Genomic DNA, 57,671 nt, shown 5'->3' on the forward strand with positions numbered 1-57,671 from the left:
ATTCCGATTATCGTCGACATAGATACGAAGAATAGAGAAGCCTAACTGATTCTGGCCATTCCCGAAAGCGGTTTCACGTTGTGCCGCAGTAAGGTCACCGATCCATGCTGGATGGTTGATACCGCCAAAACCTTTGATGAGCTGCTTTTCAGAGGCCAGATTGATGTTGGCATCACTTGCTGCTGACACGTTGGTAGGTGTTAACATCAGCGGCAGTGCGGTCAAGCAGGCCAGCAAAATATTAACTGATTTTTTTAATTTCAATCCCATCTTCATATATTACCCTCCTCAGATTGATTGTTACTGCAAAAGCTGATCAAGAAAAACATCCGAATGCTTGCTTGGCAGCAATATAAGTCTTCATGATCACTTCCTCTCCATAGTGCAAATTGTAATACTGGTGTTGATTTGAAAATTTTACCATATAATTGCGATGAAAAATACCCTGCAAATTGCAGTTCTATGTAAAATTTTCACTTTTTTTGTATTAGAAGAGACGTAGACGTGTAAAATCGACAAAATAAATTTTTTGAATGTATGTCAACCGGTTGACATATCATATCCTCGCCGCTTATGATAAAGCTGCATTCGAAATGTATGCGCATTCATTACAAACACCAGGGGGGAAGTTGAGCAATGAAAAAGAAATGGGTACCGTTTGTTGGCGTATTGTTAATGATGTTGATTATCACAGCCTGTTCACAAGGCAAGACAACAGAATCTTCATCTCAAGGTTCAGGCAAGCAGGCTGATGAGTCTTCCAAGGAGGTCAAACTGACCTTTTTTAACACCTCTGCTGAAGTCAACGGTGTGTTCGAAAAGCTGTTCAAAACGTATCATGAGCAGCATCCCAATGTAACCATTGAGCTGATTCCAACCCCGATTGGTGGAGCGCAGCTGGAGAAGTTCCAATCCTTGCTTGCATCAGGCAACCCGGCAACGATTGCGAATCTGGATGCAGGCACCATTTTGCAATATAAAGATAAATTCCTCAATCTGGATTCCGAAAAGGCGACATATGAAGGGTTGACCAAACCAGGAGCGGTGGACGGGGCACTGCTGGACGGACAATTTCTCGGCATTCCTTGGACAGCACAGGGGTACGGACTTTTGTATAACAAACGTGTAGTGGAAGAGGCATTGGGTGGCTCCTTTGATCCAGCCAGTATCAAAACCCGTGACGATCTGGAGGCTGTATTCAAAAAGGTAGAGGCTGCAGGTAAAGCACCGGTTATGCTTCATGGAGCAGACTGGTCGCTCGGAGCACATTATCTGGGACTGACATATTCCCTGCAATCCAGCAATGTGGATGACAATCGTAAATTCGTAAAGGATCTTGAAAATGGAACAGCGAAGCTTGCAGACAATGCTGCTTATAACGGCTTGATGGACACCTTTGATCTGCTGAAAAAATATAACGCACGCAGCAAAGACCCGCTGGTGGCAGATTACACCAAAGACAGCACCGATTTTGCCAAAGGCGAAGCCGCTTTTTATTTCATGGGTGACTGGACCTGGGCTGTTATTGGCAATCTGGAAGGCCGCGACAAGGATTTCGGTATTGTGCCAGTGCCAATCAGCAACAACCCGGAGGATTACGGCAATACACAAGTGGCCTACAGCGAACCAAAGCTGTTCGCGATTGATAACTCTGGTTCCACCGAGGCACAGCAGGCTGCAGCCAAAGAGTTCATTCAATGGATGGTCACTAGTGATGAAGGGCAGGATGCAATTGTAGCGCAGATGGGCCTGGCTTTACCTTACAAAGATGTCAAAGTGAAAAGCAGCAACATTTTATCCGAAGCAGTGAGCAGTTTTGTAGATCAAGGTAAAGTAGTGAATATCAGTGTGATTAACTATCTTCCGCAGGATTATTGGGCGAAAACAGGTGCGTCTATGCAGAAATATCTTGCAGGTGTAATTGATCGCAAAGGACTGACAGATGAAGTGCAGGCGTATTGGGCCAGCCAGGCAGGAAAATAAACCATTAACCCGCTGGAAAGAGGATGTGCATCCGGTTTGAGGAGCACATCCTTCCTTCATCATGACATAGCCAAGGGATGCACAGGAGGTCAACATGGATAGAAAAATACGATTGCGAAATGCGGGAACCTTCCTGCTGTTTGGAGGTCCTTCCGTTATCGCTTTTCTCGCAGTGGTTGTGATCCCGTTTATCGTCGGACTTTATCTTACGTTTACGAATTGGGATGTTCGTACCGGGGATAACAGCTTTATCGGCTTATCGAATTATGTTGCGGTTTGGCAGGATACCGTGTTCTGGACTCAGTTATGGTTCACGCTCAAGTATGTGTTTTTCACCGTCATTATCGCCAATGCGGTCGCTTTTTTTATCGCGCTGGCGCTGACAGGCGGCGGGAGAGGAGAGCAGTGGCTGCGTACAGGTTTTTTCACACCGAATCTGATTGGCGGTATTATTCTCGGGTATTTATGGCAAACATTATTCTCGCAGGTACTGCCTTATCTGGGTGAAAAGTATGGCTGGTCCTGGTTCGAAACCTCCTGGCTAACGAACACGGATACAGCCTTCTGGGCTCTGGTCATCACAACCTCATGGCAGCTGATTGGTTACTTGATGATTATTTATATTGCGGGCTTTGCCGGGGTTCCGAATGATGTACTGGAAGCCGCCAGCATTGACGGAGCGAGCCGTATGGCAACAATCCGCCGAATTATGCTGCCGCTGACCATTCCGGCGATCGTCATCTGTGTGTTTATTTCGATTTCACGTTCCTTTCTTACCTATGATATCAACCTTGCGCTCACCAAAGGCGGCCCCTTTAACTCCACGGAGCTGGCGACGTATCATATCGTGCAGAAGGCGTTTTTGTCCAACCAATACGGGGTTGGCCAGGCAGAGGCTGTAGTGCTGTTTGCGGTAGTGGCAATTATTGCGCTGACACAATCGTATCTGCTGAAGAGACTGGAGGTTGAATCCTGATGACCCATCGTGCAATCCTTCCGTCACTGAAGAAAATATTGTTGTATATATTGTTATTTGTATTTTTAACACCATTTTTGCTGATCATTATGAATTCGTTCAAGTCCACCCAGCAATTTGTAGAGAATCCATTATCCTTGCCAACAAGCGTTCAAATGGCCAACTATGTGAGTGCATTCGATAATATGAACTTTCTGGACGGATTCCTGAACTCGCTGCTGATTACCGTTGGTTCAGTGGTGCTGATTCTCTTTTTTTCCTCGATGACAGGATATTTGTTTGTACGCTTCAAATGGCGGATCAACGGCATTTTTTTCTATGCGATGCTGGCTTCGCTGGCCCTGCCGTTTCAGGTATTAATGATTCCGCTGGTGATGCTGTACGGCAACATGAGCTTGCTTGACTCCAAGCTGACACTGCTCTTTATGTACCTGGGCTTTGGTGTTCCGTTCGGTGTATTTACATTCCATGGCTTCATCAAGGGCATCCCGTTTGAGCTTGAGGAATCAGCATTTATCGAGGGCAGCTCACGGATGCGTACATTCTTTCAGATTGTGCTACCGCTGTTAAGACCTGTTTTTGTTACCTTGATTGTGCTTGACGTCCTGTGGATCTGGAATGACTACCTGCTGCCAAGTCTGGTGCTGTTATCCCCGGAACACAAAACGTTACCGCTCTCTACCTATAATTTCTTCTCGTCCTACTCGGTGGATTATGCACCGCTTATGGCTGGACTAATTATGACCATTATCCCGGTATTAATCATGTATTTGCTTTTGCAGAAGCAGATTATCAAGGGGATTACAGAGGGCGCTCTGAAGTAGGATCGGGGTGGCCTGGAGTGAAATGCACGAGGATTAAGATTATAATGGATAAAAAAGAGCAAGGTGGTTAATCGTTATGCCCAAGATTGATGATGTTGCCAGGCAAGCTGGAGTTTCGGTCACAACCGTGTCCCGTGTATTGAACAACCGGGGTTATATTAGCGAGGAAACTCGCGAAAAGGTATACCGTGTGATGAAGGAACTCGATTATCAGCCTAACGAGATGGCCCGGGCGTTGTTTCGCAGAAAATCCAATATGATCGGTTTGATTATTCCCGATGTGTCTCATCCTTTTTTCAGTGAAATGACCTATCATTTGGAGTATTATGCGGATAAAGCAGGATATAAACTGCTCTTATGCAATTCCAATCGGGATGTTCGTAAAGAGAGCAAATATATGGATATGTTGAAAAAAAACAAGGTCGACGCCATTATTACAGGCAGCTCTTTACTTGAAGTGCAGCATTATCTCAATCTAAGTTTGCCTATCGTTTCACTTGATCGTGAAGTGGCAGACGATATTCCTGTCGTTTCCTCGGATAACGAGATGGGGGGCAGGCTGGCTACGCAGCTGCTTCTTGAGAAGAATTGTAAACAGCCGGCCTTTCTCTATCGAGGCATTGGTGGCCCACATCATGTAGCTTTACTCGCCAATGGCAGGGCTCAGGGTTATGAAGAAGTGATGCGCAGCGCGGGACTTGAACCCATTCATCTGCAACTTGATGCTTCCGCCAAAGAGGAGCAGGAGATTCAGGAAGAAATCATGCGTTTTCTGGAGGAGCATCCAGCGGTGGATGGCATTTTTGCAAGCAGTGATGTTATTGCTGCGGAAGCTTTGCAGGCCTCCCGTCAGGCGGGGAAGCGTGTTCCCGAGGATATGCGAATTATCGGCTATGATGATGTCAAGATAGCATCGCTGCTTAGCCCACGTTTAAGCAGTGTAAGTCAGCCCATTCAGGCCATGGCTGAACGAATTATCGAGCTTGTGGTCAAACAAATTAAAGGAGAAGAATTTTCGAGTACGAACCTGTTCCCGGTGCAGCTGGTAGAACGTGAGACGACATAGGAGGGGTGCTTTGCAGAAAGCACACTTTCTGTGTTACTCATATGTCAACCGGTTGACATATACTTAAGATAAACATCGAACTATTGCTATATAAGCCGAACAGCGATTGGAGGGTTGCTATATCCTCGGAGTGGATTGTGTAACATCTTTAGTTCGACTTTATAGTCCCAAAATGAAGCTTGCCAATACGTCAGGAGGATACAGTAATGGATTTTATCAATAGAGTTGCTCCAGAATTGCGGGCGGGTCTGCTTGGGCTTGCGGTTATTCAGCTGCCGGAGGACCTGATGAAAGCACGGCTCGATGCCGCACCTGCTGTTCAGGTATCTGATGCTGTAGAGATTGAGAATGTATATATCCGAGTGGGGCATGGAGATGAGCTTCAGCTCCGCATATATACCCCGGCACATACAGAGCGCAAAACAAAAATTACAGAAAGACCGGCACTGCTGTGGATTCATGGCGGTGGAATGATACTCGGCAGTCCCGAAGGGGATGATCAGCTCTGCATGGATTTTGCGACCCGTGCAGATTGCATCGTCATCTCGCCGAATTATCGGCTGGCGCCGGAGCATCCTTATCCTGCCGGACTTGAGGACTGTTATACAACGCTGGAGTGGATATCCAGCGAGGCCGAAGCACGAGGAATCGACCGGGGCCGAATTGCTGTCGGAGGAGCCAGTGCAGGAGGAGGACTGGCTGCCGCGCTTGCTCTTTTGGCACGGGATCGACAAGGGCCGGCACTATGCTTCCAAATGCCTCTCTATCCGATGCTGGATCATCGGAACGAAACTTCGTCGAGCTATGAAATCACGCATCCTTCGGTATGGAACCGGGCTCATAATCTGGCCGCATGGGAGATGTATCTCGGTCAGGACATGAAAGCGGATATTCCTGTGTATGCTTCGCCAAGCCTTGCAACGGATCTCACAGGTCTTCCTCCTGCCTACATTTGCGTTGGTGAACTGGACCTTTTTCGGGACGAGATTCTGGATTACGTTGCTCGTCTGGCCAGAGCAGGTGTTCAGGTGGAGTTTCATCTGTATCCCGGGTGTTATCATGCATCAGAACATGTTGCTCCCGAAGCGGACAGCAGTAAGCGTATTCGAAACGAATATATTGGACGTCTGGCTCAAGCCTTGAAGTCTCCAATTCGTAATATAAACCACCGCTGATTTTTGAAAAAACAAAACGTTTTACTGAAAGTATCGGACAGGACATAGCCCTACAATAAAGTTGTCATTGTCAAATGATAACCTTTGAATGAATACCGTGAAGGATTCGGGGAGGAAACAGGATGTTTGGGCTGGATGAAAGCATAAAGCTGGAGAGACGATCCAACGATCTCTTGGCCATCGGGGAACTGCTGGTTGATATGATATCCAATGAATATGGTGATCACGCTGGATCAGACGGGTACACCCGCTTTTTTGGAGGAGCGCCTTCCAACATTGCCATTAATGTCAAGCGGCTAGGGATTCGTTCACGGATCGCTTCAGCAGTCGGTGAGGATGGATTTGGTACCTTTTTACTGAGCCGTTTGCAGCAAGCGGGTATGGATACGGATGGCATTAAACGAGTAGGGGAAGCAACAAGCATGGTTGTTGTTAGCAAAAGCAAATCTACACCGATCCCCATTTTCTATCGGGCAGCCGATTTTCAACTGACCGTGGATGAGGCGCTCACAAAATGGCTGCGCAATTCCTCCATCGTTCACTTTTCGTGCTGGCCGCTATCCAGGCAGCCCGCCAGAGCAGCCATCGAACAGATTATTGCCGAGGCAAGGAAACATCATGTGCTGATTGGCTTTGATCCTAATTTCCACAAGATGATCTGGCAACCCGGGGAAGATGGTGCTGCATATGTACAGTCGGTCATCCCGCAGGTGGATGTCGTTAAACCGTCCAAGGATGATGCGGATCGTTTGTTTGGTGAAGCATCTGCCGAGCAGCATTTACAGCGCTTTTTGAACCTGGGAGCACGGCTGGTTATTTTGACGTTGGGAGAAGAAGGCGCGCTGGTTTCCAATGGTGCAGAGACGGTGAAATTTGAGACGTGTGCAGCAGAGGTTGTGGATACAACCGGGGCAGGGGACGCGTTCTGGTCCGGCTTTTATACCGCGCTCGTCAAGGGGTATACCCTTCGCGAAGCGTTAAAATCAGGTTTTGCCGTGAGTGCGTACAAATTGAAGTATCCGGGTGCAATCGTAGAGCTGCCAGCTCTGGAGCATATTCGAGAACAGTATGGCATGGGAAAGGGTGGACACATTGCTTAAAAACAAGGTTCAATTAATTACCTATCCGGATTCGCTTGGCGGCAATTTAAGTACACTGAACCAGCTGCTTCAGACTGAACTTTCGGGTCTATTTACAGGGGTGCATATTCTGCCACCCTTTCCGTCATCAGGCGACCGTGGCTTTGCCCCGCTAACCTATCTGGAGATTGATCCGGCCTTTGGAACGTGGGATGACATTCGCTCTATTGGTGAGCATACGGATGTATTGGTGGATCTGATGGTGAATCATATTTCACAGCAGTCCCCTTATTTTCAGGATTTCCTTCTGAAAGGCAGGGCGTCCGAGTATGCCGATCTGTTCCTGACACTGGACAAGGTATGGAAAGACGGAAATCCGGTTCAGGCAGATATCGATCAGATGTTTTTACGCCGGGAAGTGCCTTATTCCAGCTTTGAGATCAAAGAGACGGGCCAGGAAGAGAAGGTCTGGACGACCTTTGGCAAAACGACGCCCTCGGAGCAGATTGATCTGGATATACGGGCAGCCATTACACAGCAGCTGCTGAGATCCTTTTTTGAAAATTTCAAAAAAAACAATGTCAAAATGGTCAGACTGGATGCTGTCGGTTATGTTATAAAAAAATTAGGCACGAGCTGTTTCTTTGTAGAACCGGATATTTATCTGTTTCTTGACTGGGTGAAGGCGCTCGCCGATGAACTGGAGATTGAATTGCTGCCGGAAGTACATGCTCATTACAGCATTCAGTACAAGCTCGCCGAATACGGCTGCTGGATCTATGATTTTATTTTGCCATACCGGGTGTTGGAGGCGCTAATCAACCGTTCCGGCCGGGAGCTGTGTCAATATCTTCAGAACAGACCCGCCAACCAGTTCACCATGCTGGATTGCCATGATGGCATCCCGGTCAAACCTGATCTGGACGGACTTATCCGTACAGAGGAGGCGCAGCAGCTGGTGGATGTCTGTCTGGAGCGGGGAGCGAACCTCAGCCTGATTTTGTCGGATCAACACAAGTCAGAGGATGGCTTCAATGTTCACCAGATTCGGTGCACGTATTTCAGTGCCTTGAGCGAGGATGATGATGCATATCTGGCTGCACGAGCGATTCAGTTTTTTGTGCCGGGCATTCCTCAGGTTTACTATGTCGGGTTGCTCGCCGGGGAGAATGATCTGGCACGTGTAGCCGAGACGGGAGAAGGTCGTGAGATTAATCGTCAGAATTATACGCTGGAGGACATCAGGTCGCAGCTGGATAAAGAGGTTGTGCAGCGTCTGATGAAGCTGATCCGCTTCCGCAACACCCATCAGGCGTTCCAGGGAGAATTCAGTGTACTGGAATCTTCGGACGATCAGGTCTGTCTGGGCTGGAAGCAGGAACACGTTCAATGTCGGTTGACCGTAAATCTGGGTACTTTTCAGTCCGTCGTGCACTATACAGACGATTCAGGTCAGCTTGCGGAATACATTGTCTGATCATGTAACTTGAATCCATAATCAGGGGGTTGCGAATATGGCTACTGTACAGGTAAACTTTTTCTCAAAAAGCATGCGCAGAGAGGTGTCGTTTAATGCTCTCTTGCCCGTAGACCTGCCCGTCATTCCGGGCCAGTCGGAGACGGCAATACAGCAACAGCCTTTGAAGTCGTTATATCTGTTGAACGGATACTCAGGCAATCAGTGGGACTGGATCACCTTCACACGAATTCGTGAGCTGGCTGACCGATACCGGATCGCGGTATTTATGCCGGCTGGTGAAAATCATTTTTATGTCGATGATGAAGATAAGGGTGAGCTGTACGGACAGTATGTAGGCCAGGAATTAGTGGCATTCACACGTGAACTATTTCCTCTCTCCACCCGGCGTGAGCATACCTTTATTGGAGGTTTGTCAATGGGGGGATACGGTGCGATTCGAAACGGTCTGAAGTATGCGGAGCATTTCGGCGGAATCATCGCTTTATCCTCAGCCATCCTGCCTTACAAAATTGCAAATGCAGAGCCTGGTTATTCTGACGGCATAGCAGATTATAAATATTTTACCCGGGTTTTCGGTGATCTGAGCCAGCTGGAAGGCAGTGATAAAGACCCGGAAGCATTGGTGATGCAGTTAAAGGAAAGCGGAGCGCTGATCCCCAATATTTATATGGCCTGCGGCACGGAGGACTTTCTGCTGGATGTGAATCAGCGGTTTCGTGATTTCCTGCTGCGTGAGCATGTTCCTGTGACCTATACAGAGAGTGCAGGCGTGCACAATTGGGATTTCTGGAACGACTACATTACACTTGCGCTGGACTGGTTGGCATCAAACGAACCATCAGAAAAATAAAAGGTAGCTGAAACTATACATTATGCCAAGCCTCTGAGGGTCGTGTGTTATGCATCGACTGTTCAGGGGCTGTCTGGTTATTGCAAAGTGAATAATGCAGGTGAGAGTTGAGAGATGAGAGAAGAGGGAACGCATGCAGAGAAAACATTCATTCCGTAGCAGAAGCATTGTATTCAGATTGTACACCCAGATCACGGTTATTTTGGTTATTCTCTTTGCGGCGCTTCTTCTGAGCAACATCTATTCTCTTCAGGTGGTACAGAAAAATATCGTTAGCAATTCAGAGCATACGCTGGCGATTTATACGGAATCGATTCATAACAATCTGGATATTTATGCCAAGGATCTGATGGAGGTATTTGAAAATCAAGCTGATTTTGCCAAGGATTACGGGGATCAATACGGTTCTTCCGGTCATGCGGGGGATTATTTCAAAGAATTAAGACTGATCAATGCGCTGAAGTCCAAGATGTCGAATAATTATGCCAGTGACGGCATGTTCATTCAGATTGCCCGGGACGAGAGAGTGCTCACCTTATTCGGCAATCGGATCAACTCTTCGAACAAGCTGGCTCTGGCGGATGAATTGAAGCATCAAAACTGGAGAGAAATGCAGGTACAGGGGAATCAGGAGGGGCAGTGGAGCGTGGTAGAGGTGAATCACGTTTATTATTTGTTCAAATGGATTTCATACGGTGAGGTGAGCTTCGGCACGTTTGTCCAGGCAGATCACTTGATCTCCTTAACCAGTCGTGAAGCAGAACCTTCCAGCCAATTTGTACTCAGCGATCAGGAAGGGCGCATTCTTACAGCGATGTCCAGTCAGGCAAACTTGGCAAAAAAGGACCTTGACATGACCAAGCAGGAGCTGGGCAATCGTTATCTTTTTGTGAGCAGGCCGATTGCCGAATTCGGGCAAATCACCAATATTGTGATGAAACAAAGTGTGTTTTCCGGTCTGAAGCTTATCCAGTGGCTGATCATCGGTCTTGGAGCTGTTTCTATTATTGTCGTGCCATTGGTCATGCGATTTATCGCAAAAGAGATGCTGCGCCCGATTCTGGAACTGGTGAGGGCTGCAAAAGAGGTAGAAAAAGGCCAGCTCGCCTTCCCGCCGCCCTCCAGAGCGTATTCTGTTGAATTCATGAAGCTGTTCCATGCCTTTCAATCCATGGTGCATGAGATTACACATCTGAAGATTCAAAGTTATGAAGAGAAGATTGAGAAGAGCCGTGCAGAGCTGAAGGTGTTACAGATGCAGATCAGACCTCATTTTTATCTCAATGCAATCTCCACCATCTCCAGTCTGACTTATCAAAATCGGAATGAAGAGATCAGACGTATGATTCAGATGCTGTCCCGTCATCTCCGTTATATGTTCAGGGCTGAGCAGATGCTTGTCAGCATCAATGAAGAGATGAATCATGTTGAAAACTATATTCGCATGCAGGAAATACGCTACCCGGATCAGATTTTTTATATGACTGATCTGGAGCCGGAAGCAGGTCAAGTTCGTATTCCGCAGCTTCTGCTTCAGACCTTTGTGGAAAATTGCTTCAAGCATGCTCTAACTTATGGAGAGCTGTTATCTATATTTATCCGGGCGCACCTGGAGAGGAGGATAGACGGGGGGATGTACGTTCATATCGTCATCGAGGACAATGGTGAAGGATTCCCGGAGGCCTGGCTTCAGCAACCCCCTTCTTCGGAGGCGGCTAAGCACGAAGGTGAGCATGTTGGTATTGCAACCATTCGCAGAACGCTGCAATTATTGTACAAACAGGATGATCTGCTGTGGCTGTCGAACGGCGAAGAAGCAGCGGGAGCCAAAATTGACATATGGATACCCGTCCCGGACGACTCTGGTGCTGCATCAGGTATGAAAGTGGGGGAATTATAGATGCAATGTATGCTGATTGATGATGATATTCCTACCGTTCAGGTATTGCGAGAGATTATTCCCTGGCCCTCTTACGGTTTTACGGATGTGTCACAGGCGCACTGTGTTCAGGATGCACAAATGCTCTTTGCCGCGGGTGTTCCTGATCTCGTTATTTGTGATATCGAGATGCCCAGAGGTTCGGGGATTGAGATGATTCAATGGATCAGAGAGCAGGGGTATGATTGTGCTTTTATTTTTTTTACCTGCCACGAAAGCTTTGATTTTGCGTCCACGGCGATCTCCTTCAATGCGGATTCGTATCTGCTCAAACCTTTGAATCAGGAAAAGCTTGAAGCAGCTGTCATGAAGGCGGTTGGCGGCTTGCGGTGGCGAAGACAGATGGGGGAATATCAGAAGTTTGGCAAGGCATGGCTGAAAAATAAAGGTTTGGTGGAAGCTGGCTTCTGGACGGATATATTAATGGCGACGATTGCCCCGCGGCTGGATCTGATTCAAGGGGAGATTGTCAAACGGGAACTTACGATTCAAACAGAGCAATCCTATGTGCTGGTGCTGATTAGTGTATTTCTATCCGAAATTGATGAAAGATGGAATGAAAGTACGTTCCGATATGCATTCGCCAATCTCAGCTCGGAGATTATGCTGCTGCGGCTTCATTATGACCGGATTGTTTCCTATCAGAAGAACAGCATGCTATATGTTGCCGTGGTACTGGATGAGGACTACGTTAGCCGAACACAGCTGGAGGAACGCGCCCGGCTGCTCATTCAATTAATGAATGAATATTTGAAATGTATGGCAACCTGTTATATTAGCGAGCCCCAGTCGATTGATGAACTGTGCGGGGCAAAGGCAGAACTTGAACGTATGGATCATTCGAATGTCATGTATCGAGGCAAGGTCCACCTGCAGCAAGAGGTATTTCAACGGGAGTGTCAGCAACGATTTGATCTGGATACAGTTCATTACACAAGCCTCTTTGTTGAGCGGGAGAAGGCGCAGATTGTGAACCGTCTCAAAAAAGATTTGGAGCAGCTTGCTGCGCAGCAGCAGTTGGATGCGGAGATGCTGTATGTCATACGCGAGGATTTCATGCAAGTGGTGTATGCCATTTTGGCTCAGAACCATGTACAGGCTCATCCGCTTTTTACCGACCAGCTTGCCCAGCAGTTATATAGCAAATCCGAGCATAGCATTTTTGATTTTATGAAATGGGCTCACCTTGTTACGGAACGCACCATCGAAACGATCAAAGAGAATCAGCGCTCGGAAGGAATTGTAGACAAGGCGATGCGTTATATTCATGAACATTACACCAGAGATCTGAATCGTGAAGAGGTGGCAGCCAGCGTATTTCTGACCCCGGACTATCTTGCCAAAATGTTCAAACAAGCTACAGGGCTGACGATGAAGGAATATTTGAATGAGGTTCGAATTAAAGCGGCCAAGCGTATGTTAATTGAAAGTCAATTAAGCGTGGGGCAGATTGCAATGGAAACGGGATATGATACGATTTCTTATTTTTCTACCGTATTCAAAAAGCTTGCAGGAGAAACACCGAACGCATTCAGAGCCAGACATCGTGATGTTCAGTTGAATAATGACGTTTAACGTGTTAGATGGTCACGTAGCGTTACAGATACAGGATAAACTCTGCTTCATACGGAGCAGGGTTTTTGTTGTTTCAAGACATCAGGCAGGATGCATCCCGTTTTTACGAAAAAACAGAACGTTTTTGTTAAAGCCGCGGAGGGTTCAATTTTATAAAATGAAAACGAATACAAGCACGACACAAGGAGGTCATGAAACAAGATGAAAACAAAGAGATTATGGGGTTCCCTGTTATCACTGGTGCTTTGCGGTTCCTTGCTGGCAGGATGCGGGGCAGAATCTTCATCCTCAACTGCACAAGAGGGAGACGGCTCGCAGAAGGTGGAAAAGGTCGTATTCGCGATGCCTTCATTCAATCGCATTCCTGATGATATCAGTAAAGTTACAGCCGCCATCAATGCAATCACTGTTCCGAAAATTGGTGTTGAAGTGGATTTCAGATTATACGGTCCGGCGGATTATGCGCAGAAAGTGAATCTTGCACTGCAAAGCGGCGAGCAGATGGATGTTTTCACAACGCTGGGGCAATTCACAAACTATGTATCCAAAAACCAGCTGTATCCGCTTGACGAGTTGCTGCCGCAATATGGCAAGGAGCTGACACAGATTCTGGAAAAGGATTTTGGCCCAAATCTACTGGATGCAACGACGATGGATGGACATATCTACGGCATTCCCGTGAATAAAGGCATGTCTTTGCCAACGAACATTGTATACAATGCCGACATGCTGAAGGAGGCTGGTATGACATCGGATAAAATCTCGTCACTGGACGATCTGCCTGCGGTATTCGAAGCGGTCAAGCAAAAACAACCGGATGTTATTCCTTTTGGACCGGTTAATGTGAACCCGAGTGACACGAATCTGGTGTTGGCGCTGAAGGGCATGCACAAGATTGATTTTCTGTCAGATACTACGGGAATCGGTGTTGTCGTAGGCAACGACGGAAAGGTTCAAAATTTCTATGATACAGAGGAGTTTAAACAGGGTGCCCGAATGATGCGTGACTGGTTTGAAAAAGGTTATCTGGAGAAGGATGCGGCTACAACGTCTATTTCATTCTCGGATACGATCGCTTCCGGGCGTGGTTTCTCTTTCCTGGGAGGATACAGCGGCATGGAGGCCGCCAAAGCGCTTAGTGCACAAACAGGCAAAAACCTGGAAATGAAACGTTTGGTACCGTATTACTTTGATACCAGTGCGGTCAATCTGGTGAGCTGGATGGTATCCAGCACGACGAAGGCTCCTGAGGGCTCAGTCAAATTTCTCAATATGCTGTATACCGATCAGCAGTTGATTAATACGATCCTGTACGGCATTGAAGGTGAGGACTACGTCAAGGTGGATGAGCATCACGTGAAGTTCCCGGATGGCATGGATGCATCAACCGTTCCCTATACAGCCATGCTGAGCACGGGCATCGTCGGTTCGGAATCGCTGCAATACCAGCTGGAAGGTGTGAACTGGTCTGATGTGGAGCTGAAGCTGAAGGAGAACAAGGAAACGGAGCGCTCACCGTATTTCGGCTTTATCTTTGATCCAAGTGAAGTCAAAACACAGATGAGCGCCGTAACCAACGTGGTCAATCAATATCTGCCTGCACTCGTTACCGGGGTGCTTGATCCTCACAAAACCATTCCACAATTCGTAAAAGCTTTGAACGATGCGGGGGCTCAGGATATTATCGCGAGCAAACAAAAGCAGCTGGATCAATGGATTGCAGAACATCGGAAATAAAATGTGGATGAACGTTTAATGTGGAGCGGCGGTGTATGGCCTTGGAACGCGCCCCGCTCTTCATTAAGGAGGAGAATGGAGCAATGACTGTGAAAACCAAATCCGGAGGGATAAGAAAAACACTGCCTTTACTGCTGCTCGCTGCGCCTGGTCTGCTGTATTTTCTGATCAACAATTATTTGCCAATGGCCGGCATCTTTATCGCTTTTAAGGATGTGAACTACGCCAAAGGCATCTTTGGAAGTGACTGGGTGGGCTTCGACAATTTCAAATTTTTGTTTCAGACAAGTGACGCCTGGATCATGACACGCAACACACTGTTATACAATCTGGCCTTTATCGTGCTTGGTACGATGCTGTCGATTGCCATTGCGATTCTGATGTCGGAGCTGTTAAAAAGCGTATGGTCCAGGCTGTTTCAGTCCGGCCTTGTTTTACCCAATCTGATCTCGATGGTTGTACTGTCTTATATCGTATTTGCTTTCCTCAATGCTGACAGCGGTTTTATCAATAATTCGATCCTGAAGCCGCTTGGCATTCCCGAGATTAACTGGTATTCAGAAGCAAAGTATTGGCCATATCTGCTGGTGTTTATTCAGCTGTGGAAGACGGCAGGATACGGCTCTATAGTGTATATCGCTTTTATCTCCGGCATCGATAAAAGCATTTATGAAGCGGCCAAAATTGATGGTGCAGGCAAGCTTAAGCAGATTCGCATGATTACACTGCCTTTGCTCAAGCCAACCATTATCATACTGACTCTGATGTCCATTGGTCGTATTTTCAATTCTGATTTTGGCTTGTTCTATCAGGTGCCGATGAATGCCGGGGCATTATACAGCACCACACAGACCATTGATACGTATGTGTACCGGGCGTTGATGCAGGTTAATGATATCGGGATGTCAGCGGCTGCGGGCTTATATCAATCCATTGTGGGATTTGTTTTGGTGATGGTTGCGAATGCCATTGTCAAAAAAGTTAATCCTGAGAATGCATTATTTTAGGGGGAAACACCATGATACAAACCAGGGGTGAACGCGCTTTTCATGTGTTTTCCATCGCTGCTATGGCTGTGTTTACGCTGCTTGCTTTTCTGCCTTTTATTCTGATCATCATGGCATCCTTCACGGATGAATCGTCGTTAATTCGAAACGGCTACAGCTTCTTTCCAGAAAAAATGAGCATGGATGCTTATGTATACATGTGGTCCTCAGCATCTACATTTGTTCGTGCATATGGGGTATCCTTTCTAGTCACTGTGCTGGGAACGGCGCTTGGATTGTTAATTACCAGCATGCTCGCTTATCCGATGTCGCGTCAGGACTTTAAATACCGCAATGTGCTGGCCTTTATCGTATTTTTCACCATGCTGTTCAGCGGGGGCATTGTCCCTTCCTATATTTTATGGACCAAGTATTTTCAGATTAAAGATACGCTGGCAGCGCTTATTATCCCGAACCTGCTAACCAATGGATTCTATGTGCTGTTAATCCGAAATTTTTATAAAAATAATATCCCTGTTGAGCTGATTGAGTCAGCTCAGATCGATGGAGCCTCAGAGCTTCGCATTTTCTATCGCATGATGCTGCCTCTTTCTGTACCTGTTCTGGCGACCGTTGGATTATTTATGGGACTGGCTTATTGGAATGACTGGATTAATGCTTTATATTTTATAACCAAACCCCAATACTACGGAATTCAGAATATGCTGATTCGTTTGATGAATAACATTCAGTTTCTGAAGTCTGGTCAGGCCAGCAGCATGCTGGGTGCCAATGCGGCTGAGCTGCCGAGTACAGCGGTACGCATGGCTATGGCAATCATCGGGATTTTGCCGATTCTGGTGGTGTTTCCTTTCCTTCAAAAGTATCTGACCAAGGGTATTATTGTTGGTGCAGTTAAAGGTTGATCACCAGCTTAAGATGAAGTTAAAGGAGGAGCAGAGATGAATGTACAGCAAGTCATGGAAACGGTGATTCAGGATTCCTACGGGGACCAACGTCTGCCTGCTACGGGAGATGTGCTTGTCGCTGGAGAAGCAGGTACGAAGGTAACAGGCATTGTGACCACATATATGGCAACAGTCGATGTTATTCGGCAGGCTCATGCCATAGGAGCTAATCTGATTATTACACATGAGCCAAGCTTTTATACGGGAGCAGATCAGCTGGACTGGGTACAGCAAGATCCTGTGTATGAAGCCAAGCGAAAGCTTATCGAGGAATGTGGTATGGCGATCTGGCGATACCATGATTACATGCATATGGCACAGCCGGATCGAATGTACACGGGATTGATCAAGGAGCTGGGCTGGGAATCCAGACAGGTTGATTATCCGCATCCATGGATTTATGAGATGGATGCGTTGAAGCTTCGTGATCTGGCTGAGGAATTGAAGCAAAAGCTGCACATGGATGTTATACAAATTGTAGGAAACCCTGATATGACATGTTCTCGTATTGGCATTCTTGTTGGTGGAGGAAGTCTGGGGTTAGGCAAAGAGTCGATGCCAATGGAGCTTATGCGAGAACAAAACCTGGACGTCATGATCTGTGGCGAGATTACGGAATGGACGCTTTGCGCATATGTCAACGATGCAGCGATGCTTGGATTAAACAAGGCGATGCTGGTTATCGGGCATGAGCGCAGTGAAGAGTGGGGCATGAAACATATGGCCGATTGGCTACAGCCTCTTGTTGGTGAGATTCCAGTGCATTTTCTGGATGCCAAAGAGCCTTTTCTGTACCTGTGATAAGCTGCAATTCAAACTGTATAGAATTTGAAGTCGAACGTAAAGCCTGCGAATGCAGGCTTTTTGGCGTTGGGATTGGACTTAGAATGAATTGGGAACGTGAACTTACATAGAAGTGGCGATGGAATCAAACAATGAGAACACGAAGTTCAAAAGGAGGCAGCAGGGATGAAGGAAAAGGATATCAAGCGAAAAAATGGCGGGTACAGGTATTCTGATACCTGGGGATTTCGGTGGGCAATCCTGCTCTGTGTGGCAGGGGTAATCAGCATGACAAGCGGATCAGGAGTATCCGCCAGTCCGGATGGCATATCATCAGCTCAGCCTAATCGAATGGCGATTATTATTGATGATATGGGCAATGACATGAAGGGAACTGCCGAAATTTTGAATATGCCTGTCAAGCTGACTGTAGCGGTTATGCCTTTTTTGCAAACGACCAAGAAAGATGCTACGGCCGCACATGAAAAAGGGATGGATGTCATTGTTCATATGCCGATGGAACCGAAGAAGGGAAGACCAGAATGGCTTGGTCCGGGGGCAATCACTTCCAATTTGACAGATGAGCAGGTGCGGGAGCGTGTGGAAAAAGCCATTGATGATGTCCCTTATGCCATCGGCATGAATAATCATATGGGGTCAAAAATTACATCTGATAAACGCATTATGTCCATCGTGCTGGATGTCTGCCGGGAGCGCGGTCTGTTTTTTGTGGATAGCCGGACCAATTTTCGTTCTATTGTAGGGGAACTGGCCGCCGCCAAAAACATGCCTCCCGTTGGCAATGATATTTTCCTGGATGATAAGAACTCCAAGGCACATATTCGTAAACAGCTTCATCTGGCTGCCCAGCATGCGGTGGACAAAAAAAGCTGTGTTGTCATCGGCCACGTTGGACATACAGGCATGAACACCTCTGCGGTGATTCGTGAGTCGATATCAGGTTTGCAAAATCAGGTTCAATTCGTAGGCATCAGCGATCTCGTGCGGGATGTGTGGCACTGGCAGGCAGCGCCTACACTACCGACAGATAATAAATAATGCCGTCTGCAATGGATTGTGCAATTCGTTTCTGCTCTTTCGGATCACTGATTCTGGCTCGATCAGCAGCGTTGCTTAGAAATCCGGTCTCTACAATGACGGCAGGCTGCTTCACATAATTCAGCAGGTAAAACGGTTTGCCCCATACCACTTCACGATGTGTGCCGCATGAACGGTTCATCGCATCCTGAATCGACTGTGCAAGCAAATAGCTGCGACCTTCTTTCTGGTGAAGAACGACAGGGCCATGTGTAGCCGCACGCGGGCTCCAGTTCGCATGAATGCTGACGACAATATCGGTACTCACTTCTTCACTGAGGCTTTTACGCTGTGCCAGATCTCTAATGTGCCGTGAACGGCTGTTCAGCCAGCGGTTCTCATCACTAAGCGCATAATCTCCGAGACGATTAATGATGACCGCATACCCTTTGCTGCGGAGCAGCAGGTAGACTTTTTGACTGATCGCCAGATTAACGTCTTTCTCCAGCACACCAGCTTCGGTTGTACCGCCATCAATACCGCCATGTCCAACATCCAGCAGGATCACGGGTGCTGCAAAAGCATGGTGGCTTGAGCGGTAAGAATCTGCATCCGTGATCGGCAGCATCGAGGGCTGGTGAACCGGAGAAGGATTGGCATGAATCGGCAGCGAAGCGAAGCACATATCTATAGCGGGAAAAGAATGAAAACTGATTAGCAAGGCCGCAGTTGCGGCCAACAGTTTATACATGGACACACACTCTCCTTCATAAATAGGGATCTGTAGCAGATTCGGGACGTTGTGGATACCTTTGGCATTAGACTGTGCAATCTGATGTATTTCATACGCGGCGGTTCAAAAAATGTTTAGGTTGATCATGTCCTGCGCACAATAGAAGTAACGTCCTTTCATTAAATGTTATATAAAAGGAGGGCTTCAATATGGCTAAAGGTGATGAGCTTGTTAAATACATTACACAGCGCGTCGTTCACTATATGGACACACCGAAAGATGAACGTAAGGAACGAAGAGCACAGAGCAGAAGGAAAGAGCCATGGTCAATAAAGTGGTTTGGCATGATTCCGTTTGCGGTTTCGCTCTGGGTTGGCCAAAAAGAAAGCAGCATGAAATTGAAGCATCGTAAACACCACTCGTCCAAAAAAAGAGAACACACATGAAATACGGTTACAGTGAAGCCGTTTTTATCTGTCGACACACCTAAGAAGACGCCGTTATGAAAAGGGGGCGTCTTCTTTGTGGTCAGTGATGATGTTATTCTATAAGTTCCATAAGTGCACTTTATGCTCTGGATTGTATTGTACTGCTTTAAATACTCTGCTTGTTATTACGGGTTAATAATATAAAAATGTCCATCATTCCGCAGTGTACTCAAGGGGACGAATCGCTGAACCGAGTGCTGACCGCCTAATGCAACGTAAAGAATAGAATCAGAATCTTTGTGCCACCGCTGATGCGCGCTTACCGGCAATGGACCGCCATAGAACAGATTGCTTTCCCCTGCCGAGAAGACGAGAGCCTCGTTCTGATTGTACTGCAGCCATTTCTCGATACAAGCAGGCTTGAGCGGTTCCGATGTCAGCCAAGCCAGCTGCAGGGAAGGATCAAACGCCGGATGCATGTATACCTGATTTGTTCTCACGACTTTCACAGCGGAGTTGTCTTGCGGTTCAAGCATTTCAGCGGCACCCCATGATGAGGAGGGAGCATTGTTCTCCAATTGTTGTAACGTATGACCAGGTAACAAATCACCATTGGATGCATCCACGTACAAGGCGTCCTGATTCGGTTGTTCCAGCCTCCAGTATGCAAGCAGGGGAGGCGCGTAATGTGCTGTAATCTTCCCGCCAGCAGCCTGAACCATCGCCTGCTTCAGATGAAGCCGCTCCAGTGCTTGTCCCAGCAGTTCGTTATCATACAGAGCTTGTTCCCCCTGACCATACTCGCTGAGTGTAAGCTCTCCCAGACTTGTAACTGAAATAATCATATATCCTACACGTTTGTCCGTAATGCTGGCCTGAACAAACCAGCCATGCGTTCCGGGTCCCAGTGGATAATAGTCCAGCTTGGCAGCAAGCCAGTCCGAATTGGACGTGCCGAGTGCACGTGCCTGCTGCTCTGCATATTGCTGTACGGCAACAGGGGCCAGATGGTTTGTCGGTGCAGTCGCATAGGCTGTCGGCCAGAACGAGCTAGTGGCAAAGCTGATCATCAGGATCAGGAGCACGTATATGCGCCTATGAATACGGCTTTGTTTTCGTCCGAAATCACTCTTCATCTCAACACCTTCTTCCTGATTCAATTGTAGAGGCTCCTTATTGCAAAGGATGCTGCAACATGTCGGTCAGGCGGTCATAAATAAACACTACTTTTGCCAGCATTTGCAGGAAAAGTAGTGTGCTCGTCTATCTTAGATGAAACATGCCGCTGCTGATTGCAGTGACCTTCACCTTTGGCTCATATTGCCAGATCATCTCGGTTCGCCGTGTCTCATACTGCCGTTTCATCGCCTCACGATCCATAAACGCCTGTTTTGCTTTATCCTGCTCCGGGTCAGCCTGCTGTTCGGCGGGAGTCAGGGCAGGTTCAGCAGCAAGCTCTGCATCACTCGCGACTGGCTCCAGCATGCCCCGAACCCGATTGTTGAGAGCCTGCACAGGCGGGGCTTCAGGTGGCGAAGGGACAACCTGATTATTGGACGTTTCACGGACAGTTAATCGATTGGAAGCGGCCCGGGCATGTTCTGTTTCTTCGGACTTCTCAACCTCAGGCATATCTTCCCTCAGCACCGCCTCATAATACGCATCGACTACATCCAGCTCCATTTGCAGACGTTCCTGCGCTTTTTCAGCCCAGCTGTAATCCAGTTTGCTTAGCTGACGGGTCAGATGTGATTCAAGTGCTGCTCCTGCATCCGCCAAAGATATTTTGGGTGCCTGGGCATGCATATTCTCAGCCAATCTTGGGCTAAGGTCGCGCCGGCTCAGCTTGCTGCCAAAGTTCTCAACAATCTCGCCTGAACGCAAGGAAATGCCGAGAAAGTGAAGTTCCTCCCGTTTCAGGTCACAGGCAAACTCGATTTTGAAGCAAACGCCGAGCCAAGGCTCATACACAGCAGGAGCTGTCGCACGAATCTGTCGTTTGGCAGCCTGCTCAAACAGATTGACAAAAGCTCCGCCTTCACGGGCTGCTGCAAAAATCTGCTGTAATCTGCGGCTGCCATACACTACGTCTTCACGCAAAATACGACCAGGACCTAGCTGCGGCATAGATGGTGTAATGCCAAAATATCGCCCGAGAATGGTATCTTTGGGTGCGCTTGAGTCCGTTTCAGGTGCTGCTGGAGCAGGCTGTGCAGCCTTCGCAGCCTTCGCCTTGGCTTCCGCTGTTTCCATCATCTGCTGATAGGCCTCCGGGTCAAAAACAAAGGTAAAAGACATCGTCTCCGGCTCCACACCGACACGTTCTACAAACCCCCAGTAATAGGGGCGGTTGGTTAACGCTTTATCTGCTTCAGGCGACAGCTTGACCGTCACATGGGCAGGTGATCTTTCAAGGATTTGACAATCGAGAGCTTCAAGGTAAGTCAGGACATAAGCCTGTATTTCATGTGATGACATCGTCATGGATATCAGCGTCCTCCTTTGTGAAGATCAAGTTTGGTGATCAGAGGAACTTCACTCGCAACGTCGCGCTGAATGGAATGCAGCGACTGCCCGAGCGAATCCATTTTGCGGCGAATATCGTCTTCGTTCTCGGATTCCAGCATAATTTTGTACAGACTTTTTTCAATGGATTCATTTTTCTCCAGCCGCTCCAGAATGACGTCCAGACCGCCAATGACCATCTCAAACATATTAATCTTCTCGTGCAGCAGGTTCAGAATGTGCTCTTCAATCGTGCCTTTTGTGGACAGGTTGAAAATATTAACGTCGTTCTGCTGACCGAGCCGGTGAACCCGGCCAATCCGCTGCTCTACCCGCATCGGGTTCCAGGGCAGATCAAAGTTGATCATGTGATGACAGAATTGCAGGTTGATGCCCTCACCACCCGCTTCTGTTGCAATCATCGCCTGTACACGTCCCCGGAAAAGATCCATCATCCAGTCTTTTTTACCCCGGTTCATGCCGCCCCGATAAGGAACAGCTGTAAGCCCGTTATTCCGAAAATAGTTCAGCAAATACTCCTGGGTAGCCCGGTATTCCGTGAAGATAATGACCTTTTCATTCATATCCCGAATCAGTTCCATCGTTTTCTCGGCTTTTGTATTTTCCTTGATCGCCTTGATGTGTGCAACGAGCTCCCAGATTTTATCCCGCAGCGGAGAATCGAGCGGCAGCTTCTTCGACAGATTGACAAGAGTTACAAACACGGCATCCCGGCTGCTGCATACTTCCCGCTGCAAAGTGACGAGGGAGAGCATGCTGCTGAGATTGCCCCCAGCCTCCTGATACTGGTCTTTTACAAAGGAGGTAACTCCGTCGTAAAGCGCCTGCTCCTCAGGGGAGAGACGAAGATCGACGTTGGAAACATTACGTTTGGTGAACTGTACCGGGCCTTCGCCGCGTCTGTTACGGATCATGACCTTGGACAGCTCATCCTTGAGCTGCTCCTGATTTTTGGGCACCCGTTTATCCACCACAAAGTTGGCGGCGAAATCCCCCTGACGACCCAGCTGACCTGGCTTCAGCAGATTGATCAGATTAAACAGCTCGCTCATATCGTTCTGCACAGGTGTAGCGGTGAGCAGCAGGCAGTATTTTTTACGTAACTGCAGCATGAATTGATAGTTGGTCGTTTTTTTGTTTTTAAGTTTATGTGCTTCATCAATGATGATCATGTCATAGTCCATACTTAGCAGCATATCTTTGTGCGGGTCCCGTTTGGCCGTATCCATCGAAGCTACAACCACATCGTTTTGCCAGGAGTATGCTTTTTTCTGTGCTACGGCAGGAATGCCGAATTTGGAATTGAGCTCACGCACCCATTGCAGCACAAGGGATGCAGGCACAAGAATTAACACTTTCGATACCAGACCACGCACCATATATTCTTTCAGAATAAGGCCAGCTTCGATTGTTTTGCCCAGACCTACCTCATCGGCAAGAATGGCACGGCCTGACATTTCAAATAATACTTTTCGTGCCGTATCCATCTGGTGAGGCAGCGGGGTTAAATCTTGCAGATGCTTCAGACATTGAATTTCGTCAAAATTAGGGATCAGATTTGTTTCTTCAGCCTGAATGCCCAGTTGAAAGAGTCGATAGTCTCCCCATGGGCCGCCTTTATCCAGACGGGATTCGAGCTGGTCCAGCCAGCTTCGATCAAACTCAAGCGGCACGGGTATTTCAGCTGCAGGCTGTTTGAGGTGATGCGGATGTTTCCGGTTCATGCTGCGTCCTCCCCTGTCATGCTATATAGATGACGTTTTATTTCGTAGGTAATAGTATGGACGAACGAACGCCAGTTCATAACCTGTAGTGCAATTCCGTCATGCTACCGATGGACATTCTCAAAAAATTCACAACCTGCGCAAGAGAGCGTACAAGAGAATATGAAAGAGCTTGGACGAGTACATGCTCCTCCAATAATGTTTCTATGACAAAAATCACATGGAAAATCAATATATTGTGTAATATACTGGGTTTATATCACTATATGTAGTGTTTGTGCATATTTTATTCGCAGGTATGAAGTGAATCAGGTGAATAGTCTATTCAGGAGGGTGATTGGAACGATGACATCCAACAATACACAAACGAATCAACAAGAATATAGTCAGAACCACAAGGATAATCACACGCACAGGCTGGAAGGGCTCAGCGAGAAAATATTTCTCGATCGTTATGCGTGGAAGGACGCAGATTCGTCACATGCCAAAGTCGGAGATATTGTGCTTGTTCTGACCAAGGATGATCCCAAGTTTCCTATGAAGGAAGTGGGCGAGATTGTAGATCGGCAGGGACAGCAGGTTAAAGTGCGAACACGAAGTGATGCAGTCATTGAGACGGATGTGGAGAAGCTGACACTTACCATCGAGAAAACACCAGAAGAGATGTGGGACCGATTGGCGAAAGCCGTTGCCTCTGTTGAAACAACACCTGAGCAGCGCACAATCTGGGAAAGCCGCTTCCGCTCGGTGCTTGAGGACTGGAAGCTGGTTCCGGGTGGGCGCATTGCAGCCGGGGCAGGGGCGAGTGAAGAGCTGACGCTGTTTAACTGTTATGTCATTCCTTCTCCCCAGGATAGCCGGGGCGGCATCATGAAGACGCTGACGGAAATGACCGAGATTATGGCTCGCGGGGGGGGCGTGGGCATTAACCTGTCTTCGCTGCGTCCGCGGCGGGCTGTCGTAAAAGGGGTGAATGGTTCGTCAAGCGGCTCTGTATCCTGGGGTGGTCTGTTCAGCTATACGACTGGACTCATCGAACAGGGCGGCAGTCGTCGCGGTGCGCTGATGCTGATGATGAATGACTGGCACCCGGACGTGCTGGATTTTATTACGGTTAAACAAACGATGGGTCAGGTAACCAATGCGAATTTGTCGGTTTGCGTGAGCAATGCTTTCATGGAAGCCGTCAAGCAGGACGGCAATTGGGAGCTTGTTTTTCCCGATACCAACGACCCTGATTACGATACGGCATGGGATGGCGATCTGAGTAAATGGAAGGAAGCAGGTCACAAGGTTATCTCCTATCGGACCGTAAAAGCACGTGAAATATGGCATACCATTATTGAATCTGCCTGGAAGTCGGCGGAGCCTGGCGTTGTATTTATGGAGTATTACAACCAGATGTCCAACAGCTGGTATTTCAATCCGATTATTTGTACAAATCCTTGCGGCGAACAAGGCCTTCCAGGCTGGGGAGTGTGTAATTTGTCAGCGATTAACCTCTCCAAATTCTATGATGAAACGAATCATGATGTGGCGTGGGAGGAATTGGCGGAAACGACTCGCATCTCGGCCAGATTTCTGGACAATGTGATTGATGCGACGCCGTATGAAGAGAATCGACTTAATCAGCAGCGCGAACGCCGGGTGGGATTAGGCACAATGGGGCTGGCGGAGCTGATGATCAAGCTGCGTATCCGTTATGGCAGCCCGGAGTCACTTGAATTTCTGAATCAATTGTATGGCTTCATGGCAAAGGAGGCCTATCTGGCTTCGGCGGACATTGCTGCGGAGAAAGGTGCATTTCCGGCGTTTGAGGTAGAACCTTACTTGCAGAGCGGATTTATGAAACAGATGACGGAGGTGTACCCGGAGGTCGAAGAGGCGATCCGTGAAAAAGGGATTCGTAACGTGACGCTGATTACTCAGGCACCTACGGGCAGCACGGGAACGATGGTGGGCACATCGACAGGCATTGAGCCGTATTTTGCCTTTAAATATTTTCGTCAGAGCCGTCTCGGTTATGATGAGCAGTTTGTGCCGATTGCCCAGAACTGGCTGGAGCAGCATCCCGGTGAGCCGCTGCCGGATTATTACGTGACGGCGATGGACCTCTCGGCTGAAAATCATATTCGCGTACAGGCCGCCATTCAGAAATGGGTGGACAGCTCCATCTCGAAAACGGCGAATTGCCCGGCTGATTTTACGGTGCAGGATACGGCAGAGCTGTATGAGCTTGCCTTTGAACTCGGCTGTAAAGGGGTAACTATCTACCGGGATGGCAGCAGAGATGTGCAGGTGCTCTCCACGTCGAAGAAAGAAGAGAATGAAAATGAGCAGGAAAATGAAAGCCCGGCTTCCGATCAGCATACAGAGGTCATGGAGAAAAAACAGGTTACGCAACGCGACGAGGCTTCAAATGTCCTGGATAAACAGTACAAACGCCGTCCGCAGGTGCTGCACGGTGCAACGTACAAGATCAATACACCATTTGGCATGGCATACATTACGATTAATGATCTGGACGGAACGCCCGGAGAAATTTTCCTGAACGTAGGCAAGGCAGGCTCGGACGTGTTTGCCATGGCAGAAGCGTTGGGCCGTGTATGCTCCCTGTTCCTGCGGTATGGCGACCATGGTCACAAGGTGGAGCTGCTCATCAAACATCTGAAAGGCATCGGCGGTTCAGGGGCGATCGGCTTCGGAGCCAACCGGGTGGAGTCCATTGCAGATGCCGTTGCCAAAGCGCTGGAAAGTCATGTGCAGATGCATGAGGATGAGAACGATACTGGTGTGGTCGAAGGTGCACAGGAAATACAGGGAAAAGAGAAAGTAGCTCTTATCAAGACCCAGATGCAGCATTTGTATTCGACAAACCCGGAAGATGCGGGAGTTGAGATGGATGGACAGAAGGCTTTTATCCAATCCATCGATTTATGTCCTTCATGCGGCTCGGCGTCTCTGATCAATATTGAGGGCTGTAAAACATGCAGCAACTGCGGATATAGCAAGTGCAATTAATGTTTTCCAAAAAGAATACGGAAATTCAGGACTGCGGCAGCATGATTATCATGTTGCCGTATTTCTTTGTATATTTTTCAAGGCGTGTTCATGACCAGTCACTGTTCAAGCCGTTCGATGCTGACAACTGTTCTTATAGGTGGCAGGGATTCCAACTGATGCACTTCAGCAGTAATTTTTACTTTGAGACCTACATCGAGAGTTTCATAGGCCTTCTTATTTACATAATAGTACGAGGCTTCAGGCTGTTTCTGTGCCAGCGCAATAAAATCTTCAAGCTGTCCATTATGCAGAGCTTCCTGACCAATCTGCTCAAGCACCAGGAATTTGTATTTGCCGTTCTCCTCTGTTTTGTAAACGACAGTGCCCTCGTACACGGGATTCGTCTCTGTTTCGGGAGAACATGCGGAAAGTATGCTCAGACTGAGGAACATGAACAAGATTATTTTTTTCACCTTGAACCTCCTGTTGAAGCTGCCATTTTAAAAATAATGATATTTAAAATACATTATATACCTTATTTTGCATTAATCATGGTAATCTATGTTTATATTCTTTCATATCTTGATTAAGGCGGTGAACAATTGACATCAAAGGCGCTGTTAACATTAGAAAAAGCATCAAAGAAATATGGTAGTCGAGAGGTTTTAAGCGATATTTCGCTTACGATTAGTCAAGGGGAGTGTACTATTTTAAGAGGCAGCAATGGGTCTGGGAAAAGCACGATGCTCCGAATGGTAAGCGGATTAATCTCCTTAACGTCGGGTCAAAGGTTACTTGAGCATTCGGATATCGTGATCGGATATACACCTGACCGCTTATCCAAACTAAGGATGACTTCAACGGAGTATTTGACACATATGGGGCAAATAGCTGGAATAGCTAGAAGAGAGCTGAAAGAACGCATTCAGCAGCTTCATCAATTTTTTAATCTTGAACAAAGTGATCATGTGAAGATGACTCATTTCTCCAAAGGAATGCTGCAAAAAACAAATGTCATGCAGGCTATGATCAAGACACCACATATCCTTGTATTGGATGAGCCTTTCTCAGGATTGGATAATGAATCAACAGGACATTTGCTTCATTCTCTGAAGGCAATTAAAGATGAAGGGACAGCGATTCTGGCAGCCGTTCATGATCCCTTGTTAGCAAGTCAACTGGAAAGTAACACGTATTGGATTCGTCATGGGAGATTAAGCAGGGAGAATATAGCTCCTTTTTCAGAACAGCAAATAGTATATTTTGAACTAATAGGTATGATAAATCGCAACCTTATAGATCATCTGGTTGAATTATTCCCGAATGTTACATATAAGAGCAGTGAAAGCGGTCATATAATCATAACCTTTATGTATAAAGATTATAATGGATTTTTACCCGAGTATATCATTAGAGGCGGAGAGATTATCAGCTTAACCCGAAAGGAGCTAGGCTCATGATCGCAATCATATCCTATTTGCATACTTGTTTTATGCGATCTTACCGCTATGGTCCTGGTGCTTTTGTGTTTTTTATGGGGATCATTTTCGTGTATAGTGTTGTTCCGAACCCGGTTATGGCTAGTTATGCCTTTTCCACAACATTTATATTTATTATTGCTGCTGTCCTTTGTTATGCGTTGATTGATATTGAAACGGGAAATCAGGAATCAGTAACTGTACTACACAGCGGCAGTCTAGTAAAACTTTACGTTTCGAAATTGTTATATAGCTGGCTTTTTACGACGCCTTTAGCTCTTTATGCCGTTGTTTTTCCAGCGATATTTCAAAAGTTCGATCGAAATCCCAGTGTAGAAGAATTAGGGATGTCCCTGATCTATCATCTCGCTGCATCCTGGCTGGGAATCGCCTTGGCTTGTTGGTTTAGCTCCAAGTTTATCCGTTCCCGCGTAATGTCTTTTCTGATGTTAAGCGTTCTTGTAGTGATTACGCTCTCTGTACAGGGAATGGAACAGCTTTTGCCAGATGGATTTAAAAACATGACTGTACTGCTACCTCCACTAAATAGTGTTGTAAATGTCTTGGTTCATTATGATTCTCAAACCCCACTTCATAAACTACTTGCCGTCATTGCACCATTGGTTTATGGGGCTGTTACAGCAGGATTATTTCTTGTAATGATTCACAGGCGGAAGCTGGATTCAAGGCATTGATTCCACCTCTGGAGTCCTAGGCATGAAGATGCAATTCGAAGCAAAACTTTCAATCGGGTTACAGATCGGTTTATAATGGATAGTGGCTGCTGAGCAAGTCGGCAGCTTTTTTCTATTTGCAGAGGTCGTGGTAATTTTCCCCAGACGGTAAAAAGGGCTATATTAAACGTTCAATTTGCAGTATGATTTTACAGCTGGTTGGCTGGCAGGAAAGGTTACATGAATTCAACTGGATTGTAACTGTTCTTGTAAAGAGTTCAGGCTGATCTCAGGCGTATAATATAGATCGTAATCGTGAGTTCACGAGAAAATAGATATCAGTTTTACCAATTATACAACTAAATTAATAGGCAAAACGTCTTCTTTATGTTGTAAATGAAAGATGGAAGGTGCAATACGTATGTTAATAGCAACCAGAACGACCGAAGGTTCCAGAATGCCCCGATCACCATGGATGTGGATTGGCAGTAACAAGGAGGGGCGTGCATGTCACAAGCAGTAAAAAGAAAAAGGCATATGAACGGGCTGGATGGCCTGCGGGCTATCGCGGTAATTGGCGTGATCGCGTATCATCTTAATTTGGATTTTATTCCGGGCGGGCTGCTCGGCGTCGGTATATTTTTTGTTCTGTCCGGCTACCTGATCACGGATATTCTTCTATCTCAATGGCGGGAGCATGGACGTATCTCACTGGGAGAATTCTGGTTAAGGCGATTCAGGCGCCTGCTGCCCGGGATGCTGACAATGACAGCGGCAGTGATGCTCTGGCTGGCATGCACGGACCCGTCCCGGCTCGCCTCACTGCGAGGGGATATCGTATCCGGTATCATGTACATAAGTAATTGGTGGTATATTTTCCACCATGTATCCTATTTCGAAAGCTTCGGTCCGCCATCGCCTTTTGGACACTTCTGGTCACTCGCAGTAGAAGAGCAGTTTTATCTGGTCTGGCCGTTGCTGCTGATTGCCGCAATTATGTTGTTCAAAAGAAAAGGATGGCTGGTCGTTTTCATCGTTGTTGCCGCTGAATTGTCTGCCGGTGCAATGGCGATTATGTATAACCCGGATCTGGACCCCAGCCGTGTATATTATGGGACAGATACCCGTGCTTTTGCTCTGCTGGCCGGAGCCGCATTAGCTGTAGTCTGGCCGAGCCGCAAGCTGTCCAATGCGCTGCCTGCGATGAACCGACTGGCTTTGGATGCCGCGGGGCTTGGTGCTCTTGCCGTGTTGATCTATATGATGCTGAACACCAGCGAGTATGATTCATTTCTGTATCAAGGGGGCATGGTGCTGCAAGCCGTCGCCGCGACTGTGCTGGTAGCGGTGCTTGCTCATCCTTCATCCTTCCTGGCACGTATCATTGGTGCCAAGCCACTTCGCTGGATCGGTGAACGTTCCTACGGAATGTATTTGTGGCATTATCCGGTTATCGTATTAACGAGTCCTGTTGTAGATACGGGGGGTTCACATCCTGTACGTATGATGCTTCAGGTGATAGCAACGATAATACTCGCGTCCTTGTCATTAAAATATATTGAAAATCCGATTCGGTATAATGGCTTCCGTGACTCCTTATCCAGACTGTGGGGAAGAGGCCGGACATCTCTCGTTCCTCGTCATGTATGGTGGAAACGCACAGGGCTGTTAATGACCCTCCTGCTGTTATGTTACAGTGTGTCTCAGATGGTGTTGCCGGTTGCAGCCAACTCCGATTCTCATACCGTGTCTATGTCTACGGTGTTAAATGGAGAGAAGTCTGCAGAAGAAAAGGGGCAGAACGTTCTGCCGGCTGGAACGAAACCGGCAGGCTCTGATAAAACGAATCAGGATGCTCAAGCAGGTTCACAATCAGGTGTCAAAGGTAAACCGGAAAAGAATAACAAGCCGGAAGACGGGGATGCAGCAGGTTCCAAGCCCGCCAAGACAAACGATGCCTCCAGCGTAAATGAGGATCAGAAGAATGAAACGTCAGACAACGAACCTGACAAGAGTTCTGCTAATGAGGGGAACGCGGAAGCAGATCAATCCGGGTCCGAAGCTGTGAACGGGAATAAGGACACAGCAGATTCAGGTGAAAAGGATGAACCGTCCACACCTGTCATGCAGGATGGAAAAATCAATTATACTGTTATCGGAGACTCGGTTATTCTGGATGCAAAACCGTATCTGGAGCAGAGTATCGGTGGTGTATATGTAGATGGTCATATCGGCCGCCAGATGTGGCAGGCTGGAGATGTGCTTCAGGATCTGAAGCAAAACAAACAGCTGGGCAGTCAGGTGGTGCTTGAGCTCGGCACGAACGGTTCATTTAATTCCAGAAGTTTGAAAGCCGTGCTGGACGGCTTGAAGGATGAAAGCCATGTCTACCTTGTAACGGTGCGTGTTCCGCGTCCATGGGAGCGGACGGTGAATAAGGCTCTGGAGGAAGCAGCCTCTAACTATAGCAACGTTTCGCTTATTGACTGGTATGGGGCAAGTGAAGGCCATGATGAATATTTTGAGAAAGACGGTGTGCATCTGACCGTCACGGGTTCTGAAGCTTTTGCAGCATTGGTGAAGAGCGGTATTCAATAATCGATATGTTTGTTATAACGGATCACCTTGTATCTCGATGGATTTTGAACTTATATATGTCTTACCGTATACGGATGTGATTCATGTCCATCCACCATTGATTAAAGAGCTCTCCGAGAGTGATATCATTAACGATACAATGATGATATTGCTTGCGGGGGCTTTTTTTCTTAGAAATGGGAATCCGATATAATTCACCCCTGCATCCGCGGATTGTCACCTTACGTTATGATAGCGTTACCATTTACAATGACAGATATCAAATGCTCAAGGGGGAGTATATAGATGTTGAAAAGATGGCTTTCAGGCCTGCTGGCAGTGACCTTGTTCACGATCGTTCTGGCAGGATGCACAAGTAGTGATTCGTCCGAAGCAGGCGGCGGGGGAGACAAGGTCGCTGTGACGATCTGGCACAACTGGACTGGACAGGATGCGAAGGCGGTAGCCATGCGTCAGATCATTGAGGATTTCCGTGCGGCACATCCGGACATTGAAGTGGTGGATGAGGGACTGCCTACGGATGGACTGAAGACAAGGCTGCGCACAGTCGCGGCAGCGAATGAGATGCCCGATCTGTTCGTGATGTGGCCGGATGCGATGACCAAGGAGTTTGTGAAGGGAGATCTGCTGCAGCCGATCAATGCAGAGCTTGATGCGAAGCCGGAATGGAAAAACAACTTTATTCCGGGTGCGCTGGATGGATACACGGTGGACGGCAATATTTATTCGGTACCGATGAATCTGGCGCCAAGCTCTTTTATTTATTACAACGAGGCACTGTTCAAGGAGCATAACGTCAAGGTGCCTGAAACGTGGGCAGAACTGGAGAAAGCGATCAGTGTCTTTAATGACAAGGGCATTATTCCGATGGCGCTGGGTAACAAAACAAATTGGGTGGCGCAATCTACGATTTACAGTACACTGGCGGACAGGGTGACAGGTACGGACTGGTTTCTGAAGGCGGTAGCCCAGGATGGGGCAAGCTTTACAGACCCTGTGTTTGTGGATGCGCTGAACAAAATGCAGGAGCTTGGCAGCATAAAGGCTTTCCAGGACGGATTTAACAGTATTGATGAAACACAGATGATGCAGCTTTATTTTCAAGGAAAAACAGCCATGGTCATGAACGGCGGATGGGCGCTGGCTAACCTGGTCAACAATGCTCCTGAAAACGTATTGAACAACACACATATTACGATTCTGCCTCCGGTGGAGGGCGGTCAAGGTGAACCAAGAACTACGTCAGGAGTGGTCGGAACGGGTCTGGGTGTCAGCAAAAAATTAAGTGGTGCTCAAAAAGAAGCTGCCATGCAGCTGTTCTATGCACTCGCCGGCCCGGACGGTCAGAAAGCTACGCTCGACAGCAGCACACTCGTCAGCTACAAGATTGATCTTGATAAAACGAAGGCACATCCGCTGTTTGTCGAGCTGTACGATCTGATGCAGGAAGTGAAAATTACGCCGGTATACGATTCCAAGCTGGGCTCGGCTACGGTTGAGGTCATTAATAACGGCCTGCAGGAGCTGCTGATGGGCGGCAAAGCGGAGGATATCGCGGGCCGAATCCAGGCGGCACAAGCGAATGCGGTGAGTCAATAAGGGCTGATCGTACGTACCGACTGGGCTGCGGGTAATGTGAGCACAAGGTAATCACAAGGTAATTCCCCTTCCCGGCAGGGGAGGGGTTTTTAGATTAGCGAGGGGAAGTGAACAGATTGAACGCATTGCGAAGCCGACGTTTCATTATGCTGGGCCTGGCCCCGGCAGTGATCATCTATGCATTGTTTGTGTTTGTTCCGGTTGTGTGGTCGGCGTATTACGGATTTTTCAACTGGTCGGGCATTGGAGCAGCTTCGTATATTGGTATGAGCAACTATGTAGAAATATGGAATGACACGATCTTCTGGCGAGCCTTGAAAAATAACGTTATTTTTGTACTGGCTTCGGTGTTCGGCCAAATTCCATTAGCTTTGATGCTGGCAGTGATGCTGCACAAGAGCAATCCGCTGCAGCGATTTTTACGTTCTGCTGTATTTCTGCCGATGGTTTTGTCCACGGTGGTCATCGGTATGATCTGGCAGTACATTTATCATCCGCAGATCGGTATTCTGAACTTCCTGCTGGATGCGCTCGGGCTGGAGAGCTGGAAGCTGCAGTGGTTATCTGATGCAAAGATTGCCATCTTCTCACTTGTGCCGCCGTTGCTCTGGAGTTTTGTCGGATTGTACCTGATTATTTTCATCTCAGCGCTGCAGAACATTCCGGGGGAAATTCATGACGCGGCCAAAATAGACGGTGCATCCGGGTTACGCAAGCTTGTATCCATCTCACTGCCGATGATCTGGGGTACGGTTCAGGTGGCTATTATTTTGTGTATTTCGGGCAGTCTGAAGTCTTTTGATCTGGTCTACATTATGACAAAAGGCGGTCCGGCTCACGCAACGGAGCTGCTTGCTACGTATATGTATAACTCGACGTTTACGACGTATCGATACGGTTTCGGCAGTGCAATCTCAACGACCATCGTGCTGATTTCCTTGCTGCTTATTGGAACAAGTCAGTGGGTAACCAGCCGTGGACGCAAAGAAAAGGGATAGAGAGGAGGAACATTCATGCAAGTAGCACCTGTGCCCAACCAAACATCGAGAGGTCCAGCAGGACATTCGATTCGCCGGATGCGCAGCGGAATCGTTTGGACGCTGCTTACGGTATATGGTATTTTAACATTGTATCCGTTTTATTGGCTTGTGCTTAGTGCGTTCAAAACAAACGAGGATTTCTACAGCAGGCCTTTTGGTCTGCCAGCTCACTGGAATGCGGCCAATTTTACAAACGCCTGGCAGAGCTCGAAGCTGGGAACTGCTTTTGCCAATTCATTAATTGTATCCATTGGATCCTTGGTGCTGACGCTGTTTATCGCGGCACTGGCCTCCTTTATTCTGGCCCGATTCCAGTTTCGCTGGAAAGGCCTTATTATGACGTTTTTTGTAGTGGGCATGCTTATTCCGATTCACAGCACCCTTGTGCCATTATTTATTTTGATGAAACAGATGTCGCTTCTGAACACGTACTGGGCATTGATGCTGCCATATACTGCTTTTGCCCTGCCTACGGCGATCTTTGTGCTTACTGCATATCTGGTCAGCATTCCGCGAGATATTGAAGAGGCGGCGTTCATGGATGGCACGGGACTGTGGGGGCTCTTTACGCGAATTATGCTTCCGATGTCTCTGCCTGCGCTTTCAACCGTGACGATTTTGAGCTTTCTGCATGCGTGGAATGACTTTTCTTTTGCCCTTGTATTTATTAATAAAACCGGATTGAAAACGTTACCGCTTGCCATTGCAAATTTTGCTGACGGATATCAGACGGATTATGGTTTGACACTTGCTGCGATGACCCTGTCTGTTATTCCTACGATTATTGTCTATCTGATCTTTCAGGAACAGGTGATGAAGGGTATGACAGCGGGTGCAGTCAAAGGGTAAGCGAGAGCGCATCCAAAGGAGGAACAGAGTTGGTTCGCTGGCTTGCATCTTCACTGCAGCGGAAGTTATCCGTGGTTGTTACAGCCTCGATGATTGTGCCGCTTCTGGCGCTGGGGCTGTTTGCTTTTCTGTTCTCCTCGCGCATTACAGAGGAAAAAACGAAGCTGTCGGGTATGGATACGCTGAAACAGGTTGAGTCGAACCTCCGATATATGCTTCAGGATGCCGAGAATTTATCTATTTTCCTGATTGGGGAACGTGATATCCAACAGTATTTAAGCCGTAATGAGGATCATGAACTGGATCGCATCGACATTTTGGGCAGAATGACCAACCTGGCTGCCTCCAAAAAATATATAGCGAACATCGCGATATATCCCGGGCGTTTTGATGCTGCGTTATCGACAGCTACCTGGTACGAGGCAGACGGCTCAAGCATCTATTATCCGCCGGTGCCAAGCGGGGAGGCAGACAAACGATGGACGGGCGTCTATCCTGTCCGAAACTATGCGGGGGTTCAGAATGTCATTACTTTAATACGACCGATCCGCAGCATTCATGATTATCGGCCGATCGGCTGGCTCGCGATCAGTCTGGATGAGAAAGTAATATCTAAAGGATGGCCTGCATTGGGACTTGGCAGAGGGGAAGGCGAGCTGGAACTGGTTGGCGGTTCCGGCGAGATTTTATCCTCGATGGACAAGTCCAGGCTTGGGCAACATGTGTCTGATCTGGAGCCCGGCCTTATGCTGCGTATTCAGAAGGGACGCAGCGGAACGGCGATTTACGGTGAGAAGGAACACAAACGTACCGTACTGTATTATCCGGAGGAATTAACAGGCTGGACTTTGGTTGGAACGGTTCCTTACGAGCAGTATCGTTCCGAGAATAGTTACATTTTGATTCTGACTGCAATAGCAGTGGCTATGTCAGCGCTGATCAGTGGTGGTCTGATCTGGTTCACCGTTCGCCGGATTACGAGACCGCTGCTCCTGTTGACCCGGCATCTGTCGAGAATCGATCCGAAACGTCCGCTTCCCTTGTTTCAATCCGTGAGCAATGATGAGATTGGCAGGCTGGGCGAGAGTTACAACCTGCTCGGCGAGCATATCCAGATGCTGAAGGAAGAGGTTATCCGTGGGGAGGCTCGCAAAAAAGAGGCAGACCTGCGTGTGCTGCAGGCACAGATCAATCCCCATTTTCTGTATAACACGCTTTCTTCCATTCATTGGATTGCGCTGATGTCCAAAGAAAGTCGAATCGCAGATATGGTGGAGGGATTAAGTGATTTTCTGCGTATCAGCTTGAACAATGGTCAGGATTACTGCCCGGTGGCTCAGGAGATTGCACATATCCGTCATTATGTGCGGGTGCAGTCTATTCGTTTCCCGGATCAGTTTGTGCTTCATTATATTGTTGATCCTGCTCTGGAGCGGCAAATGATGCTGAAGCTGCTGCTGCAGCCGCTTGTGGAGAATGCGATGCTTCACGGTATTCAGCCAACAGGGCGAAGGGGCACGATCACGATTATGATTCAGAAGGACACAGGAGATGAACGTATGAATATTCTTGTGCTGGACGATGGTGCAGGGATGGCTGCGGACAAGCTGGAGCAATTACGAGCAAACCTTGCAACCGTAGCAGAAGGAAGCAATGTGCTGTCATCAGGCAGTCAGCTGCAGGAGAAAACACTCGGCAGCTCATTATCTGATGGCGGATATGGCCTGCGCAATGTCAATGAAAGACTGCTGCTGCATTACGGAGCCGATTCACTGCTTGAGGTGCACAGCAGAGAGGGCGAGGGCACCCGGATTTCATTTTCAATTCCAATCCTGGAGGACATGCCGTGAGATTATTAATTGTTGATGATGAGGTCATTATTCGAACAGGACTTGCAAGTGTCATTGCCTGGCATGAGCTCGGAATCGAGCTTCTTCAGCCCGCCGCCTCAGCGGAGGAAGCTTTGACAAGGATGGCAGAGGAACGTCCGCACATTTTGATGACGGATATTCGGATGAATGGCAAATCAGGTTTGGAGCTGGCTGAAGAAGCCATGCTGTTGATCCCTGAACTTGAGGTCATTATTTTATCCGGTTATGAAGATTTTTCTTATGCGCAGCAGGCTATTCGTAACGGGGTCACCGATTATTTGCTCAAAACGAGCAAGCCGGAAGAAATTATAAGAACTGTATTGCAGGCCAAGGGAAGAATTACAGACCGCTGGGCGGAAAAATCCCGCGAGGAACAGCTTTTGCGTGAAAATCGCGAGCGGCTGTTTGCAGACTGGGTCATTGAAGGCAACCTGCACTCAGGTGTTTGTCCTGCTTTTCTGGAATTTGGAGCAGCATCCGGGCAGTCAGCATCCGCCGAACGGGAGGATCACAGCGCGAATGGATATCGCAGCGGGCAGGTTGCTCTGATCCAGACGAAAGGCTGGAGCGGCACCTCGGATGCGCTGCTGCGGTTTGCTGTACAAAACATGCTGCAGGATGTGCTGCCCGGGTCGGTGGCTCAAGTGTATAAGCAGCATATTGTTTGCATTGTGCCTGCTGTTTCTGAGGATGAAGTAAGCCTATACAGGCTGGAAGCCGGGTTAAGCCAGATCGAGCAGTGGTTGAAATGTTCACTCCGGGCAGCGGTTGGCAAGCCAGTTCATCGTTCCGATGAGCTGCACCACAGCTACCACACTGCTCTGACTGCTTTTCGCTATCGCGGGTTACTGGATGCCAAAGTGTGGCGGTATGAAGACATTCGTACACGGCAAGGCGGTAAAAGTGTTTTGACACATGAGGAGGAGACTTCTCTTGGTACACTACTGCTGGATCATAATCCGGTCAAACTGACAGCATGGATTCGTGAGCTGATGACAGGACTGATGCATGAGCCAAACGTGACGCCAGGATCATATGCAGCCTGTTTACATTCGGTTGTCATTGCAGGTCACCGCTGGCTGGCGCGAACGCTGCAGGCGATCGGGCGGGAGCATACAGCCCGGATTGAGCCGTGGACGCCTGAACCGGATAAAGATGCTGCAGCGCTGGGAGATGAGCTCTTTCACCATCTGTATGAACTGATGCATGTGTATCACAGCCGTATGGGGCAAGGGCAGGCGGCGCATGTGCAGAAAGCGATTGGTTATATTGAATCCTCACTGACTCAGGATGTTAGCTTGCAGCAGGTGGCAGGACGTGTTCATTTGCATCCGGGGCATCTCAGCGAGCTGTTCAAAAAAGAGATGGGTGTAACGTTTGGCGATTTTGTCACCGATATGCGAATCAGACGGGCGATGGATATGCTCGCGGTGTCTCCGGCAAAAGTGAGTGAAGTGGCCGCGATTAGCGGTTACGAGGATGTGAAGTATTTTAGCAGGCTGTTCAAAAAACATACAGGCAAAACTCCAAGTGAATATCGGGAGCATGTACTTTTATACAAATCTTCAGGCATCTAAGACGGAGAGAGCAATGGGATGATGGCGAACGTGGGTCGATCAAGTCAGGATCTGTCAGGGCGACCCAGGCCAGACCTGAATAATATAGCTCAAAAAGCCATGTCCTGCGAAGGAATGGCTTTTTGAGCTACCCTGATGATGTCCTATAGGTAGATAACAGCGATTGGAAGGTTGTTCTGTCATCGGAGTGGATGGTGTAAATTTTGGTTTATCAGAAGCCGATTAACGAAAAGATTCATAGCGTTGCTGGAAAGAAGACTCCATCTCGACCTGACGCGCCAGCTGCTGTTGCACTTTAGTGCCACGAATAGCCTGCAGCTGCTGCAGGGCTTCAAGTGATCTGAAATCTTCCTTTGCCATGTGAATGAGCAGCTCGGAAAGCACATCGGCATCCTCAAGCGCCGCATTTAAGCCGAAGGCACCTGTAGGCGTCATCGTATGGGCGGCATCTCCAAGGAGCACCACATGATCCACTGCCCACTTCGCGCTATAGCTGCTTTCTACGGAGAGCAGTACAAAGTCACTCCAGTTCCGGATATGTGCTGCGACGGAATCTGCAAGGCACGGGAAGGCCGCAACGAGCTTACCCACGAAGGGGGCGAAGGGCTGCTCGCGCAGCTTGGCATAACCTGCCTCTGGAATATTCCATCCGATCTGAACATAACCGCCGTACTGCGAGAACAAAGCAAGCTGCTGTCCATCCATGCTGGCCATACGAACTGCGGGTTCCCAACCAGCGGGAGCGGGAATTCGGGCCCATAACAGGTCGTAACCATGCTTGCGAATTTCCGGCGTAAGGCCGGCATGTTTGCGTACCGCCGAATATCGGCCGTCTGCTCCAACAATGACGGATGCTGTGATGCTTGCCGGGACACCATTCTGGCGCACATTAATGCCTGCGATGCTGCCATTTTTGTCCCGAAGCAGGCCCGTCATCACGGTATTAAATCGAATTTGATGCAGGGGGTTCACTCCCTGCGTTTGAGCCATGATTGCTTCAAGCAGATGGTCCTGAGGTACATGAATGCCAACATGATGTTCCCCTTTGTTCGGATCAGGATCAATCGTGTGCAGGATGTTCCCCTCTTCCCAATACTGTATTTGCTCCAGCGGCAGTGCACCAAGCTCCTGAATGTGCGTATACAGCCCATGTTTTTTCAGAATGGCTTCACCATCTGTGTTCAGCAGTTCCCCGCGAAAAGACTTATGCAGATGCGGCTGACGCTCAATAAGTACGGTAGAGATGCCCTGCTGATTAAGCAAATAGGACAATAACATGCCGCCAGGGCCTGCGCCCACGATGCAGACATCTGTATGGCTGAGGTCGTTTATTTCGGCCATTTTCATTGAATTCATATCCATTATTCCCTTACGATATATTGATGAATCTCATTTACTTTATGATAACAAATTTACTTAAATTATTAAGTAACTAAAAGTAACTATAAAAAGATATACGTTATTATATACAAACTACTCGTTATATACAATAGGCTGCCTCATATTTTTATTCATATGTACCGAAGGACACATGCCGCTTCAGCACCTTCTGTTTTTTTTCGCAACCAAATGTGTGTAAATATGTTACAATATAAGGTAGGTTATGATGAAAGGCAGGAGGAACGGATATGAGCCCGAATACGGAGCGAAACTCGCAATTGGCAAACGTGGATCAATTGTTGGAGGCCTTCTTCAGATATAAAAACAAAGTATTGGATCAACAGCAAAAGTCGGAAACCAACTGTAAGATGAATCCAACGAAGAGTCATATACTAGGCATGATTTTACGTGAACAGCGCTGTATGGCAGTTGATGTTGCACGTCAGCTCAGTCTGTCCTCCGGGGCGACAACGATCGTTTTGAACCAGCTCGAAAGTGATAACCTGATTCAACGCGTTCGGAGCGAGGAAGATCGCAGAATTGTCTGGCTTTCCTTGACGGAAGAAGGAGAGCAGCTAGCGAGAACGCTGAATGCGAACCGAGGTCGTATGACATGGGAATTGTTAGAAGCGCTTACGGAGGAAGAACAGCAGTTAATGCTCGGTATGCTCAAAAAGATCGAGATGAAGCTGCTGGAGAAAATGAAGTTGTTCGAACAGACGTATCGTTAATAATAAAATATGTACTTGAAGACGTCAGTCCTCATGCGTTCGTCCCGGAATCGGGAATGAATCGTGAAGACTGGCGTTTTACGCATTTCTTTTCAAGTTTACGTATTTTTTTGAATTGGATCGGAGGGACTAGAGATGAAAACGGGATATATGCTCGTTCAAACCTTCCTGCTTTAAAATTTCCTTCTGCCTGCTCCCCATCAGATCAAAATGGGGGAAGGGCTGTCTTCGATGAATGTAGTGCGGGTCCAGACTGTGTTCCCGGCACCACTGCTCCAGACGGTTCAGATCTGCACAGCCGACCTTGGTAACACTTGTAATTCCGGGAAATCGTGGATCAATCCAGTAATGAGTCAGGTAGGCGATTTCGCCGCGAGCGACCTGCTCTTTCCATGCTGCCAGTTCCTGTCGTTTAATTCCAAAAGCCATCGTTGAACGATCCTTTCCATCGGGGTATGGTCCTATACATATTGTACATCTTATAGATATCCATAATCAAAAGGGTTTGCATAAACGAGTAGGAAAGCGTTTGGAATGGGTAAAAGAATATGAAAACTTTGTTATAAGCGTCTTTGATTTTGTTAAAATAAGGACATTATGATGTTTTGCTAACTTAGCAGCGGAAAGGGTTGTCATCATGGAACTATTTATTGCGGTGCTTGTTTTGCTGGTGCTGATCGGTTTGTCGAATGTATTAAACCGGTTTGTCCCTTTTATTCCCGTTCCGCTCATTCAGATTGCACTTGGTGTAGCTGCAGCACTGCTGCCTGCAGGTGTTCATTTACCGCTTAATCCCGAATTGTTTTTTGTGCTTTTTATTGCGCCATTGTTATATAACGATGGGAAAAGAACACCACGAAACGAACTGTGGAACCTGCGCGCACCGATTCTGCTGCTTGCTCTGGGTCTGGTGTTCGTCACGGTTGCTGTAGCCGGGTATATCATCCACTGGCTGATCCCGTCCATTCCGCTTCCAGCGGCATTTGCTCTTGCAGCCATTCTGTCTCCGACAGATGCTGTAGCTGTGGGGGCTATGGCGGGACGTGTACATTTGCCAAAAAGCATACATAGACTTCTTGAAGGCGAAGCGCTGATGAATGATGCGTCGGGTCTGGTTGCGTTTAAATTTGCGATCGCTGCAACGGTTACCGGTGTTTTTTCACTCGCTCAAGCGACGGTCAGTTTTATCCTGATTGCCGCGGGAGGTTTGCTTGCGGGTGCTCTGATGTCCTTTCTGTTGATCCGGCTCGGGGTATGGATTCGCAGACTGGGTATGGAGGATGTAACCATTCATATGCTGCTGCAAATTTTGACTCCATTTGTCATTTACCTGGTAAGTGAGGAGATCGGGGTTTCCGGCATTTTGGCGGTCGTGGCAGGGGGCATCATTCATGCCATTGAACGTGATCGGGCAGAATCGGTGCAGCTCAAGATGCAGGTGGTGTCGGCAAGCACATGGTCGGTTATTTTATTTATTTTGAATGGTCTTGTATTTATGATTCTTGGGGTACAGATCCCGGATGTGTTAAATACGATCTTTGTCAACGTGTCATTTAACAATCTCGAAGTGTTAGGTTACGTGGTGCTCATTTTCTTGCTGCTTGTTCTGCTGCGTTTCCTGTGGATTTATCTGTTCTGGCAAGGAAATGAGTGGCTGCGGAGCACCAGGAAGTCACCTATCGGCAAACCACGCTTTAAAGAGATTATAATTCTCTCCCTTTCTGGCGTAAGAGGTGCGGTAACACTCGCAGGGGCATTTTCAATTCCTTATGTTCTACAGGACGGGTCACCGTTTCCCGAGCGGGATTTGATTATTTTCCTGGCGGCTGGTGTCATTCTGGTATCTCTGATCGCGGCCAGTGTGCTGCTGCCTGTGTTAGCAAAGGAGGAAGGAAAGACTTCGGATGAGCATACACCGCAGAAGTCTGAACGCAAAGCACAAGACATTATGCTGAATGCAGCCATTCGAGCGGTCAAATCCGAGATGAATGATGAAAATAAAGCGGCTGCCCTGACCGTCGTATCCGACTTGTCCAAATACATTAAACAGGCAGCCGGGCACTATACTGCAGATACACGCAAAGCGATGCAGAAACAGGAAACAGTAATGAATCTGGTCGCCACACGAGCGGAACGCAAAGAGATTGAAGCGATGATGGATGAGAATGCTCTGGGACCCGAAGCCGCTTTCAAATGTGATACATGGTTGGATCGCAAGGAGATGATGCTCTCCAATCGTACCAACACACAGCTTCTGGCTTCGCTGCACGAGGTTGGACGTATGCTGGGTCAACTGTTTGCCAGTCGTAATCATAAGCAGGCTCAGCCCTTTATGCTGGAAAATGCAGAGCTGTTTCGCAAGGTGAAGCTGCGCACGTCCCAGGCGGCCATTAAAGCTGTGCGGGCACAGATGAATGACACGAATCGTACGGCTGCGCTCTCTGTCATAGCCAAATATGAACGGGTCATGGCAAGGCTGCGAGCCTGGAACCAGGACAAGGCGGAGGATCCATTCAATCAGGAAAAGCTTGAGCTTCAGATGGTAGCTATTCAGGAACAGCGGAACACCGTTCAGCAATTATATGAGAACGGAGAGATTACCCGGGATGTAGCAGCCAAACTGCGTCGTTACATCAATGACGTGGAGGCAACTGTGCTGAAAAATGATTAATGAAGATGATTCATGAGTTGCCCACAATCGGGTAATGCTAACAGAGGATTGCAGTTTAAAGTATGGAGTTAAGTTTGAAGTTTAAAGTATGACGAATGAAGTATGAACATCAAAGTGAGGATACGACATGAACCTGAAAGCAGCTCGATTTGTCGCATTGTTCATGCTGGCTATGGTGTTGCTGACCAGTTCAGCGTATGCCAAGCCAGTGCAGAAAAATCGCCAGTATTATGAAGAGCGGGGAGAGATCGTGTGGGAAGTTCCTACACATGACAAACTGATCGCCCTGACCTTTGATGACGGACCAGACCCCGTCCAGACACCCCAGATTTTAGCTTTACTGAAGCAGTATGATGCGAAGGCGACCTTTTTTGTGCTTGGCAAATGGGCAGAGAAGTACCCTGACATCGTTCGGCAGGAGCAGCTCCAAGGGCATGAGATCGCGAATCATACGTATGCTCATACGTATGCCGTGCGCTCAACAGCAATAGGTAAATACTTGAAGGACATGGGGGCGGCGGAGGCCTCCATCGTTAATGCAGGAGCTCAGCGTCCGTTATTGTTCAGGCCCCCCGGAGGTTATTACAATGATATGGTGATTCAGGCGGCCAAGCAAAAGGGATATACCATTATTTTGTGGTCCTGGCACCAGGATACACGAGACTGGGCTTTGCCTGGCGTATCAGCGATTACGAAAAAAGTGCTGAACAATGCACGGAATGGGGATATCGTGTTATTCCATGATAAGGTTGATGGCAGGTCGCAGACCATCGAATCCTTGCGGAAGATTTTGCCTAAATTAAAGGAAAGAGGATATGAATTCGTAACGGTGTCCGAGCTCCTTGCCGTCAAGGCTCGCGAAGCCGCCAAGGAGGGAGTCTCATCCTCATCACCGCGGAAGCATCCTTAATATCAGCTAACAAGTTGATCCAGCTTGATTTGGACAGAAGCTGAAGCACATGTGCATATGGAATGCTGTTATGCCTGTTCAAGCCGCAGCCCCCAATCGTATCAGGGGCTGCGGCCTTTTGTTTTGCAGTCCAAACGTCTACAATAGATAGAGCTGAACCGCTGCTGATACTTTAATAAAGAAGGTGAATATATGAATGGACAAAAAAGAGCAGACATCAAACCGGGTCTGGAGGTTGATATCGTACTCAAGCAGGATCAGGCCTCCGGTAAACTGACACGAGGTATTGTCAAAGACCTGTTAACCAAATCTCCTTCACATCCGCACGGGATTAAAGTGAGATTAACGAGCGGACAAGTTGGCCGGGTGAAACAAGTAATTTCAACGAGCATATGATCTCTCCCAATCAAGCGTTACGTTTTAGATGAGAAAAATCGCAACAATCGTTGTTACGGTCAGTCCGAGCATGACCGGCTTCAGATTGCGCCGTGCCAGCTCAAACGGGCTGACCCCGCAGATCGCGGCAGCTGGAATTAATGCCCATGGTATTAACGTGCCACCGCCAACCCAGATGGCTGCGATTTGGCCCAATGCGGTAAGCATCGGTGCTGAATCTGCTGAGCCGGCAAACATGGTCGCAATTGAACCCACAAGCGAAATTCCTGAAAATCCTGAACCGTCCATACCGGTTACAGCGCCGGTAACGGTCATCGTTATCGCCCCTACAGTGCCGTTCATTGGCACAATACTCGCCAGCGCAACGCCAAGATCATTAACGATCCCGTGTGAGCCTTCAGGAAGAGGGTGAGCAAATAATTCGGTAATAGCTGCGTCTCCAAGATAAAAAAATGCGGCAATCGGAATGACCGGACCAAATACTTTGAAGCCAAACTGGAAGCCTTCAATGAGATAATGGGTCGTTTCCTCCGATCCGTTATAACGATGCGCTGCCAGCGAAACAGCGATCAGAATGACCACGGCGGTTCCACCAATTAATGCCGTAGCATCTCCTCCCTGCAGGTTTAACACAAACATCAATACAACATCGAGTGCGAATAACAACGGTATAATAAGTGCGAATGTTTTTTTAAGATGAAGGGGTATCGTATGCACTTCGATAGATGAATGACTTTCTGGTGCTAAAGGCAGCTCTACTGACGGTTGCTCTGCTAACGGTCGCTCTAACTTGACCGTTTGCTGTTGAGCGTTGCTGGATTTCATCTCTTTGCGAAGCATCCAGAAGGCAGTCAGTGTAGATACTGTGCCCATGACAAGCACAAGAGGCACGCTGGCAGCCATCACGGACGCTACGGGAAGACCGGCTGCATCTGCTGTAAGCTTTGGAGCACCTTGAATGATGTAATCACCTGACAGAGCAATGCCATGACCAAACAGGTTCATAGCGATAGCAGCTCCAATGGGAGGCAATCCAACCCGTACGGCTGCTGGCAGGAGCACTGCACCGACCAGTGCAACAGCTGGAGAGGGCCAGAAAAATAAAGATACGACCATCATAATCAGCCCGATACTCCAATAGGCTGCCTGAGGCGTTCGAATAAAACGGGTAAGGGGTCTCACCATGACTTCATTGATGCCTGTTCTAATCAGCACACGACTCATCGCAACGATAATTGAAATGATAAAGATGGTGCTTAACAATTCCTTGGCAGCGTAGATGAAACTGTTGAAAATGCCGGCGACCGAGCCGCTTAACGTTTCTGCTGCCAGCAGTCCGATCGTCATAATGCCGGCGACACAGATGATGGTTGTATCTTTGCGCCGAACCATAACGGCGATAATGAGGACAATAAATGCCAAATAAACATAGTGCAGCGGAACAAGTTGAATATTCATCATGATGACAACCTCCCTGCATATCCCTACTCCCTGGTCACTTATCCCGGGAGAGTGATATATCCTATGCATGTCAGGCCTGGGTGTTCAAGCAGGATTTTTTTTACATTCAGAGAATTATGTAGGAGTGAAACGAAGCGTACACATGGGATGCACCGGAGAATACAAGTCACGAGAACACATATCCGGGGGTCACCGAACCTGATAGACAACGTCGAACACAGGTGATTACAATATACATGCTATCTTGAGGGAGAAATTAGAAACAACAGATCAAATCAGAATAAATCAGATTATCCTGAATCAAAAGGACGGTAATCCATGAACTTGATCCGTTCATTGCGCTTTAAATTTATTGTGGGACTTACGCTGATCATGCTGCCACTGTTCATGCTGCTCTATTACAACAATGTGTATGCGATGAAGGTGGTACGTGATAAGGTATCCCTCACTTATATGAATCATCTGGCCAAAAATGTGGAGCAAAATGAACGTGTACTGCAGGAAACGAATCGTTATTTATACAGTTTGGGCGAGCGTGACCCTGATATTATCTCCCTGTTCTTTCTACAATACGGAAGTGGAGACTATATTATTGCCAAGCAGCGTATTATGAACAAATTTATGACCGATATCGGATTTTACAATCTCATTGATTCATTTTATTTGTACGATGCGGTGAACGATGATCTGCTGCTGGCCACCGCTGGCAACTATGATATCAAAAAGTCGGTTGTGCAGCGAAGTATGCCAGCCCAGCTGCGCCAGTTGGAGGGGGATATTCAGAAGCCGGAATGGAGTATTGTACGCGGAGGTTCGTTTAATGCGTTAGTGAAAACGGTGCGGATCAATCAGCAATTCTATGCCGGGGCTTTGGTAGACATGAATGCACTGAATGATTCACAGCAGTTTACTGAATCGGGAGGCGGAGCGGTTATCGTGACTCCCGATGGCAGGGCCTTGTCTGATTCAACACTGGATGCGGGACAAATTAAACTGGCGGCTGATCATTTGACCGGTTTGGAAAGTCCGTACCAGGTCATCACTGAAACGGGCGGGCAGGCCCGGCAGTATCTGATGGTTGGCATTGCCTCCGCGATGTCGGAGATGAATTACGTTGTATTGCTGCCAGAGGAAGACATGATGCGCAACCTGCCTTTTTTCCAACAGATTATCCGATTGCTGCCTATAGGGGCTGCTGTCATTCTCATCACGGCGCTGTTCTTTCTGCGGCAGCTTCTGTTCCGTCCGATGAACGCTCTGATTCGCGGCATGAGAAGGGTTAGTCGCGGAGAACTGGATGTGACACTGGACGCACCGTCCTCCTCCGAGCTGGAGTTTGTGACACGCAGCTTCAATCAGATGATTCAGGAGATCCAGCATCTGAAGATCGATGTGTATGAGGAACAGCTACGGACGCGGGAAGCCGAATTCAAGCAGCTGCAGATGCAGATTAATCCGCACTTTTATCTGAATTCCCTGAATATTATTCATAGCCTTGCCTCCCTGCAAAAACATGAGCTGGTACAACAGATGGCAGGTCATCTGGCCGATTATTTCAGATTCAGTTTACGTGCTGGCAAACGTGTAATCAGCCTTAACGAAGAGATCGAGCATATTCGTCACTATCTTGAGATTCAGAAGCTGCGCTTTCCGAGCAAGCTAGAATTCGAACTGGACATTGATGCGAAGGCGGGACATTATGTTCTTCCGCCGCTGACCCTGCAACCTTTTGTAGAAAATGCTATCATTCATGGATTTCAGCGGAGGATGCAGCCCTTTGTCATTCGTATCTCGGCACGTGTGAAGGAAGCAGCAGACGGTGAGGCCAAGGATGGCATGCTGGAGCTTCAGATTACGGATAGCGGAGTCGGCTTTGCACCGGAGCTGCTGGAGCGGCTGCAGCAGGCCCAATATGCCAGGGACCCCGGAGGACAGCATATCGGAATATGGAATGTGGCTCACCGGCTGCTGGTAAAGTATGGCAGCGAGGCTGGTTTGACTTTTGAAAACAGGATAGATGGAGGCGCTGCAGTAAGCATTTATCTGCCTGCTCAGACGGAAGAGCAAGAAGGAGGAACTCATGCGGAACCTGTTGATCGTGGATGATGAAGTATACGCTCTGCAAGCGATGCTGGAGGGTGTGGACTGGAAGGCCGCCGGAATTGATCAGGTGTTCGGGGCATGTGATGTGGAAGAGGCCAGACAGGTTATTCGGACGGAGGCCATCGATATTTTGATCTGTGACATCGAGATGCCCGGGGAGACTGGTCTGGATTTGCAAAGCTGGGTGCTCAAGCATGATCCAGGGATATTGACTATTTTTTTGACGGGCCATGCACTGTTTGATTATGCCCAGACGGCAATCAAGCTGAACAGCTTCGATTATCTGCTGAAGCCTGCTCCAGCGGATCAGCTTATCAAAGTGGTTACACAAGCCATGGATAAAATCAGGGACGGAGAACAGCGTACCCGGACGAACGAGGTTTACGAAACCGCATACAATCGGTGGAAAACCCATAAACCACTACTGACCGAGCGTTTCTGGAAAGATGCGGTGTCCCAGCGCAGTGCACTTACCGCGCAGAAGCTGCAGGAGCTCGCCGAGCTGTATGGTGCAGAGATTGATCCCGAGGTTCGTGTGCTGCCGATTGTTATATCGGTGGAGGAGTGGGTACGCGAGTTCAATCTGCGTGATGAAGAGGTATTGGAATATGCCCTGCGTAATGCGGCCAGAGAAATGGTGCTGGGGAATAAACCAGGTGAAGTGTTTCAGGATCACAGCGGGCTGAACATCGTTCTGGCGTATGAACAGGATGGAACTGTCCTGTCTGCGGAAGAAGCCCGGCAGCGCTGCCAGCGATACATTCAGGAGTGTGGAACTTATTTCTATTGCCGTTTGTCCTGTTATGTAGGAGCACCTGTAGCTGTAACTGAACTGCAAGGCATGCTGAATGATCTTATGGACATGGAGCGGCGTAATATCAAAGAACTGGAAGAGGTTTTTGTCTATGACGAGCAGCATCGGGCGCAGGAAGACCGTTTTTTACCGATCCCGTGGTTTTCTGAGCTGTCCATATTGTTTGAAACAGGCAAAGTAGATGATTTGCGTGAACGTGTGCATGAAATTTTCGAGCTGCTTGCCGCGCAGGAAGGCTTATCCCCGGAAATGCTGCGTCTTTACTATCATGCGATGCTGCATGTCGTCTATCCGCTGCTGCATCAGAACAATGTATCCATTCGCAGTCTTTATCCAGGAGAGCGAGAGCCGGAGGAAGCGGTAGTGACAAGATCGCTGTCGCAGCTGAAGCAGTGGACGCTTGATCTGATTGACCGTGTCATCCCCGTCCTCTACCCGGACGATCAGAATCCGATGTCGATTGTGGATCAGCTGTGCATTTACATTGAGAATCATATCGGCGAGGAGCTGATGCGGGAGGAGCTTGCAGCGTTTGCCGGATTTAACCCGGCTTACCTGTCCCGTTTGTTCCGCAAGGAAAAAGGAATGTCCTTGTCCGAATTCATTCTGCAGCGCAGGGTAGCGATGGCGAAAACCTTACTCTCCCAATCCACCGTCAAGGTGACGGATATCGCAGGTAAGGTAGGGTACTACAATTACTCTCATTTTACGAAAATGTTCAAAAAATGCACCGGCATTACGCCGCAGGAGTTTCGCAAACAGTCCAGAACCGTGTAACCAGGCGCAGCATGCTGCGCTTTTTGTTTGTTTTTTATGGTATGAAAGTCATAATTTGATCATTGAACAGGTCACCACAGCAGATAGAGGACTTGATCGCCCCGCCGTATACTTGAACCACAGGAGGCGCACGGAGCTTCATCCTGAGGAAGAATTCAAGAGGAGTGAGGGAGAACACGTATGAAGACACAACCCCAGGCGGGTAAGGGCGTACGAATATCGGAGATACCGGAAGGCACGGTTCGAAAGCGCAAGTCCGTGTTATACAATCTTGGCAAATACAAGGTGCTCTACCTGATGTTTCTGCCAGGCATTTTGTTTCTGCTGGTAAACAACTATATGCCGATGTTCGGCGTGCTGATCGCATTCAAAAATGTCAACTATGCCGATGGAATATGGGGGAGCCCGTGGAGCGGATGGGATAATTTTAAATACCTGTTCTCAACCAGCGATGCGTGGGAAATCACGCGAAACACGCTTGCATACAACACCGTATTTATCGCACTCAATCTGTTTGTTGGTGTAGGACTGGCAATCATGCTTAACGAAGTGAAAAATAAAGCAATGTCCAAGTTATACCAATCCCTTATGCTGCTGCCTTATTTTTTATCCATGATCGTGGTCAGCTATCTCGTACTTGCTTTTCTCGGCAAGGACTCGGGATTTATGAACTCGACCATTCTGCAAATGTTTGGAGGGCAGCCGATTGACTGGTATTCTGAACCTAAATACTGGCCATACATTCTGCCGCTTGTGAATACGTGGAAAAATATCGGTTATTATGCGGTTATTTATCTCGCTGCCGTTGTGGGAATTGACGAGGAATACTACGAAGCGGCTGTACTCGATGGGGCATCAAAGTGGCATCAGATCCGGTTCATTACGATTCCTTTTCTGATTCCGTTGATCGTCATTATGACTTTGCTTCAGATCGGACGTATCTTTTATGCAGATTTCAGCTTGTTCTATCAGGTTCCGCTGGAATCAGGCGCACTGTTCCCTGTAACCAACGTTCTTGATACGTATGTATATCGTACATTCCTTATCGGCGGAGACATCGGGATGTCATCTGCGGCAGGTTTGTACCAAGCGATTGTCGGTTTTGTGCTGGTGCTGGTATCCAATACCATCGTCAGACGGATTGACAAAGATAATGCACTATTTTGAGAGGAGGCAAGTCAGTTGTGAAAACACGTGATCCATTAGCGGTATCCAAGCGTTCCGCTGCCGTCATTCATTTCATGTTTCTATTCTATGCCATTGCCTGTATCGTGCCGATCATACTGGTCTTCGCCATCTCTTTTTCGGATGAAACAACGGTTGTCGCCAATGGCTACAAGCTCATTCCGGAGCAGTTTAGCCTGACAGCCTATGAGTTTCTGTTCAAGGATATGGATCAGATCATCCACTCTTACGGCATATCGATTATCGTTACCGTTGTCGGTACGATTACAAGTGTTGCACTGACAGCACTTTATGCGTACCCGCTCTCACGCAGGGATTTGCCGTATCGCGGCTGGTTCGCCTTTTTCATCTTTTTCACCATGCTGTTTAACGGGGGACTTGTTCCCTGGTATCTCGTATACGTCAACGTGCTGGATCTGAAAAACTCCATTCTGGCGTTGATCCTGCCGCTGTTGTTATCACCGTTTTTTGTACTCGTCATGCGAACGTTCTTCGCCAACTCCATTCCGGTATCTATTCTGGAATCGGCGCGCATTGACGGAGCGGGGGAATTGAAAACGTTTTTGCGGATTGTCCTGCCGCTCTCGCTGCCCGTTATGGCAACCGTCGCACTGTTCAGTACGCTGAACTACTGGAATGACTGGTACCTCAGTATGATTTTTATCTCGGATAACCGGACGATCAGCCTTCAGTATCTTATGTACAGGACGCTGCTCGATATTCAATATTTAACTACCAACTCCAACGTTTCTTCACAGATTTCATCACAGGGCGGACTTCTCAACCTGCCAAACAAAACGCTGCAAATGGCAATGGCTGTTGTCGGTATAGGTCCAATAGTACTGGCGTACCCGTTCTTCCAGCGTTATTTTATCAAAGGTCTGACGGTAGGTGCTGTGAAGGGATAACTCCAGCCGGTTAGGGAGTGGCCAAGGTTATTGGAAGATAGACGAAAGGGCACATACAGAAAGGTTTTACCGTTTATTTGGAATTGGGGAAGAACGGTAAAAAGGTAAGGTGTAAAAGGTAACGGTCCATTATATGAACAGGAGGGGTTCAATTGGTTCAATCGTTTAAAGTGTGGTCACGTATGACAGCGGCTGCCATGACACTGGCACTGGTGCTTGCTGGCTGCTCGCCTGACAAGGGGGGGACTGCAACACCCGGAGCAGAAGGAAGCACTCCGAACGCAAGCAATACTGAAAAACCTTACGAGGTTTCGCTGTTTTATCCGGGCACACCTCAGAAGGATGTTGCATTGGTAGAAGCAGAAATCAACAAAAAGATGGAGCCCAAGATTGGAGCTACGATCAAAATCAATGCTGTGGACTGGGGGCAATGGGATAATAAGCTGAACCTGATGATCTCCTCAGGGGAAAAGGCCGATATTATCTTCACCGCAGCTTGGCAGAACTACACCGTTAACGTAGCCAAAGGTGCGTTCTTGCCACTGAATGACCTGCTGGATGAATACGGGCAGGACATCAAGAAAAATCTGGACCCTGCCTTCCTGGAAGGTTCCCAAGTGGATGGTGTCAACTATGGTGTGCCAACCAACAAGGAGCTTGCAGCCACCCGCGGTGTGCTGGTCCGCAAGGACCTGGCTGACAAATACAAGCTGGACCTGACAGCAGTTAAAACATGGGCTGATCTGGAGCCGCTGCTCAAAACCATTAAGGAAAATGAACCTTCCGTCACTCCGTTCTACATGTCCAATACGAATGGTAACGGATTGCTCGAAAACCTCGACTGGGATTATCTCGGTGATGCTTCTGTACCGGGTGTGATCTCCAAAACAGCAGGCGAAACAAAAGTGCTGAATGAAGTGGAAACGCCGGAATTCAAACAAGCAGCCGAGCTTGCGCGTAAATGGTATCAGGCAGGTTACATTAACAGTGACGCAGCAACGTCAAACGTATTCCCGAAAGATCAGGCCAAAGCGGGCAAAGCGTTCATGTGGACGGATGGTATGAAGCCGGGTAAAGATAAGGAAGAGGAAGGGTATGTTGGTTACCCGCTGACACAGATTGAAATGACAAGTCCGACCATTACGACGGGAGATGCATCCGGTGCGATGCTTGCAATCTCCCGTTCTTCTGAAAAACCGGAGAAAGCAATGCAAGTCATTAACCTGCTTCACTCTGACAAAGAAATTAACAACCTGCTCAACTTCGGTATTGAAGGGAAGCATTATGTCAAAGTAGAAGGTAAGGATAACATCATCAAGCTGCCTGACGGTGTGGATGCCAACAGCCGTACCTATAATCCAGGCGCGCAATGGCAGCTGGGTAACCAGTTCCTGAATTACCTGTGGGATAATGAAGACCCGCAGAAATGGGAGAAGTTCAAGGAGTTTAACGCCAAAGGTGTAAAATCTCCTGCCCTTGGTTTCACCTTTAACAGCCAATCGGTGAAAAACGAAATTGCGGCTGTTAACAACGTCAACAAACAGTTCAAACCAGGCATGACCTCGGGTGCAGTTGATCCGAACGAGATGATTCCAAAATATCTGGAAAAATTGAAAGCGGCAGGTATCGATAAAATTATTGCGGCTAAACAGGAGCAGCTGGATGCATTCCTGGCTGGAAAATAAAGCTTTAGAAAAAGACGTTATCGGCTGAAACCGGTAATGTCTTTTTTTGTTTTGGATCGTTAATCAAAAATAGGAAAAATATGATATAATCAGGTGGTTGATTAGGAGGTGTTTGCGTGTCGGGAACCAGACTTGTGTTCTCAGGAAGTTTATTGCTCTTTGCGATTATTTTTACCTGTAACCACCATCTCGGTTTCTCCGTCGGTGATTCGTTATTGTTATCCATCGGCATATCCCCATATACCAAAGCGTACGTCAGCGGTGTACATATTACGGTTTTCTTCGGACTTGGCATGCTGGCTTGCGGGTATTATCTTGCGCGGAAGGAGATCATGACCAAGTACCCGCTCGTGGCGAAGACGTTGTGGATTGCGGTTGTGATCTTAATCTCCAATTATTCGTTTATGACGGATAAGTTGATGTATGTGGTAAAATGGGGGGCCACGGGTTTAAGCAGCATATCGTATTCACAGAACGATAGCTCATGCACGTATCAGGTTTATCCTAACGGTCAAGCACGTGCGACTTGTGAATTGTTACTGAAAAATTATAGCAACTCGTCTGTCGCCGCGATGGTAAAGCCTGATCTGGCAGGCAGCTACCGTTATCAGGATGATCCGTTATCTGAATCTTTACAGTCTGTTGAGCTTGACGCTATACCGGTCAAACTTGAGCCCCGCATGACGTTCACAGGAAAGCTTGAATTCTCGGGATTGGCGCAACGGCCATTGCAGGTGAGCGGCAAGCTGGATGATATCGTACTAGATGTTGCAGTTGATGGGACCAATACAGTTTTTGACTATGATATCCCTTAGTACGTGTAAGCAGACTGTAGATACAAGTACATAACCAATATATACTGAATGGCCAGCAGGCAGGATAACATAAAAAGTACATCATTAATATCAGGAGTGAAGTCGGCTGAGCGCCGACTTTTTTCGTTTGTGCAAGTTGAATTAAGTGCTGAAACCTTGCATTAATGTCCTTTTTCAGAGGAGGGGTGAGGCTTACGATAGAATATGGGACAATCTGTTTATGAAAGCATCTAACGGCGCATTATGGAGCATGTGCAAGAAATAGATTGTATTTAAAGCTGCCATGACTACAATTAATGTCACGACTTGTGTCAGGACGATTAAAGAAAATTAAAATAAAGCGAGATGAACATTTCCATGTCATACCGGACAAATCTGTTTTCAAAGATGGTCATTTTGATTCTGATCATGCTTATTCCTGTTGTGCTCCTGTACTGGTATTCCAATCATAAAACAACAGCTGTGCTTCGCGATGAGCTTAATCAATCCAACAGCAATCAGCTGGAGTTTTTTCAAAATCAGGTAAACTCTAACATTGAATTGTTATCCTCTTGGCCTAATCTGCTGATCCACGATCCGGATATTGCCAGTTTTCGGCGTATATTTGCGGAGAGCCGTTATTTCGATCTGGATGCGATCAATCTGGTCAAGCGTATTCAAAACAAGCTGAGTATTCAGGAGAGCTCATCTAACTGGGCTACCAAATTATATCTGTATTCCCCGTCGCTCGGCAGAGTGATCTCGGAACGGGATGCCCGTACGTATGACAAGCATGCGTTAAAAGAAAGTATCGTTTCAGGCTGGGATGTTCACAAAATTAAGGACGGGCAGAATGATCGGTTCATGTTCAGCTGGATCACCGTATCCCCTTACGGAATCAAAGACCCTGCCGAAAATGCGGAGACCATCATCAAGCTGGAATTCGACAGTGACAACATTCGGGACATGCTTGATAAATTCAAAGGTGATGGAAGACATGATCCCTTTTATTTCCGCGAGGAAACGGGCGTAATCTATAACCGGACATCGGATCGGACATTGACAGATCAATTGATCAAGGAATTGTCCAGCCAGCCCTTGAAAGACGTAGAGAACCGTACGGTAGTGATTGGCAATGAGCCCTACATGGTCAATTCTGTGAAATCGAGCACCACGGGCTGGTATCTGGTGGACTATATGCCGCTGTCCGATATTTTGAAGCCGATTCATCAGTCCAACATTCTGTTCTACTCGTCCATGATATGCTTGCTACTGATGAGCTTTACCGCTGCGTATTTGTTATATGTTCAGGTTCAGGTGCCGGTGAAACAATTGATACGCGGATTCCAGCGGCTGAAGCAGGAGGATTACTCCGTTCGAATCGAGCCGAAAGGTCGCAATGAGTTCAGTTTCCTGTCCGAGCGCTTTAATTCCATGGTGGAAAAGATACAACAGCTGTTCGAGCACGTATATCTGGAGCAGATTCATGTACGGGAAGCAAGACTGAAGCAACTGCAGTCACAGATTAATCCGCATTTTTTCTATAACTGTTTCTCCTTCATTACAAGCATGGCGAAGCTGAAACGGGTGGATGCCGTTGTAGCCATGTCTCACAATCTGTCCAGATATTACAGGTATACAACAAGGCAGGAAAGAGATTTGGTCCCGCTATCCGAAGAAATCGAATTTGTGACCAACTATTTGGAAATTCAACGTATGCGCATGGAGCGCATTCATTATACGCTTGATTTGCCAGAAGATATGCTGCGTATCGAAGTTCCGCCACTAATTGTTCAGCCTCTGGTTGAAAATGCGGTCATTCATGGGATTGAAGCAGACGCAGAAGCAGGGGAGATCAGAGTATCCGGTGAGCAAAAGGATGGCCGGATGCTGCTCATTGTTGAAGATGATGGTCAAGGCATGACACAGGAGGAGCGTGAAGCACTGCTCATCAAGCTTGCGGGTACGATGGATCAGGAGATGGGCTGCGGATTGTGGAATGTGAATCAAAGGCTGCAGCTGAAGTATGGTGAGAAGGGTGGACTTCATATCACCGAATCAGACCTGGGCGGCGTGCGAGTTGTGTTGTCATGGCCGGTAGAATCAAAACCTGCGCTTGAAGAATACGAAGAGTGAACATAAATTAACCGGGAGAGTGATTGAATTGATCGATATACTGCTTGTGGATGATGAAACGTATGTAACCGAGAGTCTGGAACTCACCATTCCTTGGGGAGAGATCGGAGTTACAACCGTGCTGCGTGCGGCATCCGGCAAGGAAGCGTTGAAGATTATGGAGGAGAATGCGGTAGATATCGTCGTAACTGACATTCGGATGCCAGGTATGACGGGGCTTGAGCTGATTAGCGAGGTGAGCCAGCGCTGGCCGCATGTGCGCTGTATTTTGCTGACAGGACACAGTGATTTTGATTATGCCAAAAAGGCGATTCAGCTGCAGGCGGCAGATTATATTTTGAAGCCGGTTAACGATGATGAATTTATGAATTCGGTATCAGCAGCGATTACCTCTCTGCGTGATGAATGGGATGAATTTGACAAATACCATCGCCTGCTGTACAGCCGCAAATCGGATTACAAGATTTTACGCGAAAATCTGATGCATGATCTGCTCTTGGGCCGGGTGCTTACGACGAAAGCCTTGCGCGAGCAGTTTGAGCAGTACGAGCTTCATATGGACCCCGAGCAGCCTGCTGTCATGATGCTGATTCGTCTTGCCGGACGATTTGCGTCTATGGATCAGCAGTCGCTGGACCTGATGGATTTTGCTGTCGGGAATATTGCCGAGGAAGTGCTGGGTGAAGCTTACAACGTCTGGTTTGGTCGCGGGCCGCATGAGTGTCTGGTCATGTTCCTGCAGAACCGCGAGCCGGATGAGCTATCACGAATGGAGAGAAGCAATCTGCAAGCTGCTGCCGGAACATTCCGGGAGCATGTGGTTCGTTACCTGCAGGGAGATCTGTCCATGGTGGTTACGCCGCCCTTTCCATTTAACGAGCTTACAAATGTGTATCGCAAAAGTTTGGGATCTTTAATTCTTTCCGGACCCGAAGAGCACAGAATCATCTATATCGACATGGAAAAAGCGTTAAACAAACGTGCCGAGAACGATGCCGCGCAAGCGCTTGAAGAGCTGTACAAGCCACCGGTGCTGCCTCAGCTGCTGGAGACCAAACAATGGGAAGCTGCGGCGGACAAGCTGAACGCTGTTTTTGATGCTGTGGAGAAGGTGTATTTGTCCAGAGAGCATGCGTATGAGATGTATTTGTCTGTGACAAA

46 protein-coding genes (2 of these 46 cut by a window edge) are annotated in these 57,671 nt (G+C 47.8%); 37 read left to right on the top strand and 9 right to left on the bottom strand.

The window, feature by feature from the left end; genetic code table 11:
* On the bottom strand, window positions 1–270 hold the 5' end (the start) of the coding sequence (locus ACQSGY_RS15610) for a carbohydrate-binding protein (protein ID WP_427052639.1). Its footprint begins 1,413 nt before the window's first position; 270 of the gene's 1,683 nt are visible here — the first part of the coding sequence; it begins with the start codon at window positions 268–270; the stop codon falls past the left edge of the window.
* 366 nt (window positions 271–636) lie between these two features.
* Between ACQSGY_RS15610 and ACQSGY_RS15615 the strand changes: the two genes are divergently transcribed.
* The 15 genes from ACQSGY_RS15615 to ACQSGY_RS15685 all read left to right on the top strand — a co-directional run bounded on the left by ACQSGY_RS15615 (window position 637) and on the right by ACQSGY_RS15685 (window position 18,480).
* Window positions 637–1,983 (top strand): ABC transporter substrate-binding protein, encoded by a 1,347-nt coding sequence (locus ACQSGY_RS15615; protein WP_289374142.1) that lies wholly within the window; start codon window positions 637–639, stop codon window positions 1,981–1,983.
* A gap of 94 nt (window positions 1,984–2,077) precedes the next feature.
* The gene (locus ACQSGY_RS15620; RefSeq protein WP_216513296.1) at window positions 2,078–2,959 is read left to right on the top strand and encodes a carbohydrate ABC transporter permease; all 882 of its coding nucleotides are present in this window, start codon (window positions 2,078–2,080) and stop codon (window positions 2,957–2,959) included.
* Window positions 2,959–3,783, top strand: coding sequence for a carbohydrate ABC transporter permease (locus ACQSGY_RS15625; protein ID WP_427052550.1), 825 nt, complete (start codon window positions 2,959–2,961; stop codon window positions 3,781–3,783). Before ACQSGY_RS15620 ends, ACQSGY_RS15625 begins: the two co-directional genes overlap by 1 nt.
* A 76-nt stretch (window positions 3,784–3,859) precedes the next feature.
* On the top strand, window positions 3,860–4,849 hold the full coding sequence (locus ACQSGY_RS15630; RefSeq protein ID WP_427052551.1) for a LacI family DNA-binding transcriptional regulator: 990 nt from the start codon (window positions 3,860–3,862) through the stop codon (window positions 4,847–4,849).
* Window positions 4,850–5,055: 206 nt separating this feature from the next.
* The gene (locus ACQSGY_RS15635; RefSeq protein WP_427052552.1) at window positions 5,056–6,024 is read left to right on the top strand and encodes an alpha/beta hydrolase; all 969 of its coding nucleotides are present in this window, start codon (window positions 5,056–5,058) and stop codon (window positions 6,022–6,024) included.
* A gap of 122 nt (window positions 6,025–6,146) precedes the next feature.
* Window positions 6,147–7,124 carry a carbohydrate kinase family protein gene (locus tag ACQSGY_RS15640; protein WP_216513300.1) on the top strand — a complete coding sequence of 326 codons (978 nt, stop codon included), beginning with the start codon at window positions 6,147–6,149 and terminating at the stop codon, window positions 7,122–7,124.
* The gene (gene gtfA, locus ACQSGY_RS15645; RefSeq protein WP_427052553.1) at window positions 7,093–8,580 is read left to right on the top strand and encodes a sucrose phosphorylase; all 1,488 of its coding nucleotides are present in this window, start codon (window positions 7,093–7,095) and stop codon (window positions 8,578–8,580) included. Before ACQSGY_RS15640 ends, gtfA begins: the two co-directional genes overlap by 32 nt.
* A gap of 37 nt (window positions 8,581–8,617) precedes the next feature.
* Window positions 8,618–9,433, top strand: coding sequence for an alpha/beta hydrolase (locus ACQSGY_RS15650; protein ID WP_427052554.1), 816 nt, complete (start codon window positions 8,618–8,620; stop codon window positions 9,431–9,433).
* A 133-nt stretch (window positions 9,434–9,566) separates the two neighbouring features.
* A complete protein-coding gene (locus tag ACQSGY_RS15655; RefSeq protein WP_427052555.1) occupies window positions 9,567–11,333 on the top strand; it encodes a sensor histidine kinase in 1,767 nt (588 codons plus the stop codon).
* Entirely contained in the window at window positions 11,334–12,947 is a 1,614-nt protein-coding gene (locus ACQSGY_RS15660) for a helix-turn-helix domain-containing protein (RefSeq protein WP_427052556.1), read from the top strand.
* A 201-nt stretch (window positions 12,948–13,148) separates the two neighbouring features.
* On the top strand, window positions 13,149–14,684 hold the full coding sequence (locus tag ACQSGY_RS15665) for an ABC transporter substrate-binding protein (RefSeq protein WP_427052557.1): 1,536 nt from the start codon (window positions 13,149–13,151) through the stop codon (window positions 14,682–14,684).
* A gap of 83 nt (window positions 14,685–14,767) precedes the next feature.
* Window positions 14,768–15,691, top strand: coding sequence for an ABC transporter permease (locus ACQSGY_RS15670; protein ID WP_216513305.1), 924 nt, complete (start codon window positions 14,768–14,770; stop codon window positions 15,689–15,691).
* An 11-nt stretch (window positions 15,692–15,702) separates the two neighbouring features.
* Window positions 15,703–16,596: a carbohydrate ABC transporter permease gene (locus ACQSGY_RS15675; RefSeq protein WP_216513306.1), complete on the top strand. Its 894-nt coding sequence runs from the start codon at window positions 15,703–15,705 to the stop codon at window positions 16,594–16,596.
* Window positions 16,597–16,632: 36 nt separating this feature from the next.
* Window positions 16,633–17,439: a Nif3-like dinuclear metal center hexameric protein gene (locus ACQSGY_RS15680; RefSeq protein ID WP_427052558.1), complete on the top strand. Its 807-nt coding sequence runs from the start codon at window positions 16,633–16,635 to the stop codon at window positions 17,437–17,439.
* A 270-nt stretch (window positions 17,440–17,709) separates the two neighbouring features.
* Window positions 17,710–18,480, top strand: a complete 771-nt coding sequence (locus ACQSGY_RS15685; RefSeq protein ID WP_427052640.1) for a divergent polysaccharide deacetylase family protein — start codon at window positions 17,710–17,712, stop codon at window positions 18,478–18,480.
* Here the strand turns inward: ACQSGY_RS15685 and ACQSGY_RS15690 are convergent.
* On the bottom strand, window positions 18,455–19,210 hold the full coding sequence (locus tag ACQSGY_RS15690; RefSeq protein ID WP_427052559.1) for an N-acetylmuramoyl-L-alanine amidase family protein: 756 nt from the start codon (window positions 19,208–19,210) through the stop codon (window positions 18,455–18,457). The two genes, ACQSGY_RS15685 and ACQSGY_RS15690, sit on opposite strands and share 26 nt — an antisense overlap.
* Window positions 19,211–19,401: 191 nt before the next feature.
* Here ACQSGY_RS15690 and ACQSGY_RS15695 point away from each other — a divergent pair, with 191 nt between their 5' ends.
* A complete protein-coding gene (locus ACQSGY_RS15695) occupies window positions 19,402–19,638 on the top strand; it encodes a YqzE family protein (protein ID WP_427052560.1) in 237 nt (78 codons plus the stop codon).
* Between the two features lie 167 nt (window positions 19,639–19,805).
* On the opposite strand, the gene ACQSGY_RS15700 is transcribed toward ACQSGY_RS15695, so the two are convergent.
* The 3 genes from ACQSGY_RS15700 to ACQSGY_RS15710 form a co-directional block, all read right to left on the bottom strand.
* Window positions 19,806–20,780, bottom strand: coding sequence for a hypothetical protein (locus ACQSGY_RS15700; protein WP_427052561.1), 975 nt, complete (start codon window positions 20,778–20,780; stop codon window positions 19,806–19,808).
* 103 nt (window positions 20,781–20,883) lie between these two features.
* Complete coding sequence (locus ACQSGY_RS15705; protein WP_427052562.1) at window positions 20,884–22,104, bottom strand: YqhG family protein; 1,221 nt, start codon at window positions 22,102–22,104, stop codon at window positions 20,884–20,886.
* A 5-nt stretch (window positions 22,105–22,109) separates the two neighbouring features.
* Entirely contained in the window at window positions 22,110–23,870 is a 1,761-nt protein-coding gene (locus ACQSGY_RS15710; protein ID WP_145402863.1) for an SNF2-related protein, read from the bottom strand.
* 345 nt (window positions 23,871–24,215) lie between these two features.
* Here ACQSGY_RS15710 and ACQSGY_RS15715 point away from each other — a divergent pair, with 345 nt between their 5' ends.
* Complete coding sequence (locus ACQSGY_RS15715; RefSeq protein ID WP_427052563.1) at window positions 24,216–26,891, top strand: adenosylcobalamin-dependent ribonucleoside-diphosphate reductase; 2,676 nt, start codon at window positions 24,216–24,218, stop codon at window positions 26,889–26,891.
* Between the two features lie 98 nt (window positions 26,892–26,989).
* On the opposite strand, the gene ACQSGY_RS15720 is transcribed toward ACQSGY_RS15715, so the two are convergent.
* Window positions 26,990–27,346 (bottom strand): DUF3221 domain-containing protein, encoded by a 357-nt coding sequence (locus tag ACQSGY_RS15720; RefSeq protein ID WP_427052564.1) that lies wholly within the window; start codon window positions 27,344–27,346, stop codon window positions 26,990–26,992.
* A 129-nt stretch (window positions 27,347–27,475) separates the two neighbouring features.
* On the opposite strand from ACQSGY_RS15720, the gene ACQSGY_RS15725 reads away from it, so the two are divergent.
* The 8 genes from ACQSGY_RS15725 to ACQSGY_RS15760 all read left to right on the top strand — a co-directional run bounded on the left by ACQSGY_RS15725 (window position 27,476) and on the right by ACQSGY_RS15760 (window position 38,559).
* The gene (locus ACQSGY_RS15725; RefSeq protein WP_427052565.1) at window positions 27,476–28,333 is read left to right on the top strand and encodes an ATP-binding cassette domain-containing protein; all 858 of its coding nucleotides are present in this window, start codon (window positions 27,476–27,478) and stop codon (window positions 28,331–28,333) included.
* A complete protein-coding gene (locus tag ACQSGY_RS15730; RefSeq protein WP_427052566.1) occupies window positions 28,330–29,046 on the top strand; it encodes a hypothetical protein in 717 nt (238 codons plus the stop codon). The genes ACQSGY_RS15725 and ACQSGY_RS15730 overlap by 4 nt, the downstream gene beginning before the upstream one ends.
* Window positions 29,047–29,532: 486 nt before the next feature.
* On the top strand, window positions 29,533–31,623 hold the full coding sequence (locus ACQSGY_RS15735; protein WP_427052567.1) for an acyltransferase family protein: 2,091 nt from the start codon (window positions 29,533–29,535) through the stop codon (window positions 31,621–31,623).
* 285 nt (window positions 31,624–31,908) lie between these two features.
* Entirely contained in the window at window positions 31,909–33,222 is a 1,314-nt protein-coding gene (locus ACQSGY_RS15740) for an extracellular solute-binding protein (RefSeq protein WP_427052568.1), read from the top strand.
* A 116-nt stretch (window positions 33,223–33,338) separates the two neighbouring features.
* Window positions 33,339–34,220, top strand: a complete 882-nt coding sequence (locus ACQSGY_RS15745; protein WP_289374102.1) for a carbohydrate ABC transporter permease — start codon at window positions 33,339–33,341, stop codon at window positions 34,218–34,220.
* A gap of 78 nt (window positions 34,221–34,298) precedes the next feature.
* Window positions 34,299–35,111: a carbohydrate ABC transporter permease gene (locus tag ACQSGY_RS15750; protein ID WP_229729910.1), complete on the top strand. Its 813-nt coding sequence runs from the start codon at window positions 34,299–34,301 to the stop codon at window positions 35,109–35,111.
* Window positions 35,112–35,140: 29 nt separating this feature from the next.
* Window positions 35,141–36,961 (top strand): cache domain-containing sensor histidine kinase, encoded by a 1,821-nt coding sequence (locus ACQSGY_RS15755; protein ID WP_427052570.1) that lies wholly within the window; start codon window positions 35,141–35,143, stop codon window positions 36,959–36,961.
* Window positions 36,958–38,559, top strand: coding sequence for a helix-turn-helix domain-containing protein (locus ACQSGY_RS15760; protein ID WP_427052571.1), 1,602 nt, complete (start codon window positions 36,958–36,960; stop codon window positions 38,557–38,559). Before ACQSGY_RS15755 ends, ACQSGY_RS15760 begins: the two co-directional genes overlap by 4 nt.
* A 222-nt stretch (window positions 38,560–38,781) precedes the next feature.
* Here the strand turns inward: ACQSGY_RS15760 and ACQSGY_RS15765 are convergent, their stop codons facing one another.
* Window positions 38,782–39,915, bottom strand: coding sequence for an FAD-dependent monooxygenase (locus tag ACQSGY_RS15765; RefSeq protein WP_253298858.1), 1,134 nt, complete (start codon window positions 39,913–39,915; stop codon window positions 38,782–38,784).
* Window positions 39,916–40,187: 272 nt separating this feature from the next.
* Here ACQSGY_RS15765 and ACQSGY_RS15770 point away from each other — a divergent pair, with 272 nt between their 5' ends.
* Window positions 40,188–40,670 (top strand): MarR family transcriptional regulator, encoded by a 483-nt coding sequence (locus ACQSGY_RS15770; protein ID WP_216513322.1) that lies wholly within the window; start codon window positions 40,188–40,190, stop codon window positions 40,668–40,670.
* Window positions 40,671–40,799: 129 nt separating this feature from the next.
* Here the strand turns inward: ACQSGY_RS15770 and ACQSGY_RS15775 are convergent, their stop codons facing one another.
* Window positions 40,800–41,099 (bottom strand): hypothetical protein, encoded by a 300-nt coding sequence (locus ACQSGY_RS15775; RefSeq protein WP_427052572.1) that lies wholly within the window; start codon window positions 41,097–41,099, stop codon window positions 40,800–40,802.
* Window positions 41,100–41,307: 208 nt separating this feature from the next.
* On the opposite strand from ACQSGY_RS15775, the gene ACQSGY_RS15780 reads away from it, so the two are divergent.
* The 3 genes from ACQSGY_RS15780 (at window position 41,308) to ACQSGY_RS15790 (ending at window position 44,647) form a co-directional block, all read left to right on the top strand.
* On the top strand, window positions 41,308–43,341 hold the full coding sequence (locus tag ACQSGY_RS15780) for a Na+/H+ antiporter (protein WP_427052573.1): 2,034 nt from the start codon (window positions 41,308–41,310) through the stop codon (window positions 43,339–43,341).
* A gap of 127 nt (window positions 43,342–43,468) precedes the next feature.
* The gene (locus tag ACQSGY_RS15785) at window positions 43,469–44,251 is read left to right on the top strand and encodes a polysaccharide deacetylase family protein (protein ID WP_427052574.1); all 783 of its coding nucleotides are present in this window, start codon (window positions 43,469–43,471) and stop codon (window positions 44,249–44,251) included.
* 192 nt (window positions 44,252–44,443) lie between these two features.
* Window positions 44,444–44,647 (top strand): YwbE family protein, encoded by a 204-nt coding sequence (locus ACQSGY_RS15790; RefSeq protein ID WP_427052576.1) that lies wholly within the window; start codon window positions 44,444–44,446, stop codon window positions 44,645–44,647.
* A gap of 24 nt (window positions 44,648–44,671) precedes the next feature.
* Here the strand turns inward: ACQSGY_RS15790 and ACQSGY_RS15795 are convergent, their stop codons facing one another.
* Window positions 44,672–46,105 (bottom strand): hypothetical protein, encoded by a 1,434-nt coding sequence (locus tag ACQSGY_RS15795; protein ID WP_427052641.1) that lies wholly within the window; start codon window positions 46,103–46,105, stop codon window positions 44,672–44,674.
* Window positions 46,106–46,426: 321 nt separating this feature from the next.
* Between ACQSGY_RS15795 and ACQSGY_RS15800 the strand changes: the two genes are divergently transcribed.
* The 8 genes from ACQSGY_RS15800 to ACQSGY_RS15835 all read left to right on the top strand — a co-directional run.
* Entirely contained in the window at window positions 46,427–48,214 is a 1,788-nt protein-coding gene (locus ACQSGY_RS15800) for a sensor histidine kinase (RefSeq protein ID WP_427052577.1), read from the top strand.
* Window positions 48,189–49,802 carry a response regulator transcription factor gene (locus ACQSGY_RS15805; RefSeq protein WP_427052578.1) on the top strand — a complete coding sequence of 538 codons (1,614 nt, stop codon included), beginning with the start codon at window positions 48,189–48,191 and terminating at the stop codon, window positions 49,800–49,802. The genes ACQSGY_RS15800 and ACQSGY_RS15805 overlap by 26 nt, the downstream gene beginning before the upstream one ends.
* Before the next feature lie 180 nt (window positions 49,803–49,982).
* Complete coding sequence (locus ACQSGY_RS15810) at window positions 49,983–50,969, top strand: ABC transporter permease (RefSeq protein ID WP_174812286.1); 987 nt, start codon at window positions 49,983–49,985, stop codon at window positions 50,967–50,969.
* 17 nt (window positions 50,970–50,986) lie between these two features.
* A complete protein-coding gene (locus ACQSGY_RS15815; RefSeq protein WP_184180039.1) occupies window positions 50,987–51,895 on the top strand; it encodes a carbohydrate ABC transporter permease in 909 nt (302 codons plus the stop codon).
* Between the two features lie 152 nt (window positions 51,896–52,047).
* The gene (locus ACQSGY_RS15820; RefSeq protein WP_216513328.1) at window positions 52,048–53,580 is read left to right on the top strand and encodes an ABC transporter substrate-binding protein; all 1,533 of its coding nucleotides are present in this window, start codon (window positions 52,048–52,050) and stop codon (window positions 53,578–53,580) included.
* A gap of 116 nt (window positions 53,581–53,696) precedes the next feature.
* Window positions 53,697–54,395, top strand: coding sequence for a hypothetical protein (locus ACQSGY_RS15825; protein WP_427052579.1), 699 nt, complete (start codon window positions 53,697–53,699; stop codon window positions 54,393–54,395).
* A gap of 345 nt (window positions 54,396–54,740) precedes the next feature.
* Window positions 54,741–56,510, top strand: a complete 1,770-nt coding sequence (locus ACQSGY_RS15830; protein ID WP_427052580.1) for a sensor histidine kinase — start codon at window positions 54,741–54,743, stop codon at window positions 56,508–56,510.
* Window positions 56,511–56,538: 28 nt separating this feature from the next.
* Window positions 56,539–57,671, top strand: partial view of a response regulator transcription factor gene (locus ACQSGY_RS15835; RefSeq protein ID WP_427052581.1) — the 5' portion only. 496 nt of this gene lie beyond the right edge of the window; only the first 1,133 of its 1,629 coding nucleotides appear in the window; it begins with the start codon at window positions 56,539–56,541; its stop codon lies beyond the right edge, outside the window.

Origin of the sequence: Paenibacillus sp. TC-CSREp1, assembly GCF_050171015.1 — a bacterium.
GTDB classification, from domain to species: Bacteria; Bacillota; Bacilli; order Paenibacillales; family Paenibacillaceae; genus Paenibacillus; species Paenibacillus silvae.

What these genes read in the sequence shown, in the direction of transcription:
- ACQSGY_RS15620 (WP_216513296.1), top strand. Translation starts at nt 2,078, where the DNA reads ATGGATAGAAAAATACGATTGCGAAATGCGGGAACCTTCCTGCTGTTT.
- ACQSGY_RS15790 (WP_427052576.1), top strand. Translation starts at nt 44,444, where the DNA reads ATGAATGGACAAAAAAGAGCAGACATCAAACCGGGTCTGGAGGTTGAT.
- ACQSGY_RS15830 (WP_427052580.1), top strand. Translation starts at nt 54,741, where the DNA reads ATGAACATTTCCATGTCATACCGGACAAATCTGTTTTCAAAGATGGTC.
- ACQSGY_RS15655 (WP_427052555.1), top strand. Translation starts at nt 9,567, where the DNA reads ATGCAGAGAAAACATTCATTCCGTAGCAGAAGCATTGTATTCAGATTG.
- ACQSGY_RS15615 (WP_289374142.1), top strand. Translation starts at nt 637, where the DNA reads ATGAAAAAGAAATGGGTACCGTTTGTTGGCGTATTGTTAATGATGTTG.
- ACQSGY_RS15640 (WP_216513300.1), top strand. Translation starts at nt 6,147, where the DNA reads ATGTTTGGGCTGGATGAAAGCATAAAGCTGGAGAGACGATCCAACGAT.
- ACQSGY_RS15800 (WP_427052577.1), top strand. Translation starts at nt 46,427, where the DNA reads ATGAACTTGATCCGTTCATTGCGCTTTAAATTTATTGTGGGACTTACG.
- ACQSGY_RS15715 (WP_427052563.1), top strand. Translation starts at nt 24,216, where the DNA reads ATGACATCCAACAATACACAAACGAATCAACAAGAATATAGTCAGAAC.
- ACQSGY_RS15660 (WP_427052556.1), top strand. Translation starts at nt 11,334, where the DNA reads ATGCAATGTATGCTGATTGATGATGATATTCCTACCGTTCAGGTATTG.
- ACQSGY_RS15705 (WP_427052562.1), bottom strand. Translation starts at nt 22,104, where the DNA reads ATGACGATGTCATCACATGAAATACAGGCTTATGTCCTGACTTACCTT.
- ACQSGY_RS15710 (WP_145402863.1), bottom strand. Translation starts at nt 23,870, where the DNA reads ATGAACCGGAAACATCCGCATCACCTCAAACAGCCTGCAGCTGAAATA.
- ACQSGY_RS15780 (WP_427052573.1), top strand. Translation starts at nt 41,308, where the DNA reads ATGGAACTATTTATTGCGGTGCTTGTTTTGCTGGTGCTGATCGGTTTG.
- ACQSGY_RS15670 (WP_216513305.1), top strand. Translation starts at nt 14,768, where the DNA reads ATGACTGTGAAAACCAAATCCGGAGGGATAAGAAAAACACTGCCTTTA.
- ACQSGY_RS15665 (WP_427052557.1), top strand. Translation starts at nt 13,149, where the DNA reads ATGAAAACAAAGAGATTATGGGGTTCCCTGTTATCACTGGTGCTTTGC.
- ACQSGY_RS15635 (WP_427052552.1), top strand. Translation starts at nt 5,056, where the DNA reads ATGGATTTTATCAATAGAGTTGCTCCAGAATTGCGGGCGGGTCTGCTT.
- gtfA (WP_427052553.1), top strand. Translation starts at nt 7,093, where the DNA reads ATGGCATGGGAAAGGGTGGACACATTGCTTAAAAACAAGGTTCAATTA.
- ACQSGY_RS15735 (WP_427052567.1), top strand. Translation starts at nt 29,533, where the DNA reads ATGTCACAAGCAGTAAAAAGAAAAAGGCATATGAACGGGCTGGATGGC.
- ACQSGY_RS15650 (WP_427052554.1), top strand. Translation starts at nt 8,618, where the DNA reads ATGGCTACTGTACAGGTAAACTTTTTCTCAAAAAGCATGCGCAGAGAG.
- ACQSGY_RS15675 (WP_216513306.1), top strand. Translation starts at nt 15,703, where the DNA reads ATGATACAAACCAGGGGTGAACGCGCTTTTCATGTGTTTTCCATCGCT.
- ACQSGY_RS15810 (WP_174812286.1), top strand. Translation starts at nt 49,983, where the DNA reads ATGAAGACACAACCCCAGGCGGGTAAGGGCGTACGAATATCGGAGATA.
- ACQSGY_RS15730 (WP_427052566.1), top strand. Translation starts at nt 28,330, where the DNA reads ATGATCGCAATCATATCCTATTTGCATACTTGTTTTATGCGATCTTAC.
- ACQSGY_RS15805 (WP_427052578.1), top strand. Translation starts at nt 48,189, where the DNA reads ATGCGGAACCTGTTGATCGTGGATGATGAAGTATACGCTCTGCAAGCG.
- ACQSGY_RS15695 (WP_427052560.1), top strand. Translation starts at nt 19,402, where the DNA reads ATGGCTAAAGGTGATGAGCTTGTTAAATACATTACACAGCGCGTCGTT.
- ACQSGY_RS15740 (WP_427052568.1), top strand. Translation starts at nt 31,909, where the DNA reads ATGTTGAAAAGATGGCTTTCAGGCCTGCTGGCAGTGACCTTGTTCACG.
- ACQSGY_RS15685 (WP_427052640.1), top strand. Translation starts at nt 17,710, where the DNA reads ATGACAAGCGGATCAGGAGTATCCGCCAGTCCGGATGGCATATCATCA.
- ACQSGY_RS15625 (WP_427052550.1), top strand. Translation starts at nt 2,959, where the DNA reads ATGACCCATCGTGCAATCCTTCCGTCACTGAAGAAAATATTGTTGTAT.
- ACQSGY_RS15770 (WP_216513322.1), top strand. Translation starts at nt 40,188, where the DNA reads ATGAGCCCGAATACGGAGCGAAACTCGCAATTGGCAAACGTGGATCAA.
- ACQSGY_RS15785 (WP_427052574.1), top strand. Translation starts at nt 43,469, where the DNA reads ATGAACCTGAAAGCAGCTCGATTTGTCGCATTGTTCATGCTGGCTATG.
- ACQSGY_RS15765 (WP_253298858.1), bottom strand. Translation starts at nt 39,915, where the DNA reads ATGAATTCAATGAAAATGGCCGAAATAAACGACCTCAGCCATACAGAT.
- ACQSGY_RS15795 (WP_427052641.1), bottom strand. Translation starts at nt 46,105, where the DNA reads ATGAATATTCAACTTGTTCCGCTGCACTATGTTTATTTGGCATTTATT.
- ACQSGY_RS15680 (WP_427052558.1), top strand. Translation starts at nt 16,633, where the DNA reads ATGAATGTACAGCAAGTCATGGAAACGGTGATTCAGGATTCCTACGGG.
- ACQSGY_RS15750 (WP_229729910.1), top strand. Translation starts at nt 34,299, where the DNA reads ATGCGCAGCGGAATCGTTTGGACGCTGCTTACGGTATATGGTATTTTA.
- ACQSGY_RS15775 (WP_427052572.1), bottom strand. Translation starts at nt 41,099, where the DNA reads ATGGCTTTTGGAATTAAACGACAGGAACTGGCAGCATGGAAAGAGCAG.
- ACQSGY_RS15690 (WP_427052559.1), bottom strand. Translation starts at nt 19,210, where the DNA reads ATGTATAAACTGTTGGCCGCAACTGCGGCCTTGCTAATCAGTTTTCAT.
- ACQSGY_RS15630 (WP_427052551.1), top strand. Translation starts at nt 3,860, where the DNA reads ATGCCCAAGATTGATGATGTTGCCAGGCAAGCTGGAGTTTCGGTCACA.